The sequence below is a fragment of the Komagataeibacter europaeus genome (genome assembly GCF_002173515.1).
Taxonomy (GTDB): Bacteria; Pseudomonadota; Alphaproteobacteria; order Acetobacterales; family Acetobacteraceae; genus Komagataeibacter; species Komagataeibacter europaeus.
The window spans coordinates 411,030-468,700 of sequence record NZ_CP021467.1; the positions used below are offsets into that span (position 1 = coordinate 411,030).

Sequence of the window (57,671 nt, forward strand, 5' to 3'; positions counted from 1 at the left end):
TGCCCGCCTCATTGGGACCATGAATGACGTGCAGGCCGCGACCGTCCCCGAAATCGAGGTCAAGGTCGGCAATCCCGCCATATTTGACAATGCGGAAGTTACTGATGCGCATTGTCGCTGCCCTCCGGATTTTCCACCAGCGACAGGGCAAGGTCGACCGCGCGTGCCGGCACGTCGTTGAGAATGCTTTCCCGCATTTCATCCGTCCGTGCCTGGGCGGGCACGCGCTCCATTACGATCTTCAGGATATCGGACAGTTCTGCCTGCAATGCCTCCGGCGTTGCCGCCTGTCGTATGTCGGCCGCGATCCGGCCGCCAGTGGTGTGGTCCAGAACAGCGGGACGCTTGGGCGGGCGGGTATGGATTTTCAGGCGTTCAAGCCATATCTCATCGGGCAGGCTGGCCAGGATCGCCTCAATTTCCAGGTGTACATCCTGCGTATCACGGATCAGGTGGGCATGCAGCGCGCTCGCCCCCACCAGTTCCAGCCTCAGGGCAATCGGTCGGCCCCGTGCCTGCTCGATCAGGTCCTGCCCGACGCGGCGGATGCATCCGGCCATGTCGGCTGGCGTTGTGGCATGGGTCAGGTCCACGACCTCGCTGGCCCAGCGCACGGCGTCAAGCACCTGATGTTCGACGGACGCCACATCCCCGCCGCGCACCGTGACCAGCGACGCGCCTTTCGGCCCGGCTTCACGCGCGTGGCGTCCCTGCAGGTTGCCCGCGTACACCACGTACGGGTTTTCATTCAGGATTTCGTGGGTGTGTACATGGCCCAGCGCCCAGTACTGGTAGCCGTGGTTGACCAGTTGTTCCACCGTGCAGGGGGCGTAGGTTTCATGTCCCTCCCGTCCCTGGCAGGCAGTATGCAGGATGCCGATGTTGAACAGGTCGGGCACGGGGGGCGGGTATTTGCGGGCAATATTGTCGGTTACGTCGCGGCGGCCAAAGCTGCGGCCATGCACGGCAACGCCCAGATCCTCCATGACGCGGGTTTCAGCCCTGCTGGTGGCGAACAGGTGGACGTTGTCCGTTACATGCAGGTGCCTGGCAAAACGGTTTTCCGCATCGTGATTGCCAAGTATCATGAAAACGCGAATGCCCGCCTGCTGCAGTCGCGCCATGCCGTTGATGAAGAACAGGCCGCACTGCGTATCGCGCAGGTCACCATCAAACACGTCGCCCGCCAGCACGACAAAGCGGCATTCGGTCTGGATGGCCAGGTTGATCATGTCATTGAAGGCGCGACGCGAGGCATCGGCGATCAGGCGGGCATATTCGCCCGATTTTTCCGTCAGCCCCAGCAGCGGGCTGTCCAGATGCAGGTCGGCGGCATGAAGAAAGCGGAATTCGTCCATGCCGCCATCGTAATCCATTGAAAGCGGAAGTAAATGCGCGCCTTCCCCTTCGTGTCTGAAAGAGGACGGGCGCGCCTGGCGCCGGTCAGGCCGTATGGTCGGTGATATCGGTGCAGATATACTTCATTTCCATGTATTCATCCATGCCGTAGCGCGATCCCTCGCGTCCCATGCCGGACTGCTTGATGCCGCCAAAGGGGGCGACTTCGTTGGAAATCAGGCCGGTGTTGTGACCCACCATGCCGTATTCCAGCGCTTCGGCCACGCGATGGGCACGGGCATGGTCGCGGGTGAAGAAATAGGCGGCCAGACCATATTCCGTGTCATTGGCCATGGCGATGGCCTCCGCTTCCGTGTGGAAGCGGAACAGCGGGGCCACGGGGCCGAAGGTTTCCTCATGCGCGATGCGCATGGCGGGGGTCGCGTCACGCAGCACGGTGGGGCGATAGAACAGTTCGCCCGCATTGTCGCGCGCACCGCCGCACATGATGGTCGCGCCATGCGATACCGCGTCATTAACATGTTCTTCCACCTTGTCGCGCGCCTTCGTGCTGATCAGCGGCCCGATGACGGAATCAGGATCGCTGCCCGGTCCCACCTGCAGCTTTTCCACCACGCGGGCGAAGCGGGTGGCGAATTCGTCATAAATGCCGTCCTGCACCAGAATGCGGTTGGCGCAGACGCAGGTCTGCCCGGCATTGCGGTATTTGGCGGCGATGGCGCTTTTGATCGCCTGTTCGATATGTGCGTCGTCAAATACGATGAAGGGTGCGTTGCCGCCCAGTTCCAGCGACAGGCGCTTGAGTGTCGCCGCCGATTGCGCCATCAGGATCCGCCCGACCTGCGTTGAACCCGTAAACGACAGCTTGCGGATATCGGGGCTGGCGCACAGCGCCTTGCCCAGTGTCACTCCGTCACCGGGCAGCACCTGCAGCAGGCCGGCTGGCACGCCTGCCTGCCGCGCCAGTTCCGCCAGCGCGAGCGCCGTCAGCGGCGTGTCTTCCGACGGCTTGACGATCATGGCGCAGCCTGCCGCCAGCGCGGGTCCGGCCTTGCGGGTGATCATGGCGGCGGGGAAGTTCCACGGCGTAATCGCGGCGCATACGCCCACGGGCTGGCGGATGACGCTCAGCCGGGTGGCGGGGTTGGTCGGCGGAATGACATCGCCGTAGGCGCGCATGGCCTCGGCCGCGAACCACAGCAGGAAACTTGCGGCGTAACGGATCTCGCCCGCGGCTTCCGCGCGGGGCTTGCCCTGTTCGGTCACGATCAGGGTGGCGAGGTCATCGACATTGTCCATCACCAGGTCATGCCAGCGCGTCAGGATTACCTGTCGCTGCGCCCCGGTGCGGTTGCGCCATTCCGCCTGCGCGGTGACGGCGGCGGCAATGGCGTGGTCCACGTCCGGCGCGCCGCATTCGGCCACTTCCGCCACGACGGCGCCGGTGGCAGGGTTGTGCACGGGACGGCGCGCGCCGCCCGCCGCGGGGCACCATGTGCCGTTAATGAACGCATCCTTGTGGAACAGGGATGTATTGGAAAGATGTACGGTCATTTCGGTCTCCGGTACGGGCGGGCGGTCGGTCGGGATGGGTTCAGGCTGCGGATTCTGCCAGAACCTGCTCGATGATTTTCATCCCTTCATCAATGATCGCATCCGATGCCGTCAATGGTACGAGGATCCGGATGGTTGCGCCCTGCGTGCCACATGACAGCAGGATCAGCCCTTTTTCACATGCCCGCGCGCAGATGGCCGCCGCAGCGCCCGCACGCACCCCCGGCTTGCCATGTTCTTCCAGAATGTCGAAGGCGATCATCGCCCCCAGGCCACGCGCGCGACTGACAGGCAGCAGTTTTGTGTTGGCGTGCAGGCGGTCGATGTGGCGACGCAGGTTTTCGCCAATCGTGTTGGCGCGTTCCACCAGCTTTTCATCACGGATGATGTCCAGCACGGCCAGACCCGCGGCACAGGCCAGCGGCGCGCCGCCATAGGTGCCGCCCAGGCCGCCGGGGCCAACCGCATCCATAAGGTCCGCGCGCCCGATCACGCCCGAAAGCGGCAGGCCACCACCCATGGACTTCGCAACTGAAACCAGGTCGGGCTGCACGCCGGAATGTTCGATGCCGAACAGACGGCCCGTGCGGGCGAAGCCGCTCTGCACCTCATCGGCCACCAGCTTGATGCCGTGTTCGTCACAGATGCGGCGCAGGGCGACCAGCAGTTCCGTGGGCGCCACGCGGAAGCCGCCTTCGCCCTGTACGGGTTCGATGATGATGGCGGCGACGCTGGAAGCGGGCAGGTCGGCGGCGAACAGGAAGTCCAGCATGCGCAGCGTGTCCGCCACCTTCACCTCTTCCCCGTCAGGGAAGGGCAGGTGATAGACTTCACCCGGCAGGGTGCCGAACGGGGCCTTGTAGGGCTTGACCTTGCCCGTCATGGCCGATGCCAGCAGCGTGCGGCCATGGAACCCGCCGGTAAAGGCGATGATGCCGTTGCGCCCCGTTGCCGCGCGCGCGATCTTCACCGCGTTTTCCGTCGCCTCCCCCCCGGTGGAGAAGAAAATGGTCTTGGCCGGGCCTTCAAACGGGGCCAGTGCGTTCAGCTTTTCCGCCAGCGCGATATACGGCTCATACGCCGAGACCTGGAACGCGGTATGCGTGAAGCGGTCAAGCTGCGCGCGCACGGCTTCCAGCACCTTCGGGTGACGGTGCCCCACGTTCAGCACGGCAATGCCACCGGCGAAATCAACGTAGCGGCGGCCTTCCACATCCCACAGTTCGGCATTTTCCGCCCGGTTGGCGAAAACGGGGGTGGATGTCGCCACCCCGCGTGGCACGGCGTGGTTGCGGCGGGCAAGAAGATCCTTGTTGGTCAGTGTCATGGCCTGTTTTCATCCCTGTGGGGTGCATGGGGGCTGTGGATACAGCCATTTCGGTCATGTCCCACGTAACGGGTCCGCAACAGGGTGGGGAGGCGCTTTTTTGGCGATCAGTGGTGACCGGATGTCACCATGCCCGTGGTATCCGCGTGCAACTGCGCTTCCAGCCATGTGCGCAGCATCCCCATTGACCGGGCCTGCCACGCCTGTTCCGTCGCGCGCAGGACATAGGCCCCCAGCGATACATCACGCAGCGGGATGTCCGTGGTGGTGACCCGTACCAGGCGGCCGGTCTGCAGGTCATCTTCCAGCAGGTAGGCATTGGCCAGCGCGATCCCTTCGCCCGCGCGCGCCGCCGCCAGTGCCAGATGCGCCTGCCACAACCGGCTGCAGCCGGTCACATGCGTGACCTCGAGCGACTGTCCCGCAAACCATAGCCGCCATTCCGTGTCATTGTCTTCAATCAGCAGCGGGGCGTGCAGCAGGTCGGCGGCACGGCGCAGCGGATGGGCAAGGCGGTGCAGGCAGGCAGGACTGGCGACAGGAAAAACCGGCGGTCGCGCCACGGGCAGGGCACGTACGCGCGGCGCGATGGGGGCGGTGTTATGGTCGTTGATGTAGCGGATATCGGCATGCAGCACGGTGTCGATCCGGTCGGGATCAAACCGGCAGTCGGAATCAACCGGGCGCAGCATCAGATCCACGCCGGGATAGGTCTGCCGGAAACTGGCCAGCCGTGGCAGCAGCCAGTGATAGGCGATGCCATGCGAGCACGTCAGGGTTACCTGTGGCATCTGCCCGCGTATGTCCGCCGTGGCGCGGGCAAGCCCGTCCAGCAGAGGGGTAATGCGGGCGTGGTAGTCATGCCCTTCGGGGGTCAGGCCGCCCTCGCTACGGTTGCGCAGGGCGACGCCAAGGGTGTTTTCAAGGTCACGCAGATGGCGGCTGACCACGGCATGATCCACCCCCAGTGCGGCCGCGGCACGACGGATGCCGCCGGTGCGCGCATAGGCCACGAAGGCGTTGAGGGCCGCGAGCGGCGGGATGTGGTAGCGCCATTCCATGAGGCGCGGATGCTAGCATGAACGGGCCGGATCAAAAACAGCGCGGGCGCGAAAGCCCGCCGTCGGGAGATTACGCAGGCCACGGAAAGTTTTTGGTGATGCTTTTTTTTAAAACCGTCAAACGCCGTCTGTTCGGAAAAAGGCGGCATCCAGAAACTTTTGTTATTTTCTATCAAGAAGTTATTTTTAAATCTGATGAATGCCGGACCGGGATCATGCAAGTGGCGCGGTGCTCGTTGCATGGTGGCCCGTTTTCCCTTCCCACGGCAGGGATATCTGGACATTCACTGGTGAATGGCGCGGTTGTCCGATAAGACCATGATGTTTCTTGTCAGGACGGATTTAGTGTGTTTCTGCGGCAGTTGACCTACCTGATAGCCCTTGATCGCTATCAGCATTTTTCCCGTGCGGCGGAAAGCTGCGGTGTCTCGCAGCCCGCGCTGTCTGCGGCGATACGCCAGCTTGAAGCCGAGCTGGGTATTACCATCATCCGCCGCACCCGGCGTTTCAACGGCCTGACGGATGAGGGGCGGCGCGTGCTGGCATGGGCGCGCCAGACGCTGGCGGCGCTGGACGGGTTGCGGCAGGAAGCGGCTTTCGCGCAGGAAGTGGCGGGGGGCACGCTGTCCATCGGGGCCATGCCGCCGGGGATGCAGGCCATTCCCCTGCTGCTGGAAAGTTTCCGTAGCGCCATTCCCGGCCTGCACCTGCAGGTCCGTATCGGTTCATGCGCGGATACCATCCATCGCCTGCGGCAGCAGCAGCTTGACCTCGGGCTGGTCTATCTGGACCAGATCGCGTCCGACGCACCCTTTGACGTCCTGCCGCTTTTTACCGAACAGCACGTGCTGGTGGCGGCCGAACCGATTGTCCTGCCCGCGGGGCGACGTGAGTGGAGTACACTGGCCGATCTGCCCCTGTGCCTGCTCAGTCCCGAAATGCGTACGCGCCAGATCGTGGATGCCGCGTTCAGGGGGGCGGGGGTAACGCCCACCGTGGTGCTGGAAACAAATTCGCTGGAAGTGCTGTATGCCGAACTGCTGGCCGGGCGACTGGCCAGCATATTGCCCGTCATGGCCCTGCCAACCCATACCGGGCATTGCCGCCTGCAGGTTCGCCCGCTGGGACCCTGTAGCGTGCCGGAGGTCGGGCTGGTGCGCCTGACCCAGTCCCTGCCAACCGCGTTGACGGTGCGGGTATGGGAAATTGCCGGCAATATGGACATGCGCGACATTTTTGCGGTGGGCTGAATGTGGCGCCCGGTCGGGGCGTGCGGCGCATGTTTCGCCATACCTGCCGTTCGGCCTGCTGGAAGGCATTCCAGTCCTGCCGCGCGTCATTATCGTCCGTGGGGGTGGGCACGTCACGGCTGCCGGTGCGCCCACGTTCATGTCCCGCCGGGGATGACAGGCCGCTGGACTGGCTGGAGCCGGGCAGTGGGGCGAAATGCGCCAGTGGAGGCGTGGAGGGCATGGACAGGCCCGATGGGGCCATCGGCGCGTGGGGCAATGCCACGCTGCCATTCCAGCCGCCGGGGACCGCGCCGGGCATCTGTGCCATGGCATGATGCAGGGGCAGGCAGGCCAGCACCAGTATCAGGAACCGGAACATGCTGTCTGGCTGTAAAAAGGGGTAGAAATAAAAACGGCAGGAACCTGGGTTCCTGCCGAAATTATCAGCCAATCTTCAGATTGACTGCGGAAGACTTGCCATTACGGCCCCGTTCGAGGTCGTAGGTCACAGCCTGTCCTTCGTTCAGGGTCTGCTGGCCCGCCTGCTCCACTGCGGAGATGTGAACGAAAGCGTCGGCGCTTCCGTCATCAGGCTGGATAAATCCAAAGCCCTTCTGGGCGTTGAACCATTTAACTGTTCCTGCGGCCATGTCTTGGCCTCCTTGCGTAACCGGCACCTCCGCGCGAACATGCGCGGAATCGAGACTTTTCGTTATATCGGGGATGCCAGAAGGCCGCGTAGCGAGGCTGCAATTGAAATCTTGTCCGTAGCTGAAAAGTCCAGCCGTGAGACATCTTGTATAGAGGTTGCACACAAATAGCACGGAAAATATTCAAAAAAGCGGAAATATTTCCTGCCGGGCACCGGATGACGGGCTAAAGCATGCACCACTGGCGCATCATGTTGTGGTAGATATTGGTCAGTGACAGCACCGCGGGATCGGTATCCCCCAGCCGTTCGCGCAGCGATGTCACCTGCATGTCCAGGTCAAACATGATCTGCCGCCGGCTTTCCTCCGCAATCATGGACTGGGACCAGAAAAAGGCTGCCAGCCTGCTGCCCCCCGTTACCGGGGTGACGCTGTGCAGCACGGTGGTGGGATACAGGATGATGTCGCCTGCCGGCAGCTTTATGGCCTGTTCATTGCCATTGGCGTGGATGGTCAGTTCACCGCCGTCATATTCATCCGGATCGGAAAAAAACAGCGTGGAGGAGACATCGGTGCGGATACGCGTATGGATGCCCCCCGACAGGATGCCCCGTATGGCGTTGTCCACATGCGCGCCAAAGCGCATGCCGTTTTCATAGCGGTTGAACAGCGGCGGACTGACCCGGTAGGGCAGCACCGCGCTGTTGAACAGGACATTGCGGCCCAGCGCACGCAGCACAAGCTGCCCCAGTTCAAGACAGGCTTCCGAATCCCGGGGCAGCTGCAGGTTGTTCTTGGCCATGGCCGACTGCGCGCCTGCCGTCTCGCGGCCATCGGTCCACTGCGCGTTTTTCAGTGTCTTGCGGCAATGGGCCAGCTCATCGGCCGTAAGCAGGGCGGGAATGTGCAGCAGCATGGCGGAACCTTGGGCGTATGGCGTTGGGGATCAGTACTGGGCCGAGATGTTGAACAGGAACGACCGCCCGATAGACGGCGTCACCCGGTTTGAAAACAGGCTGCCGTAATTCAGACGGTTATCAAGGTTATAGGCGTTCATCGCCACTTTCCAGTGGTCGGCGAAATGGTGGGACACCATGGCGTCGAATTCCACCGTGGCGGGCACGCGCGCCGTATTGGCCTGATCCAGCCATACACCCTGCCGCCACGTGATGCCGCCGCCAATGGTCATGTTCCATGGCTTGCGCGGGGCGATCTCGTAGCTGGTCCACGCCGTGGCCTGGTTATGGGGCACGTACTGGATCTGCCCGCCCTGCTTGGATGTGGCGGACCCGGCCTTGGTGATGGTGGGGTCATACAGGGCATAGGTGCCATAGAACATCCAGTTGGGCAGCAGGGTGCCCGATGCGCTGAGTTCAAGTCCCTGGTTGCGTTCCTGGTCACTGGTGGCGGTAATGTCCCCGGTGGAAGGGTCGGTCTGCACCGAATTGTTCTTTTCCAGCCGGAACAGGGCCGCGGTAAAGCCGACGCGGTCGTGGAAGGCGCTGTATTTCGCACCCACTTCATACAGCCTGCTGCGTTCGGGCGCGGCGCTTGCGTTCTTGGCGTTCATGGGTTCGGAACTGTTGGTGACGTACATGCTCAGCGGCGTGGTGGATTCCGACCAGTTGAAATACACCATCAGGTTGCTGCGCGGGGTGTACATGATGCTGACGGACGGGTTGATGGTGGTTTCGTTCTGCCCGTAATGCACATCCGGTGTCGCGGTGCTGCCGCCGGTGGCGCTGTAATGGCTGTTCCAGTTGTCCCAGCGGAAGCCGGCCTTCACCGACAGGTAATCCGTCAACCAGATCTGGTCGGACAGGAAGAAGCCCACATCCAGCGCGTCGCTGTCCTTGTAGCACTTGCGCCCGACGCCATTGCCGATATTGACCAGCCGGTTCGGATACTGGTTACAGTCCCCCAGCGTCAGGCCGGGCACGTAGGGTGAGGGGTCAAGCAGGCTGGTGCCAGGGCGGTTGGAGCCATAGGCGTAGTTCTGCCTGTGGTCGGTCACGTATTCGATGTCGAACCCGCCGATGATCTCGTGCCGGATCCGCCCGGTCTTCAGGTGGGCGACGCCGGAAAACACGTCCTGTATGGACCAGTCGCTCTGCCGGTAGGGTTCGGGGCCACCGACCCCGCCATTACGCGCCACCTGGGCTGCGCCGGGGTTGGAGGAAAAAAAGTCGGACTGGCAGGTGGAGGAAGGCGACACACCATTGAACGTGTTGTTGGTCAGCACGGCGCCACTGCTGAAGTTCGAGCACGCTTCCTGTGATGCGGAGAAATAGCGGTGGAAGATGCCGCCGCGCATGTCGTTATACAAGGTCAGGATCGGGTTCACCCTGGCCGTCAGACGGCCGGTGATCATGTCCGTGCTGGAATTGTCCTGGTCATAGGTGGTGCCATACCAGTTGCTGCGCTTGACGCCGTATTCGGTAACAGGACGGCCAATGGCGTTGGCTGATGAATATACGACCGGCACGCCGTAATCGGGAATGCGGTTATCGTTCTGGTGGAAATATTCCAGCACGAACGACACTTTCTTGCCCAGACCAAAGGCGATGGACGGCGCGATCCCCCAGCGGTGGGAATAGATGTCGTCACGCCCGACGACATTGTTTTCGTTGCCCATGCCCGTCAGGCGGAAGGCGGTCGTGCTGTTCAACTGGTAGTTCACGTCCAGCGTGCCGCGGTAATAGGACCCGCTGCCACCCGAAAAACTGGCCTGGTAGCTGTTGCCCAGATGCGGGGTCTTGGTCACGATATTGATTGCGCCGCCCGTGGTGCCGTTACCGAATACTTCCGATGACGGGCCCTTGATGACCGAAACATGGTCATAATAGAAGCTGTCGCGCGTATAGACGCCAAAGTCACGCAGGCCGTTTTCATAAATATCGTTCTGGGCCGCGAAACCACGGATCAGGAACTGATCGCCCGCCATGCCGCCTTCGCCTTCACCCACCGATGCGGTGATGCCGGGCACGTTCTTCAGCGCTTCATCCAGGGATTTGACATTTTGCTGCTGCATCAGCACCTGCGGCACCACGTTCACGTTCTGTGGCGTGTGCATGGCGTCCTGCGGCATGCGGCTCAACCCGATGGATTCATGCAGCACATTCATCGGCGATGCGGTGACATGGGTCAGGTCATGGGATGTATCGGATGAATGGTTGTACAGGTCCGTCGTATCGGTATCCGACGCCGTGGTTGTCCGGGCCTGTTTACTGCTGCCGGTCGCGGATGTGGATGTCGTGTCCTGTGTCGCGGCCTGTGCGCCCGTGGCCGCGCAGGCCAGCGCCATGGAAGCGGTGAGCAGGGAGAAAGGCCTGAGTTTCTGGCGGATGGTCTGGTTTGTCATATTGCAACAGCCTCTTAATTGCATGAAGGCTGCATAGCTATTTTGATAATTATTCGCAATAACGCCAGAAACGCTTCGTTTCCGTGTGTCTCTTAAATGCAACAAATTCGCATTATCAATTGCAACCCGGGCACGAAAATGCCCCGCACCACAGGGGACACGGGGCTTTTTTCACCAATGCGCGACAGGCATGTTACAGGTTGGCGATGACCTTCAGCCCGACCAGCGCGGCATTGGGAATATGTTTGGTCTCGCCCGGGCGGATCATGTACTCGAATTCCGGCTGGACCAGTATGCCCGGCATCGCGTCAATGGCGTAATAGGCTTCGATGATATGGGAATCCGTCTGTGGCGCGCGCACGGCGGTGCCCAGCGAATAACCGGCTTCATACCGCAGGATCTGCCCTTCCTCCTTGCGGTGGCTGACATGGTACCATGAGTACATAATGCCCAGCCGGTCGGTAACCCGCGATGGAATGACACCGGCAAAGGACAGGCCGCCATAGGCTTCATCCGAAATCGAGGTGACATGCGGGGTGTTGTGGATGTAACCCGCCATCAGGTAGCCACCCGCCATCTGGTTACGCCCACCCCGGCGATAGACCATCTGGTCGCCTTCGAACCAGAACATGTCCATGGGCGCCGAGCGCTGATGTCCCGCCGCCGTGCGCAGGGCAGGGGGCAGGCCAATGCCGATCTGGTCGGGATAGCGCGTGGTGTCATGCGCATAGCCCAGCACGTAATGCCCCGGCAGGCGGTTGCGGGTCAGGAAGGGCTGCCACGTGAATTCGACCGGCAGCATGAGGCCGGTCGCCTTCTCACTGCCCCAGGCCCAGCCGCTGGGGTTGTCGGTCAGGGCGCTGACCGAATACGCGCCAAGTTGGATGGCGGTGTCACGCGTGGGGCGCAGGCGGATGCGCGAACCCCATGTCGCCTTCGGGTACACGCTGAAACCGGGGTCCAGCTTCAGCGCCACGGGCGCGGAACACGTGACCATGAACGAACACAGCAGGGGGGATGTTGCAAACACATGGGTCAGCGCCATTCGGCCGAAGGTGATGTCCAGATGGTTGTCCAGCATCTTCTTTTCGGCATAGAAATCCACCAGGTGGGCCACCACGTTGCCCGACAGGCCATAGACTTCCTGCAGGTTGACGTAATATTCCCCCACGCGGTCATGGCTTACGGCATGGCCCGCGCGCTCCATCACCAGCGTGTGGACCGACCAGCCGGTTATCCCCGCCATTTTTTCAAGGTCGAAGTTCACCTGCGCGGTCAGTTCATGCACGTAGCTCATGCCACGTTCCACGCCGCCATTGATCACGCCCATCGCTTCGCCCTTGTAGGTAAAGGCGAAGCTTACGCCATGATCCAGCAGCTTCTTTCGCAACGGGTTGAGTTGCGGGACCAGATGGCCGCTGCCGGCGGTGGGGACATAGTACGGGTCCTCCAGGTCGGTGTCATGCTGCGCGTCGATCCATTCGGGCAGCAGCCCGGACGGCCCCTCGTGATGGGTCAGGATGGCGTCCAGTTCGATCTTGTGGAACGCCCGGTTGTCACCGGGGCTGCTGACGGGTGCGACGCTCATGGTTGCCAACCCGGCAGACGGGTAGGTCGGCACGCCACTGGGCGGAATGGGCGTGTTGGGGGGCCTGCGGATGGCCGCGGGCGTCGGGCCCAGGCGTTCCACATCCAGGTTGAGGCTGATCTGGCGTTCCGATGTCATGCCCTCTGGCGCCACCGCTGTTGCGGGCATGGCGGAAACCGCGCCGGACGTGACAAGGGAGGGAACCGTGGGGGCGGCAGGCAATGCCGCCTGGGCAAGGGCGCGGTGGGCTGGCAGCGCCATGGTGCTTACGGCCAGCAGCCACCGGCATGCATGGGGGAATGGATGGCGGCCATGCCGGTCATGGGCACGGCGTGTCTGTCTCGTCATCTGTCGATTTTCTCGTGGCCGGGCCGGGTGGCGGGGCGTGAAAACGCGGCAAGGATGCCTGGGGTACGTGCTGCCGTATCAGAGTACGGGCACGTACAGGACGCATTCGGAAAAGCGGACAGATGCGCTGCGGTGCGGGATCGGGTGGATCATGATTTTATTCAACCATTGTTTTTATTTTTATGATGATCGATCCATATTTTAAAATTATCGAAATGTCAATATGTGTGGAATTATATTAGTTTTGCACCGCACAAATTGTAATTTTATTACAAAAATCATTCTGCTTTCCGCTGTCCCGGCATCATGGTATCGCCCGTGTCATGCCCTGCGCAGGCCGGGAATGGGAGAATGGGGTGACAGCGCTTGTTCTGATGGTGGTGGGGCTGGTGATTGGTGCGGTCGCGGGGGGGTATGGCATGCACCTGGCCGCGTCCTCTGCCGGTGGGGTGCGCCGGTTCCCCGCCCGCGCGCTGGCGGACCCTGTCGCCATCGGGGATGCGGACACGATTACGGTTGATGAACTGCCTGTCGCTTTGGTCGTGCTGTCGCGCGGGGGGCGGCTTCTGCATGCCGCGACCCGTGCGCAGTCTGAATTTGCCGAAGGGCTGGGCACCCTGATCCGTCATCCCGCCCTGCAGCGCGCCGTGGCCGATCTGCAACCCGGCGGCGTGAGCGAGGTACGGATCGAGGCCGATGTGCCCGTCCGCCGCGTGGTGCAGGCTTTCGTGAAGTCAGGGTCATGGCATGGCCATTCCGCCTGCGTGGTGGTGCTGCTGGACGCCACGGCGCGTGATGCGCTGGATCGCGCGCGCAGTGACTTTGTCGCCCATGCGAGCCACGAACTGCGCACCCCGCTTGCCGCCCTGATCGGCTTTATCGAAACATTGCAGGGGCCTGCCGCGAACGACGCCGTGGCAAGGCAGAAATTCCTTGCCATCATGGCCCGGCAGGCAGGCCGCATGCAGCGCCTGATTGATCGGCTGCTGTACCTGTCGCGCGTGCAGATGCTTGAACACCAGCGCCCGCAGGGACAGGTCGTGCTGCCTGACCTGTTTGCGCGTCTGAATGATGAACTGCAGGGCAAACCGGCGGAAGACCGCGCTGCCGTCATCATCCATGCCCCGCCCGCCGGCACGGTGCGGGGGGATGCGGACCAGATTTTGCAGGTGCTGGTCAACCTGTGTGAAAACGCGCTGCGTTATGGCCGCCCCGCGCCACCGGCCGTGGCGCGTATCGATGTCGCGGCGCGGTGGCTGGAAACCGGCGGGCTTGTGATCTCGGTGCGTGATAATGGCCCGGGCATCGCGGCGCAGCACCTGCCCCGCCTGACCGAACGGTTCTATCGTGTATCCCAGCCTGCCGGGCGTAATGGGGGCGATCAGGGAACGGGGCTGGGGCTGGCCATTGTCCGGCATATCGTGGACCGTCATGGTGGCCGTCTGGACATAACCAGCACGCCGGGACAGGGTACATGCTGCAGCGTCTGGCTGCCGCAGGGATAAGGCCAACCCGCGTGGTTTCCGGTCTTGACGGGAAATGCCCCGGCATGGTGTTGTCATGGGGCGAGTAGAAGCGGTCGGGATTTTATCCTGGGCATTGCTCCACACCAATCAGTTCCTGATTTGTGGGCCGCTGGCGTACAGGGCGTAATATATGATGGTGCGTTTTCATCACCCCCGGTTGCACCGGGACGGGAAGATCGCGCCATGCCCGTATACCCCGCGTGCCCGGCAGGAAGAACCTTCTGGCCGGAGAACACCGCATGTCCCCTTCACCCGTACCCCCATATGGCAACGCGCGGCCCGAACTTGATCGTGAGGCCATGATCGGCGGGCAAGGCACCTGCATTACCCGCGACATACCCATGATCGACCTGTCGGATTACGACAGGCGCAAACCCGTCATTACCGATGCATTGTGGGACGCCGCAACACGGGTCGGTTTCTTTCAGGTCATCAATCACGGTATTGACACGGCGGACGTGGACGCTGCCTTTGCCGCAGCCGGCCGGTTCTTTGAACTGCCCATGGACCAGAAGACGCATTACGCCCGCCGCCCTGGCTCCAATGTCGGGTGGGAATACCGCGCGCAGGTCCGTCCATCCACCGGCACCCCGGATAACAAGGAATCCTACCAGATCACCCTGCCGCAGATGGGGGCGGATACATGGCCCGCTGAAAGCATATTGCCCGGATTTCAGGCCCGCATGCGGCGTTTCGAACGCCAGAACTGGGTATTGGGGATGAAAATCCTGTCGTGCTTCGCAATCAGGCTGGGGTTCGATGCGGATTTCTTTACCCGTAACCACGATCCCGCATCCGCGCAGTACCAGAGTACCCTGCGCCTGATCCATTACATGAGCATGGAAAATGCCCGTGACGCGGATTTCGAATTCTGGCGTGCTGGCGCCCATTCCGATTTCGACTGCCTGACCCTGCTGCACCAGCGGCCGGGGCAGGGCGGCCTGCAGGTCTGTCCCGGCAGGGACGCGGATGCACGGGGCACGGATACGCTGGCATGGACCGACGTGCCGCCGGTGGCGGGCGCGGTCACCTGCAATATCGGTGACATGCTGATGCGCTGGAGCGATGACCGCCTGAAATCCACCCTGCACCGGGTGCGCATGCCCCGGCGCGATGAGTATCTTGGCCCGCGCCTGTCACTGCCGTTTTTCTGTCAGGCCAACCGTGACGCGGTCATTCAGGGGCCACGGAAGAAATACGCGCCCATTACCGCCCGGGACTATCTCGATGAACGCATTCGGGCAAATTACGGTGGACGGTCGTGAATATCCTGCTTTTTTCAAAAAGGCGGCGTTGGACCCCATCATGGCGGCCCCTTACGTACCGAAATAGTTCTGGCGCAGTTCACGTCGGACAAAATCAAGGAAAAACCGCGTGCGCGAGGGGAGATGCGCACGGGATGGATAGACGGCATACAGTGTCACGTCCTCCCACGCATAGGTGCTGAGGCATTCGATCAGCCGACCGCATTTCAGGTCATCGGCAATATCCCACAGCACTTTCAGCGCAATGCCCCGCCCGTTTACGGCCCAGTCATGCACGACCTCGCTACTGGACGTGGCAAGGCGGGGGGTGACGTGGATTTCCTTGCGCACCTTGCCGTCCAGATAGGCCCATTCATTGAATATGCGCTGGCGGCGGATCAGGCAGATGCAGTCATGTTTCAGCAGGTCATGCGGTGTGGCGGGCAACCCCCGGCGCGCGACGTAATCGGGGGAGGCACATACCACGCGGCGGCTGTTTATAAGGCTGGTGGTCATGACTTCCTGATCCGATGGCATGCCGGGGCGGATGGCGATGTCCAGACCATCATCGATCACATCCAGCCCCGCATCCGACAGGGTCAGGTGTACGGTGACATCGGGATACTGCCCGACAAAGGCGGCCACGACACCGGCCAGCAGCTTGCGCCCGATTTCCGATGGCACGCCCACGCGCAGCAGACCGTGCGGAATACCGGCGCGCGCCGTCAGTTCGGCCTCGGCTTCCTCCACTTCCTGCATGATCCTGACCGCGTGCTCATGCAGGCGCTGGCCTTCCGCCGTGAGGGCGAAATGACGCGACGTGCGGGTGACCAGGCGCGTGCCCAGGCGGGTTTCCATGGCGCTGAGGCGGCGGCTCATGGCGGCAGGCGACATGCCCATGGCGCGTGCGCACCCGGCAATGCTGCCCGATGCGGTCAGGATGCAGAAAAACTTCAGGTCACTGATTTCATCCGGCATAAGGCGTCCCATGATTGCGTCTGACGTACGGTTGGCGTGCAATCGTATGCCCTACACGAAGATGTGCAGATCCGTATCCTGCGCACTCTTCAACTGTTATCGCAATATCGGGTTCTTATGTCGGATACAGTCCAGTCCACCTGTCACACTTCCCTCAAAACAGCGCTGTCAGGCAGGGAACTTCTGGATTGTCCAGTTCTGAACAAGGGAAATGCATTCGACAGCCGTGAACGTGACCTGTTCGGATTGCATGGCCTGCTGCCCGCACGCATCGCGACGCTGCAAGAACAGGCCAACCTTGCCCGTGCGCTGCTGGCGGCGCTGCCGGACAACTTTTCGCGACATATTGCGCTGCGTGAAATCCAGGACAGGAATGAAACGCTTTTCTACGCCATTATCGATCAGGCGCTGGAAGCGTGGCTGCCCATCATCTACACACCCGCCATTGGCCGGGCCTGCCGGGAATTCAGCCATATCTGGACCCGGCCGCGCGGCCTGTTCCTGAACTACACCGATCGGGGCCGCATTGCCGAAATCCTGTCCGACCCGCAATGGGACGGGGTGCGCGTGATCGTGGCCAGTGATGGCGGCAGCATCCTTGGCATTGGCGACCAGGGGGCCAATGGCATGGGCATCCCCATTGGCAAGCTGTCGCTCTATACCGCCTGTGGCGGGCTGGACCCGGCCCGCGCGCTGCCCATCCTGCTGGATGTCGGCACGGATAACGCCACATTGCTGGAAGACCCGGAATATATCGGCTGGCGGCACAAACGCGTGCGCGGGGCGGATTATGACGCCTTCATTGCCGAATTCGTGGCCGCCGTGAACGCGCGCTGGCCCAATATCGCCCTGCATTGGGAAGACCTGTCGGGTGCGGACGCGCTGCGGATCCTGCGCCGTTATCGTGACGGTATGTGTACCTATAATGACGATATCCAGGGCACGGCAGGGGTCACGGCGGGCGCGCTTCTGGCCGCGATCCGCGCCGGCGCGGCCCCGCTGGCGCAGCAGCGGATCGTCATTTTTGGCGCAGGTGGCGCGGGTTGCGGCATTGCCGACCTGCTGGCGCAGATGATGGTGACTGACGGCATGACGCCTGATGAGGCCAATCGCCGTTTCTTCATGGTCGATATCAACGGCCTTGTGCGTGCGGGCATGGACGGCGTGACCGAAGGCCAGAGTCCCTTCGTGCAGCCTGCCGATATCGCGGCAACATGGAATGTGGCGGATCCCGCCCATGTCACGCTGGCCGAGGTAATGGAAAATGTCCGTCCCACCATGCTGATCGGCACATCGGGGCAGGGCGGGGCCTTTACCCGTGACATCGTGGCCCCCATGGCGCGTCAGTCCGTGCGCCCGGTCATTTTCGCCCTGTCCAACCCCACCGCCAATATCGAGGCGACACCGGCCGACCTGCTGGAATGGACGGGGGGGCGCGCGATCATCGGCACCGGTGGCCCGTTCGCCCCGGTGGCGTATGACGGACGCCAGCGCCCGGTGGACCAGATCAACAATTCCTATGTCTTTCCCGGCGTGGGGCTTGCGGTGGTGGCGGGTGGCATCACGCGCATGACGGATGGCATGTTCCTTGCCGCGGCCCACGCGCTGGCGGGGCTTTCGCCCGCCGCCGGGGCGGATGATCAGGCGACAGTCCCGCTGCTGCCGCCCGTATCCGAACTGCGCACCGTGGCAATGGCCGTGGCACGGGCCGTGATCCGGCAGGGACAGGCGGAAGGCGTGGCCCCCCAGGCATCGCCCGAAACAGTCGAGACCGCGCTGAAGGACGCCGTATGGACCGCGCGGTACCGCCCGTATGAAAAGGCGGTTCCTGCCCGCTAGGTCGCCCTGAGACGATTTCCATGGGCAAACGGCTTCCGTAAGGGGAAGTAAAACGTGTCCGCCATGCCATGACGGGCAGGATCAGATGAATATTTCCCGCTTCATGCCCGGGCCGGGCATGCGCTGGCCTGTGGGTGGGGACATGCTGCGCTGGCTGTTCTGTCCCACGCCACAGGCGGTGGCGTTCGCGCTGCGCAATACCATTGCATCCATCGTGGCGCTGGCCATTGCGCTGTGGATGGAACTGGACAGCCCGCAATGGGCGGTCGCGACCGTATGGTCGGTGGCACAGGTGCGCCGGGGCGAAAGCATGTCCAAGGCGCGGTGGCGTATCGTGGGCACGCTGGTCGGCGCTGTCGCGGCGGTGGTGTTCATTGCCGCCTTTCCACAGCAGTCATGGCTGTTCTTTCCCGCCGTGGCGACATGGATCGGGCTGTGCAGTTTCCTTGCCACGTTCTGCCTGAACTTCCGTTCCTATGCCTTCGTGCTGTCGGGCTATACCTGTTCGATCATTGCGGTTGCGGCGGCATCCGCGCCGGACAACGTGTTTTTCATCGGCATTTCACGCGCCACCTACATCATCCTGGGCGTGGTGTGCGAGGCGGGGATGGCCATGCTGTTCACCGTCAGCCTGTCCACGCGCGCGCAGGCCACCATGGTGGCGCAGGTGGAAAACGTGCTGCACCGTCTGGGAACGCTGCTGCGTGAAATCGTGCTGCATGACCGTGACACGCTGGTCCATGCCGGTGAGTTTTCGGACATGGTGGTATCAGTCCATCAGGGGCTGGAATTCCCGGCCATCGAAATGGGGCGGCAGGTGCATGCGGGCGATCATGCGCGTGCCGTACTGGCGGAGGTTTCGATTCTCGTGACCCGCCTTGTCGGCCTGTCCGGTGGGGCGGAACGCGCCATGCTGGCTGATGACGGGGTCATGGCGGACACACGGGGGCAACTGCTGCATCTGTGTGACCGGCTGGCGGCCTGTCGGCTGAAATCCGGTGCGCTGGATGGCGTGCGGGCGCAGGTCATGCACCTGCGCACCCTGTTTGAACGGCGTGCGGTGCGCGGCGATCAGGAAACGACCCGCATTACCCATGGCGTACTCGCGGCCACGATGGATGATCTGGAAACGGCGCTGGAACACTGCCATGCCATTTTCAGCCCGCCACCGCATGACCGTTTCCGTTTCCACCTGGGGGGACATCGCGATATCCGGCTGGCGTTCTATAACGGGTTGCGCGGGGCCGCGGCCATCATGCTGGCGGCTTTTGTTTATGAATGCACGGCGTGGCCCGGTGGCATGGGCTTCATTGCCATTACCACGCTGGTCTGCGGCCTGTTCGCCACGCGTGAAAATCCGGTTGTGGGTACGACGCGGTTCCTGTCGGGGGCGGTATGGTCGGCTGTCGCCGCGGGCAGCCTTGACCTGTGGATCCTGCCTTACCTGACGGATTATGAGGAATTCGCCTTCGTGCTGGGCATATTCCTGTTTGTGGGCGGCCTTGCCAAATGCAACCGGGGCACGGCGGGGGCCGCGGCGGCGTACGGGCTGCTCATGCCGAATCTGCTCATGCCCGGCAACCAGAGCCGGGTGGATGAAATCACGTTCCTGAATGGTGCGTTCCACACGGTTCTGGCCGTGGGGCTGAGCGTGCTGGTGTTCCGGCTGGTCCTGCCATTTCGCGCGCGGGATGAACGGCTGCGCTTTGGCATGCATATACGTGGTGAACTGCGGCGACTGTGCCTTGTGCCCCTGCCGCCGTCACCCCAGTGGTGGATTGGTACCAGTGTGGACCGGATCGGGCGGATGGTACGCCACGCGGCACAGGAAGGGGACCGCACCGCTACCGCCGGTATTCGGCTCATGCTCATGTTTTCTTCTGTCGGGCTGAATATCCTGCTGCTGCGTCAGATCAAGCGGCAGCGGCGCGATACGGTATCGGATGTCATTACCGAACTGTTGCGGGTGCTGGTGCGCTACCGGCCGGTCAGCCCGCGTGGCGTCGCCATGGTCCGGGCCACGCGCAGGCGGCTGGCCCATATGGAAAAGGCTGATCCCGGCAATGCCAGGCTGCTGGAGGTACTGGCCTGCCTTGACGGGATCAGCCGTACGGCTACGGCCTGTATTGCCGCCATGACGGCAGGAGTGGAATAATTCCTGTTATATCCCCGAATAATAAGAGTTTTTCAGCCTTTCTTCCGGCGTGGCTGCGGCAGGGGATAACGGCTTTCCCATCCACCGCCCAGCGCGCGGTACAGATGGGTGACGGAAGTCGAGACCGCGACATCCGCCTCGATCAGGCGGGACTGTGTATCAAGCAGCCGGTCCTGCATTTCCAGCACGTTCAGGAACGCGGCCGCACCTTCGGTATACTGGCGCTGTGCCGTACGCACGGCAATCTGGTTCTGCTCCACCGCGGCGGCCAGCCGGTCGCGCTGGTTCTGTGCCGATGACAGGTCGGCCATCGCATCATCGATTTCCTGCCATGCCTTGAGCATCGTGCGCTGCAGCATGATGGCGGCTTCCTTCTGCTGCGCCTTGCGCAGGCGCAGCTGCCCCGTCAGCCGTCCACCCTCGAATATGGGAAAGGTCGCGGTCGGGCCAAAACCATACTGGCGCGATGCCCAGCTGCCCAGCCCGCTGAACTGCAGCGCCTGCACATCAAGGCTGCCTGACAGCGTCACGCGCGGGAAGAAATCGGCAATGGCGACGCCAATGCTGGCGGTGGCGGCATGCAGCCGTTCTTCCGCCATGCGGATGTCAGGCCGCCGTTCCGCCAGTTGCGATGGCAGCCCCACGGGAATTTCACGCGGCACCGGCGGCACGCCGCCCCCCGGTCCAAGGTTTTGGGTCAGCGCGCCAGGTTCGCGGGCAACCAGGAAGCTCAGGGCGTTGAGCAGATGCGCCTCCTGGTCCTGCAGCACCGGCAGGCGGGAGCGGAATTCCTCGTACTGGCCCGATGCATCAGCCACGTCCATGCGCGTCGCGGCCCCTTCGTCCAGGCGGCGCGTGGTCAGGTGCAGCGTGTGGCTGGCCAGGTCGATGTTCTGCCGGACAATGGCCATGCGCGCCTGCACGCCACGCAGGTCAAGGTAGTCCTGCGCCGTTTCCGCCATGAGCGAGACCATAAGCCCCCGGCGCATGTCCTCCGTTGCATGCATGGCGGCGGTGGCGGCTTCGACCTGACGGCGCACATGCCCCCACAGGTCCACTTCCCATGCCGCGTTCATGCCGTACTGCGGCAGGTTGAAGGACGGGTTGCCGATCGATCCGGGCATGGCCGTGGGGCCAAAACCCTGCGTGCCGCTGGCGATCGTGCCGGCGCCCTGCTGTTCCATGGTGCCCAGCAGGCCCAGTATGCCATTGGTGCTGGCGCGTTCACGGGCATAGGATGCATTGGCTTCGGCATGGGGAAACTGTGCGGCGCTGGCGATACGGCGTTCGGCCATGCTCTGGGCAAAGCGCCATGACGCGGCCTTGAGGTCAAGGTTGTCCTGCGCCACCTGCGTTTCCAGCGCGGTCAGGGTGGCGTCATTGAAAATGGTCCACCACTGCGCATCCACTGTCGCATCGGTCACATGGCTTTCGGCTGGCGGCAGGCTGTCATGCCATGTCGCGGGCGCAGGCTGGGGCTTGCGATGGTAGTCGGGGCCAACCGTGCAGCCGGCGGCAACCAGCGCGATCATGCCGAAGGCCAGCGCGGCGCGCGGGTGGCGCGCGGCCTGCATGACGTTACTGCCAGACATAGCGGGCCTCCGTCGCGTGGGGGCCATCGGGCGGGGTTACGGTGTCGATACGGGCTTCGACCGACATGCCGACGCGCACCAGTTCCGCCATCTTCTGTCCGGGGTCGAACACCAGCTTGACCGGGATGCGCTGCACCACCTTGGTAAAGTTGCCGGTGGCGTTGTCCGGCTGGATCGGGGCGAAGGCGACGCCGGTGGCGGGCGCAAGGCTGTCCACATGGGCATGCAGCGGGTGGCCGGGGAAGGTATCGACCCATATCGTCGCGCGCTGCCCGGTGCGCACGTGGGTCAGCTGCGTTTCCTGAAAATTGGCCAGCACGTACGCCGCCTGCGTTGGCACCACCGCCAGCAGGGCGGTGCCCGCATGGACATAGGCCCCTACGCGCACGCCACGTTCACCCACCACGCCTTCGACCGGGGCGGGGATGGTGCAGTAGGACAGGTTGAGCGCCGCCGTATGTTCGCGCCCGCGCGCCTGTTCCAGCGCGCCCTGTGCATGCAGCAGGCGCGCGCGTAGGACCGCGACCTGATCGGTCTCGGCTTCGACCGCCGCGTTGTCATGGTCAAGGCGGGCCTGCGCTTCCAGCAGGCGGGCGGCGCTGTCCTGGTTCTGTTCCAGCGTGCCGGACCCGTCCGCCGACAGGTTGTGGTACCGCCGCGCATTCTGCCGGGCAAAGACAAGCTGCGCCTGATCCGCGCTGACACTGGCATGCGCCTGTGCGATCAGGGCCGACTGGCGCACCAGTTCGGCCTCAAGGTTCGCAACGTCACCCTGTGCGGCTTCCCTTTCGCCCCGGGCGGTCTCCAGTGCTGCGCGATAGTCCTCGTCCTCGATATGGGCCAGTTCCTCGCCGGGGTGGACGGCTTCGTTATCCTGCGCGATCACGCGGTCGATGCGACCGGGCACCTTCGGCGCCACGGTGGTGAAATCCGCCGTGACATAGGCGTCGTTGGTATATTCGCTGGCGCCGTTGCCCGATACCAGCCGGTCGGCCGTCCACGCGGCCGCAACCAGGACAATGACCGTGGCGCCAGCCAGGATGATGGGTTTCTTGTGGGGCATTGCTTTGGACCCGATCATTCAGTGTGCGGCGGGTGCGGGGACCGGCGCACGCGGGGGGTAGATACGTCCGGGCAGGATTGCCGTCAGGACAAGGAAAAAGGCGCAGATCCACATGACCAGCAGGTAGATGTCCGCCAGCGCCAGGACGGTGGCCTGTTCATGCACGTAGGTATGGAAGATCTGCAGCGCGTTCCGCGCTATGTGCCCGGCATCGGGCGACGTGGCCGCGATCTGCCCGGCGATGGGGTCGCCCATGCCCGACAGCGCCGTACCATGCGTGCCGTGCAGGTCCAGCAGCATGGTGGAATGGTACTGTTCGCGCCGGCGCAGCATGACTTCGAACAGGGCGGTGGCGATGGCGTTGGCCATGCCCTTGAGCATGTTCACCATGCCCGAGATCATCGGCCCGTCCGCGGGCCCCAGCCCGAGGGCCGCCAGCATGAGGGTGGGGATGACCACCATCGGCTGCCCGAAGACCTGCAGGATCTGGATGACCATGAAATTGTCGCGCACCCAGTCCGGTGTCAGCCATGTGCCCAGCCACGCCGCAACACCAAGGCAGATCAGCCCGATGGCCAGCACGTACCGGCAGTCCACCGCGCGGATATTGCACAGCGCCGCCGTCAGCGGCAGCAGGACCAGTTGCGGCAGCGCCACCACCAGCGCCACGGGTGCGGCCTGAACGGGCCGGTAGCCACGTATGTCGGCAAGATAGGTGAACGGGATTTCCGTCATGAGCCCGCAGATCATGAGCGACGCCACCAGCGTCAGCAGTGATGCGGCGATATTGCGGTTGCCCCAGAACTGGATGCGGAAGAACGGGCTGTGGTGGAACCATTCATGTGCAAGGAAGGCAATGAACAGCGCCCCGCCCCAGAACGTCAGGTGCGTGATGACGGGGGAGCGGAACCAGTCCAGCCGGTCGCCCTGATACAGCACGGTCACCACGCACATGATGGCGGGAACCCCCAGCATGAACCCACGCCAGTTGAAGTTGCGGAACCGTTCCCAGTGCGACGGGTCGCGCGGCAGGCCCCAGCCGATCATCAGCGCCGCCACCGCGCATAGCGGCAGCGTTTCCCAGTACAGCCAGTGCCAGCCGACATGTTCGAACCACATCGCCTCCAGCGGGCCGCCAAGGTTGGGGCCGAAAGTTGCGCTCATGGCATACCCGCCAATGCCGAACACCCGCAGGGGGGCAGGCAGGTACTTGAGCATGACGGTCATGAGAATGGGCGGCAGGCACCCCGCCGACAGCCCCTGCGCCGCGCGCAGGATGCACAGCGTGGTCATGTCGGGCATGTAGGGTGCGGGAATGGCCAGCAGTCCCAGCAGCGCCGTCATGAACAGGGTAAAGCGGTAGATGGAAAACGTGACGTAGAACCACGGCGTGAACGCCATCGCCGCGATGTTGAAACATTCATAGATGGAGATGAACCACGTGCCCTCGTCGTGGCCGATATGCATCGCCCCGCGGATATCGGGCAGGCCGATTTCCGTGATGTGTTCATTGAAACCGGCGACATGCACGGCCAGCAGCACCCCGAGGCACCCCACGACCGTGCGGATGCCAAAGGGCGGGATATAGGAAGGTGCGGCGTGGGCGGCGTTCACATTTATCTGTCCCGATGGGAAAACAGACACATGATCGGCGCGGGGGGCGTGCGCGAATACCCATGATCGCGTAAGGTGACACTTTCATTTTGCGGATTGGTCAAATCCGTTTTTTCAGGATAATCGGGACGGTTTCATTCCGGTTTACAGTGGGGACGTCACGCAGGGTCATGAGGAAACGCTACGATCTCGACCTTCTGCGCAGTCTCCAGGCCCTGATTGAGGAAGAAGGCGTCTCCCACGCCGCACGCCGCCTGCAGGTAAGCGAGGCCGCCATGAGCCGCACCCTCGCCAAGCTGCGCGTGGTCTTTGGCGATCCCATCCTTGTGGCGTCGGGGCGCAGGCTGGTCGCCACCACCTTTGCGCTGGGGATCCGTGAACGGGTGCAGGCGCTGGTGGAAGGGGCGGATTCCCTGCTGGAGGAGCAGGACGCCCCCGACCTTGCCGGTCTGTCCCCCCATTTCACCCTGCGGGCGAATGACCTGATCGTGGGGGCGTTCGGGGCCGCCATCCTTGCGGCATTGCGGGCCGAATGCCCCGGCTGCACCATAACCTTCGCGCCGGAAACGGATGAAGAACCCAGCAACGACCTGCGGGAAGGGCGGATCGACCTTTATCTTGGCGCATCCGACGACATGCGTTCGGAAATACGCCGCCAGAGCATCTTTCCCACGTCCTTCCGCGCGCTGGTGCGCGCGGGCCATCCCATCCTGACCGAGGGGATCACGCCTGCCTCGGTCGCGCGGTATGAACATATAAGCGTGTCGCGCCGGGGGCGGCCGCATGGGCCGATCGATACGGTGCTGAAGGAACGTTTCGGGCTGAAGCGGCGGGTGGTGATGGTCGTGCCCACCTATTACGCCATGGTGGAAACCCTGCGCATGACGGACATGATCCTGCCATTGCCGGGTATCGCCATTGATTACCTGCCCATACGGTCCATGCACCTCGAGGAGTTCGAATTTCCGTTCGAACTGCCCCCGGTGCATTCATTCCAGGCATGGCACCCACGGCGCGACAGCGATCCGGTGCATCGCTGGCTGCGCAATACGGTCTATCAGGTCGTGCGCCAGCGCGGGGATGTCCTGCCTGATGGGTTTTCTCCCGCCACGGTGGCAGCGGGAAAAACAGAGACTGGGACATAACGAAGTTTTTGCTGCCTTTTTAAAAAAGGCAGCACCCGGAAACTTTCCATTTCCAGACAGTCTTTTACTGTCCGTAACGTAAGATGCCCAGATCCTCGTAGGGGATGTCGGGCATGCGGTTCGACATGATGTCCGCCAGCACCCGGCCCGAACCACAGGCCATGGTCCAGCCCAGCGTGCCATGCCCGGTGTTGAGGAACAGGTTGTCATATTTCGTGCGGCCGATGATGGGCGTGCCATCGGGCGTCATCGGGCGCAGGCCGGTCCAGAATCTGGCCGCCGCAATATTACCGCCGCCGGGGAACAGGTCGGTCACCGAATGTTCCAGCGTTTCGCGCCGCGGCGCGCGCAGCTTTGTGCTGAAGCCCGCCAGTTCCGCCGTGCCACCCACGCGGATGCGTTCGCCCAGGCGGGTGATCCCGATCTTGAATGTCTCATCCATGATGGTGGAGACCGGGGCCTGCTTTTCATTCACGATGTCGGCAGTCAGCGAGTAGCCCTTGACCGGATAGATCGGCAGGTCCAGCCCGAGGTGGCGCACCATGGCGGGCGAATAGCTGCCCAGTGACAGGACATAGGAATCCGCCACCATCTGGCCGCGACTGGTCTCGATCCCGGTAATGCGGCCACCATCATTCGTCATGGTGCGGATGCGGGTATCGTAATGGAAGGTGACGCCAGCCTTCGCCGCCATGGCCGCAAGGCGCTGGGTAAACAGGAAGGCATCGCCCGTCTCGTCACCCGGCAGGCGCAGGCCACCCACGATCTTGTCCGCCGATGATGCCAGGCCGGGCTCGGCCCTCACGCAGCCTTCCCGTGTCAGGACTTCGTACGGAACATTGTACTGTTCCAGCACGCGGATATCGCCCGCGATGGCGTCCATCTGCTTTTGCGTGCGGAAAACCTGCAGCGTGCCCTGCTGGCGGTCATCATAGGTGATGCCGGTGCTGGCGCGCAGGTCGCGCATCACGTCGCGGCTGTATTCCGCAATGCGTACCATGCGGCCCTTGTTGCGGTCATAGGCGGCGGTCGTGCAGTTTTCCAGCATCTGCACCAGCCATTTCCACAGGTGCGGGTCAGGCATGGGCCAGAACACGAAGGGGCGGTACTTCATCAGCAGCCACTTGACCGACTTCAGCGGCACGCCCGGCCCGGCCCAGGGGGACGAATACCCCGGCGAGACCTGTCCCGCATTGGCGAAGCTGGTCTCAAGGCCGGCTTCAGGCTGACGGTCCACCACAGTGACCTCATGCCCTGCCTGCGCAAGGTACCATGCCGATGTCACACCGACGACACCGCTACCCAGAACGATGATTTTCATTACACAGATGCCTTCTCTGGCGGGTGGAAACGCATCACGCCGCCTGTGTCAGGTACGCGCGATGGAAACGGGAACCCAGCGCCGTCAGCACTTCATAGCCAATGGTGCCGGCGGACCGGGCGACATCATCCACGCTGCGGCGCGGGCCGATCATGTCCACATGCGTGGCCTGCGCCAGCACGCCTTCGGGCACGCCGGTCACGTCAATGGTGGTGGAATCCATGGAAATGCGGCCAAGGATCGGCAGCCGGTAGTCCCCCAGCCATGCACATCCGCCCCCGTCTGCGCCGCGGCGCAGGAACCCGTCGGCATAACCGATGCCCAGCGTGGCGATCCGGCGCGGCCCGGTGGCGCGCCATGTCAGGCCATAGCCCACGCCGTCGCCCGCGTTGATGGTACGGCGCTGGACAATGCGCGCACCCAGCCGCACGGTGGGGCGCAGGGGATTGGGCGCGTCGTCGTTGGGCGCCAGGCCATAGAGCGCCGCACCGGGCCGCACAAGGTCGAAATGGTAATCAGGCCCAAGGAAGATCCCCGATGAGGCCGAAAGCGCCAGCGGGGCCGCTGGCAGGCGCCCGGCCATGGCGCGCAGGCGGTCGCGCTGCATGGCGTTGGCGGGATTGGCCGGGGTATCGGCGCAGGCAAGGTGGCTCATCACCAGCTGCGTGTCGATTCCATCCAGCAGGTCCGGGCTGGCCGCCAGCGCGGTGACATCCCCATCGGACAGGCCGAAGCGGGACATGCCGGTATCAACCTGCAGGGCGGCGGGCAGGGGATTGCCCATCTGGCCTGCATGCGCGCGCCACCCGGCCACCTGTTCCATGCTGTTCAACACCGGCAGCAGGTCATGGCGCGTGAACTCGGCCTGCGTTCCCGGCATCGGGCCATGCAGGACAAAAATACGTGCGGTGGGGGCAACATGTTGCCGCAGGCGGATGCCTTCTTCCAGATGGGCGACAAAAAAGGTATTCGCCCCGGCCTGTTCCAGCGCGGGGGCAACCCGGTGGGCGCCCAGCCCGTAGGCGTCTGCCTTGACCACGGCCGCGCAGAGGGAGTTGCCCGTGCGGGCGTTGAGCAGACGGTAATTCGCTGCGATCGCATCCAGGTCGATTTCCAGCATCGCACCCGCGCCCGGCGCGGCCCAGCCGGTATCATGCGGGAAGGAAGGCAGGTCAGACATGGGGCGTGTACTCCATCGGGCTGGCGGAACAGGTTGATCGTACGCCGACTGAAACAAAATGTCCTGTCGTTTGACGCAATTTTATGCAATTACGAATTGTCTGTACGCAATCATATACGAAAATAAGCGGAAAATTCATCATGGCATTCGATCGTCTGACAGACGCCATATTGCGCAACCTTCGCCATGACGGACGCATGAGCAATGCCGAACTGGCACAGAAGGTCGGCCTGTCCCCTTCCGCCTGCCTGCGGCGGGTGCGGATGCTGGAAAAGGACGGGGTGATCCGGGGATATCGCGCGTTGGTGGATGAACGTTCGGTCCATGGCATGACCACGGTGATCGTGCAGATCACGCTGGAACGCCAGACGGAGGAATGCCTGCGCCGGTTCGAGGCCCGCGTGCGCGAGTGCGCCGATGTGCGCGAATGTTACCTGATGACGGGGGATGCCGATTATCTGGTCCGGGTCGAGGCGCGGGATGCCGCCGATTATGAACGTATCCACAAGGAAGAACTGTCGCGCATGCCCGGTGTCGCCCGGATACAGAGCAACTTTGCCATTCGCACCGTGGTGCAGCGTTAAGTATCAAAAGTTCTGGGTGCCGCCTTTTTGAAAAAAGGCGGCGTTCTGTGAAGCTTCCTGAAACGGCTTCACCAAAAACTTTTTATTTGGAAGAAGTTATCCGGGACGTGGTCCGGCCCGGATATGCAGATGGAGCAGGCATGGACCTGCCCCATGCTGAAACATGACACCGCCGGGACGACCCGGCGGCGGATGGGAAGCCTTATGGGGCCGGGGGAATGATTGCGCTGGCGTGACGTGGAATGAACGGACGGATCAGGAACTGGTAACAGCCTGCACCGATCACGCCGCCCAGCAGCGGTCCAGCAATTGGCACCCACCAGAAATTGTCCGCCGAGGGTAGGGCGGAACCACCCCATCCGGCCAGGAAACAGAACAGGCGCGGCCCGAAGTCACGGGCTGGATTGATGGCCCATGCCTCCAGATAGCCTGAACATGCGCCAATGCTGGCCACCAGCAACCCGATGATCAGCGCGCTGGAATTGGCCTGCGGTGCAACGGTATTGTACTCACAGGTAATCGCGAAAATGCCGCCGACCAGCAGCGCCGTCAGGATGGTTTCATCCATGAAGGCATGGAGCGGCGTGATGAATTCACCCGGATGGGTAAAGAATACCCCCGCCGCCCCGCCATCGGCGCGGCTTATGCCATGCAACTGGTTGTAATGGTCTATGACCGGCTGGTACAGCGTATAGACAAGGGCCGCGCCCAGCATGCCCCCCAGGACCTGCGCCGCACAGTAGGCAGGCACCTTGCGCCATGAAAAACCACGGTAAAGCGCCAGCGCCACCGATACGGCCGGGTTGGCATGGGTGCCCGATACGCTGCCGGTCACGTAAATCGCGATGGTCACGCCCAGTCCCCATACAATGGAAACCCCCCAGTAGGAGAGTTTGTAGGGGCTGGGATCGTACAGCGTGTACATGGCGGCCACGGAATCGCCGATCAGGACAATGATCATGACCGCGATGCATTCTGATATCAGTTCGCCCAGAAACTGTCTGTTCTTTAGCATTTTAACCCACTTTATTCTTTTATTATCATTCGATGGGAATGGGCTGTTCGCCTTGTGGCGGGTTTCCGGCCCTGTCATGTTCTTAAACGAACATATCCGGGTCGGGAAGGGGAACGTGTGCTGGCCGGGGGGAAAGTTTCTCCTTTTTCCTTTTATTTCACTATATTTCATGAAACCTCTCCAGCCTGGCAGATTCGGGGGCATGCCGCGCTGGTGCGTGTCAGACAGCAGCGGGGGCGGGGTGGCGGCATCTGCTGTGCGTTTTCGCACATGCACAAAAACCGCCCGCACAGATAAATACCTGCAGATGGCGAATTTATGTCTAAAGCCGGCAATATTTATGCATGAAATATTTCACGGAACGCCATGGCTGATGTGCGTTTTCCCTATTGAAACGCTCATGATGTTCGTTTACGAACATCCGTATCAGGAGGAACATCTACCATGGCGTCCAAGGACGAAACATTCCGCACCCCCGCGGCACAGGGCGGTCCGCTCGACCTGCTGGTCGTTGGCGGTGGGATCAATGGCACGGGCATCGCGCGCGATGCCGCAGGGCGGGGCGCGTCCGTCCTGCTGGTCGAGCAGGACGACCTTGCCAGCTACACTTCATCAGCCAGCACCAAGCTGATCCATGGTGGCCTGCGCTACCTTGAATATTATGAATTCCGCCTGGTGCGTGAAGCGCTGATCGAACGTGAGCGCCTGCTGCGTATCGCGCCGCACATCATCTGGCCGATGCGGTTTGTGCTGCCCTATACCCCGCAGGCACGGCCCGCGTGGATGCTGCGCCTTGGCCTGTTCCTGTATGACCACCTCGCGCCCAACATGACGCTGCCCAAGTGCAAGTCGCTTGATTTCCGCACGAATTCGGCAGGCAAGCCGCTTAACGGCACGCTGGCGCGCGGGTTTGCCTATTCCGACGGGTGGGTGCAGGACAGCCGCCTTGTCGTCCTCAACGCCATGGATGCCAAGGCCCACGGGGCAGATATCCGCACCCGTACCCGTCTTGTGCAGGCACGGCGCGTGAATGGCCTGTGGGAAGCGGTGATCGAGAACACGCGCGATGGCAGCCAGACGACCGTGCAGGCAAAGATCCTGGTCAATGCCGGTGGCCCGTGGGTGAGCGAAGTGCTGCGTGAGCGCGCGCAGGTCGATTCCGACAAGAACGTGCGGCTGGTCAAGGGCAGCCACATCGTGGTGCCGCGCCTGTTTGACGGACCGCAGGCCTACATCCTGCAGAACCCGGACAAGCGTATCGTTTTCGCGATCCCCTACGAGCAGAAATTCACCCTGATCGGCACCACCGACGTGCCCTGGACGCAGGCCCCCGGCCGGGTCGAGATCTCGCCCGAGGAAATCACCTACCTGTGCGAAAGCGTCAGCCGCTATTTCACCAAGCCGGTCACGCCGGATGACGTGGTGTGGAGCTACGCCGGCGTGCGTCCGCTATATGATGACGCGGCCAAGAACGCGTCCGCCGTAACGCGTGATTACGTGCTGGATGTGGATACGCAGGGCAACCAGGCGCCGATGCTGTCCATCTTCGGTGGCAAGATCACCACGTACCGCAAGCTGGCCGAACACGCGCTGGAGAAACTGCAGTCCTTCCTGCCGGTCCTGTCCGCGCCGGGCTGGACCGCCGATCAGGTGCTGCCCGGCGGCGATTTGGGCGAGGGCGGGTTTGACGGCGCGGTCAGCCGCCTTGCGGCAAAGGCCCCGTTCCTTGATGCGCAGCTATGCTGGCGTCTGGTGCGCAATTATGGTTCGCGTGCCACCGAAATCGTCGGTGATGCGCGCAGCATGGCTGATATGGGCGAGCAGTTTGGTGGTGGCCTGACCGCGCGTGAAGTGGAATACCTGATCGCACACGAATGGGCGCAGACGACCGAGGACATCCTGTGGCGTCGGTCGCGCATGGGCCTGCATGTGACCGATGAGGACGCAGGCCGGCTTGACACCTACCTGCGTGGCCGCCAGCCGGTCGCTGCAAAATCGGCTTCGTGACAAAACAGGCCGTGGGCGTAACATCGTCCACGGCCAGAACCGTATCCGCCCGTCAGGGCAGGAGAAGATAATGAACAAGAAGAACAGAATTCTCGCTATCGATCAGGGAACGACCTCGACCCGCAGCATCGTCTTCGATCGTGACATCAACGCCGTTTCGGTCGCCCGGACCGAATTTGCCCAGCATTACCCCAATCCGGGCTGGGTCGAGCATGATCCGGAGGAAATCTGGTCCAACGTCCTGTCCACCGCGCGTGAAGCCATTGAAATGGCCGGTGGCCCGGGCACGATCGCGGGGATCGGCATTACCAACCAGCGCGAAACCATTGTCGTGTGGGACCGGGAAACGGGCAAGCCCATTCACCGCGCCATCGTCTGGCAGGACCGGCGCACGACGCCCGTCTGCGCACGCATGCATGAACAGGGGCATGAGCCGCTTGTGCGCGAACGGACCGGCCTGCTGCTGGATCCCTATTTCTCGGCCACGAAAATTGCGTGGATTCTTGACAATGTCGAAGGTGCGCGCGCGCAGGCCGAGCAGGGAAAGCTTGCCTGTGGCACGATCGACAGCTTCCTGCTGTGGCGGCTGACGGGGGGGCGCGTGCATGCCACCGATACGACCAATGCGTCACGCACGCTTCTGTTCAATATCCATACCTGTGCATGGGATGATGACCTGCTGGCGCTGTTCAACGTGCCGCGCGCCATCCTGCCCGAAGTGCGCACCAACAGCGAAATCTTTGGCGACACGGAAGCCGACCTGTTTGGCGAACCGCTGAAGGTCGCGGGCATGGCGGGTGACCAGAACGCCGCCATGGTGGGTCAGGTCTGCTTCAGGCCCGGCACGGCCAAGGCGACGTACGGCACGGGCTGCTTCGCGCTGCTCAATACCGGGACCACGCCTGTCCAGTCCGAAAACCGCATGCTGACCACCATCGCCTACCGCATCGGCGCCGAGACGACGTACGCGCTGGAAGGGTCGATTTTCGTGGCCGGCGCCGCCATCCGCTGGCTGCGCGACGGGCTGAACCTGATTACCCATGCCTCCCAGACCGATGACATGGCGACCCGCGTGCCGCACAGCCATGGCGTCTATATGGTGCCCGGTTTCGTCGGTCTTGGCGCGCCGCACTGGGATCCGGATGCCCGTGGCCTGATCTGCGGGCTGACGCTGGATGCCACGGCGGCCCATATTGCCCGCGCGGCGCTGGAATCGGTGGCGTACCAGACGCTTGATCTCATGGATGCAATGCATGAGGATGGCGGCGAGGAACTGAGCGCACTGCGTGTTGATGGCGGGATGTCGGTCAATGACTGGTTCTGCCAGTTCCTTGCCGATATGCTGCGCACGCCGGTAGAGCGGCCCAAGCAGGTCGAAACGACCGCCCTTGGCGCCGCTTTCCTGGCCGGGCTGGCGACAGGGGTATGGGACAGCATTGCGGAAGTCGAAGGCACCTGGAGCCGCGGACAGCTGTTCCGCCCCACAATGGACAAGGCACAGCGCGACAGGATGGTGGCAGGGTGGCATGTGGCGGTGCGCCGCACGCTCAGCGCCACCGTTGCTGCGTAACCGACGAATTATAGCAAGAAAACAGGAAAAGAGTGTTTCATGACCTCCACCCGGCATAATCCCTATCAGGTTACGGATCGCAACCTTGCCCTCGAACTCGTCCGCGTAACGGAAGCGGCCGCCGTGGCCGCGTCGGCATGGACAGGCCGTGGCCTGAAGAACGAAGCCGACGGTGCGGCGGTGGAGGCGATGCGTCGCGCGTTCGACACGGTTGCCATCAACGGCACCGTGGTGATTGGCGAAGGCGAGATGGATGAGGCTCCGATGCTGTTCATCGGGGAAAACGTGGGCGCGGGCGGTCCCGGCATGGATATTGCCGTGGACCCGCTGGAAGGCACCAACCTGTGCGCCAAGAACCTGCCCAACGCGCTGACGGTTGTAGCCCTGGCGGAAAGCGGCAATTTCCTGCACGCGCCCGACATCTACATGGACAAGATCGTGGTCGGCCCCTACCTGCCCGAAGGCGTGGTGGATCTGGACAACAGCATCGAAGCCAACCTGAAGTCGCTGGCCGCCGCCAAGAAATGCGATGTGTCCGAACTCATGCTGTGCACGCTGGATCGTGAACGCCATGAGGAACTGATTTCGCGCGCCCGCGCCGTTGGCGCCCGCGTGACGCTGCTCAGTGATGGTGACGTGGCGGCCGCCATCGCCGCGTGCCTGGATGACAGCGAAATCGACATCTACGTGGGGTCGGGTGGCGCGCCCGAAGGTGTGCTGGCCGCCGCCGCCGTGCGCTGCGTCCACGGGCAGATGCAGGGCCGCCTGCTGTTTGAGGATGACGGGCAGATCGCGCGCGCGCGCAAGATGAATCCCGGCGCCGATCCGTCGCGCAAGCTGGCGCTGGAAGACATGGCGCGGGGCGATGTCCTGTTTTCGGCCACGGGCGTTACGGGTGGGGCGCTGCTGCGCGGTATCCGCCGCAGCGGTACCCGCACGGTCACGCATTCGCTGGTCATGCGTTCCAAGTCCGGCACCATCCGTTTCGTGGAAGGCCATCACGACTACCAGACCAAGACCTGGTGAACATTTCATCCGTTGCATAACAACAATAACAGGCAATAGAGAAACGACATGACCGATACAGCGAACGCGGTTTCCCACCGTCTGGGTCTGAAGCCCGGTGTGGTGACGGGTGCTGATTACCGCCGCCTGGTTGAAACCTGCCGGGACGAAGGCTACGCCCTGCCAGCCGTGAACGTGGTGGGCACGGACAGCATCAACGCCGTGCTGGAAGCTGCCGCCCGCAACCGCGCGGATGTCATCATCCAGCTATCGAACGGGGGGGCGCGTTTTTACGCGGGCGAAGGCATGAAGGATGCGGACCAGGCCCGCGTCCTGGGGGCCGTGGCCGCGGCCCGTCATGTCCATACCGTGGCTGCGGCCTATGGCGTGTGCGTGATCCTGCATACCGACCATGCCGACCGCAAGCTGCTGCCGTGGATTTCCGGCCTGATCGACGCGAGCGAGGAAGCGGTGAAGGAAACCGGCCGTCCGCTGTTCTCCTCGCACATGATCGATCTTTCGGCGGAACCGCTGGAGGACAATATTGCCGAATGCGCCACCTTCCTGCGCCGCATGGCCCCGCTGGGCATCGGTCTTGAAATCGAACTGGGCGTGACGGGCGGCGAGGAAGATGGCGTGGGCCATGACGTCGATGACGGTGCGGACAATGCCCATCTCTATACCCAGCCCGAAGACGTGCTGAAGGCGTATGAAGCGCTGTCCCCGCTGGGCTTCGTGACCATTGCCGCGTCGTTCGGCAATGTGCATGGCGTCTACGCGCCGGGCAATGTCAAGCTGCGGCCCGAAATCCTGCGCAATTCGCAGGCGGCGGTGGCAAAGGCCACGGGCCGGGGTGAAAAGCCGCTGGCGCTGGTGTTCCACGGCGGTTCGGGGTCCGAACAGTCCAAGATTACCGAAGCCGTGTCCTATGGCGTGTTCAAGATGAATATCGATACCGATATCCAGTTTGCATTCGCCAGCAGCATTGGCCGCTACGTGCATGAACATGCCGAAGCCTTCAGCCACCAGATTGCCCCCAGCACCGGCAAGCCCACCAAGAAGCTGTATGATCCGCGCAAGTGGCTGCGGGTTGGCGAACAGGGGATCGTGGCCCGTCTGGAACAGTCGTTTGCCGATCTGGGGGCCACCGGGCGCACGGTCGCGCGCGCGGTCTAGGTCCCGGATGACGCAATGGAGTAACAGGCAACGTGTCAGCTGAAGAACGCCACCATGAAATTATCACGCTGGTGCGTACCCAGGGTTATGTCTCGAACGAGGAACTGGCCCAGAGGCTGAATGTTGCGGTCCAGACCATCCGCCGTGATGTCAACCTGCTGGCCCGGCGCGGGCTGGTGGCGCGGCATCATGGCGGGGCGGGGCTGGCCTCGTCGGTCGAGAATATCGCCTATTCCGAACGCCAGGTACTCAACCGCCGCGCCAAGGAAGCCATCGGCCATCTTGCGGCCCGGCAGATACCCGACAATTCATCCCTGTTTGTCAGTATCGGCACCACCACGGAAGCCTTTGCCAAGGCGTTGCGGCGGCACAAGGCGCTGCGTGTCATCACCAACAACCTGCATGTCGCCACCCCCCTGTCCGCGCAGACGGATTTCCAGGTGATCGTGACGGGTGGGCTGGTGCGGTTTTATGATGGCGGGATTACCGGTTCTACCGCCAGTACCTTTATCGAACAGTACCGTACCGATTTCGCTGTGATCGGCATAAGCGGGATCGAGGAAGATGGCACGCTGCTGGACTTCGATGCGGATGAGATCAGCGTGGCGCAGGCCATGATGCGCAATGCCCGGCGTGTCTACCTGCTGGCGGACCAGACCAAGTTTGGCCGTAGGCCGATGGGGCGGCTGGGGCACCTGTCGCATGTCCATGGTTTCTTTACCGACCGCCAGCCATCCGAACGCATATGCGCGCTGCTGCGCGAACATGACGTGGAACTGCATATCGCCTGACGGACGGGGGCAGGCGTAACGGCCTGCCCGGCGCCCATGGCGTTACTGCGCCAGATATCCACCATCAACCGGCAGGACCGCGCCGGTGATGAATGATGCGTCATCGGATGCGAGGAACAGGATGGCGCTGGCGATTTCAGCGGGCTTGCCCATGCGGCCCATCGGGTGCATCTCGACCACCTTGCGGATGGCGTCCGCATCCATTTTCGCAACTGCCGGGGTGTCGATCGTGCCCGGCGCCACGGCATTGACGCGCACGCCCTTGTCCGCGAGGTCGATGGCCAGATGCTTGGTAATGCCCGACGCCACGAACTTGGCCGGGCCATAGACCGCCTGTCCCTTCTGCCCCGCGAAGGCGGAAATGGAGGACAGGCAGACAATCGCCCCCTGTCCGGCATGTACCATCTCGGCTGCGACGTATTTGCAGCTCAGGAACATGCCGCGCGCGTCCACCGCCATGGTATGGTCCCATAGATCCGCCGTGGCGGTGGCCAGGTCGGCTTCCGGAATGACGCCCGCATTGGCCACAAGGATGTCGATCCGGCCAAAATGCTTCATGGTTTCATGGACCACGCGCTTGATATCGGCCTCGCTCGTGACATCGGCGGGAACCGAGATCACGGGCACCCCGCTTTTTTCAAACTGGCTGACCAGTTCGTCCAGCGCGTCGGTATTGAGGTCGGTCAGCGCCAGGCGCGCGCCCTCGGCCGCGAAGCGTTCGGCCGTGGCCCGGCCGATCCCGCTTGCCGCACCTGTAATGAGGGCGACCTTGTCCTGAATGCGTCCATGTGGGGTGACGGTCATGGTTTCTCCTGCTGTCCTGTCATTGATTTCAGTATGTTGGCATGGCTGTCGCGTCTGCCGTTATGCGGCCTAACGTCGGGAATGGATAGATGTTGCCCGTCATGTCGGCTGATCGGGGCTGCTGCGCGGGGGACGAAGGCAGGGGGCGTATCGTGCCCTGCTGCAATAGATCGGGTTCTTTTGATCGCCTGTGCCTATATCCCGGTTTTTCGCGCTCTGGCGCGATAAATGGGGGGTATGGGTAACGGGTTGTTGCATCTTCGTGCCCGAATCTGCGCCCGCGCATGTTTCGGGCATGGGGTGGATTGCCTATAATCCCGCCAACATGGTTTGTATGGATGTGGCGTATCGGGGTTTCCCATGTGGGGGCCGGAGCGCCGTGCGAGCGGGTTTGGAGCATTATCGAGATGGCACAAAAGTTTCGGATCGTTATTGTAGGCGGTGGTGTGGCCGGACTTGCGCTGGCGACACGGCTGGGCAATTCGGTCGGACGCTCGGGGCGGGCGGAAATCACATTGGTGGACAAGAGCTTCGCCCATGTGTGGAAGCCGATGCTGCACTGCTTTGCCGCCGGCACGGCCGCGAATGAAAATGACCGCATAAGCTTCATGTCGCAGGCCAGCCGCCACCATTTCGAATTCTGGCCCGGTGAGATCACGGCCCTTGACCGTCAGGCCAAGACCATTTCGCTGGCCCCCATCAAGGACCCGCAGACCGGTGAGCAGGTGGTGGATGCCCGTACGCTGGATTATGACGCGGTGGTCCTGTCCATTGGCAGCCGGGCGAATGACTTCGGCACGCCGGGCGTGGCCGAACACTGCATGTTCATCGACAACCTGGTGGATGCGAACGGCTTCAATGACCGTTTCCGCATGGAACTGCTGCGGGCGTTTGCCAATCATCAGGAACTGGACATCGCCATTGTCGGCGGTGGCGCCACCGGCACGCAGCTGGCGGCGGAACTGCACAAGGCGCTGGATCTGGCGTCGCTTTACAGTTTCGGCCAGAAACCGCCCAAGCTGCGCATTACCCTGCTGGAGGCCGGGCCGCGTATCCTGCCGGCTTTTCCTGAATCCGTATCGGATGCCGCCGTCAAGCAGCTTGAGGCCATCGGTGTCGATGTCCGGGCGGGTGCCATGGTCAGTGGTGCGGATGAAAACGGCTTTATCCTGAAGGACGGCAGCCGTGTGCCGGCAACGCTGCGGGTATGGGCCGCAGGGGTGAAGGCACCGGATGTGACGAAGCAGTTTGGCGGGCTGAAGCTGTCGCGTTCCGGCCAGCTTGAGGTCAGGCCGACGCTGCAGGTCATGGAGGATGACAACATCTTCGCCATGGGGGACTGTGCCTTCATTGCTGAAAAACCCGTCGCCCCTACCGCGCAGGCCGCCCGCCAGCAGGCGCATCATCTGGCCAAGGCCCTGCCTGCATGGATGATGAGCGGCCAGCCACTACCCGCCTTCACCTTCCATAACAAGGGGGCTGTCGTGGCGCTGGGTGATTATAATGGCTGGGGCACGTTCCCCGGCGGTACGGTATTCGGCGGTGGCTGGCTGCATGGGCTGTCGGCGCGGATAGTGCATCTCATGCTGTATCGCCAGCATCAGTTTGAACTGTATGGGCCGGTGCGTGGCACGATTTCGTGCCTTGTGGACTGGCTGGATGTATTCGTGCGTCCTTCCGTCCGGCTGGACTGACTGAAAATCATAAGAAGCTTCAGGGAACGTCGCTTTTCGGAAAAAAAGCGACACCCGGAAACGTTTGTTTTTTTAATCGCGGTTCATATCGAAAAGCAGCCCGGACCGGCGGCCGGGCGCTGCAGGCCACGTGTTTCGGCCTGCCGCACGAAGTCATGCAATGTGACCTTGCTGTATTCGTGGGTCAGCAGACCTTCCATCTGGTCCAGAAAGGGCCGGACAACCGTGTTGAACAGCGTGCCCCGGCGCCGTTCGGCCGGGACGTCGTCATGCATCGTGGCCCGGTATATGTCCGCCAGCAGGATTTCACCTGCCGGATGGCCCAGCCGGTAACCGCCATGCGGGCCACGGATGCCCTGCAACAGGCCGGACCGGGCGAGGGCCTGCACGATGGGTTCGATCCCGCGCCGTGCCAGGCCGGACCTGTCCGCGATATCAATCGTGCTGACCGGTCGGCCGGCAATGCTGTGAAACGCCACGTCCAGCATGATGATCAGGGCGGTGGCGGTCCGGTCACGTACGCTGTGCATGGGCATGGCCCCCTGTCAGGTATGGCGCAGGTGATTGGAAATTGCGTTCCCGATAGCCTGTATCAACGCGACAAAGGCAATCAGGACCAGTACCACCAGCGTCATGATTTCCGTATTGAAACGCTGGTAGCCGTAACGGATGGCGACATCACCCAGCCCTCCGGCGCCTACTGCTCCGGCCATGGCCGATGCCCCGGTCAGCGTAATCAGGGTGACGGTCAGGCCCGCGACAAGCCCGGGCAGGGCTTCGGGGATCAGGACATGGCGGACGATCATCCACCGGGTGCCCCCCATGGTCCGCACCGCGTCAATCAGCGCCGGATCCACTTCGCGTAGCGAGACTTCGGCAATGCGGGCAAAATACGGAATGGCCGCAAGCGATAGCGGTACGATGGCCGCCGTTGTCCCCAGCGACGTGCCCACGATCATGCGGGTAACGGGAATAAGGATCACCAGCAGGATGATGAAGGGAATGGCGCGCAGCATATCAATGACCAGCCCCAGCAGACGCGCCACGGGCGGGCAGGGCAGCAGGCCGCCCCGGCGGGTGGCCACCATGACCAGCGCCAGCGGCAGGCCGCCAATTACGGCCACAAGGCCGGACACCAGCACCATCTGTGCCGTTTCCCATGTTGCGCGCAGGATCAGGTCAAAGATCAGCCGGGACATAACCAAGAACTTTCAGCGAGGGGTCGAGGCCATGGAGGAAATCATGGACTTTGGCCGAATAATCGCCCACGCACACAATCATGTCGGCAAAGGGCTGGCCCGCGATTTCGCTGGTCCCGCCCGCCAGTATGGTGGCGTCCACTCCGAAACGCTGTCCCAGCGTGGACAGCACCGGCAGATCTGCCGCTGCTCCACCCATGCGCAGGCGTATGACAGCGCGCGCGCCGGGGCGATCCGTATCGACCAGTCTGGCACGGATGGCGGGGGGCACCCGCGGCTGTGTTTCCGACAGCAGCGCCTGCGTTACAGGCAACTGCGTACCCGCGGCCAGAATGTCCAGTGTCGGGCCGTTTTCGACCACGCGGCCATGGTCCAGAATGACCAGATGGGTCGCAATGCGGCGGATGACATCCATTTCATGGGTAATCATGATGATGGTCAGGCCCAACTCGCGGTTGATGCGGGCCAGCAGGTCGAGGATGGATGTCGTCGTTTCAGGGTCCAGGGCAGATGTCGCTTCATCACACAGCAGCAGGGCGGGCGCGTTGGCCAGCGCACGGGCGATGCCCACGCGCTGTTTCTGCCCGCCCGATAACTGTGCCGGCCATTTATGGCCGTGATCCGACAGCCCGACGAGGGAAAGCAGTTCGGTAATCCGTGCATTCCGCCGTGCGCGCGGCACGCCTGCGATTTCAAGCGGCAGGCTGATATTGCCCGCGACCGTGCGGGAACCCAGCAGGTTGAAATGCTGGAAAACAAACCCGATCCTGCGGCGCAGGCCGATCAGTTGCGACTGGGGCAGGGCCGTCAGGTCGTGCCCCTCGATCATGATATGACCGGTATCGGGCCGGTCCAGCGCGCCAAGACAGCGCAGCAGGGAACTCTTGCCCGCCCCCGACCGGCCAATTACGCCCAGTACTTCGCCCCGGGCTACGGTGAAGCTTATGTCATCCAGCGCGAGGTGGCCGCCAAAGCTGCGGCTGATATGGCTGACCTGGACCAGTCCTATGCCCATGCTGGCACGACCGAACCGTGAAAGATCGTCTCGATCGCCGTGCGGGTGGAAGGCTGATGGACCGCATTGACCAGTGGCGTCACCCACGGTGCCTTCGCATCGGCCGCGTTGACGGCAATGAAGTTGACATATGGGTTATCTTGCAGGGATTCCTGCCCGATTTTCTGTTTCTGCAGGTCAATTCCCGCCTTCAGCGCCCAGTTGGTATTGACGACGGCCGCATCCAGATCGGGCAGGGAGCGTCCGACAATTCCGGCATCCAGTTCATGAAATGTCAGGTTGCGCGGGTTGTCGGCGATGTCCAGCGGCGTTGGCAGTAACCCGGCCGAGGCCGGAAGCCTGATCAATCCCAGCGCTTCGAGCAGATGCAGTGCGCGGCCTTCGTTGCTGGGGTCATTCGGTAGTCCGATCACGGCGTTTCGCGGCAGGTCGGCCACCGACTTCCAGCGTGCCGAATACAGCCCGATGGGGGAGAAATAGGTATTCCCGACCGCCACGATGTCATACCCGCGTGCGGCTATCTGCGCCTGCAGGAAGGGACCGTGCTGGAAGGCGTTGGCATCAATTTCATGCTCGGCCAGTGCTTCGTCAGGGGTATTGTAGTCGGAAAATGTCATGATGGAGAGGTCCAGTCCCTCCTTCGCGGCATTGGCGACGATGACGCGCCACAGGTCCTCATCCTCGCCCGCCATGATCCCGATGCGCAACCGTCTGGTGTCCGCTGCCCGTGCGGCATGGATCATGGGCAGGCAGGTTGCGGTGCCCAGCAGGGAAAGGGCGCGTCGTCTTGTGATGGGGGTGTTCAGTTTCATTTCATTCCTGGTCCGGACAACTGTTTTGCAGTGGAAAAACCGGCATTGCGTTTCATACGGCGGTGTATGGAGCCCGCCATGGCCTGATCCGGGTTTCGGGTAATGTCCCTGCCTGTTGGCGTTCAGATTGATGCGCACATAAAAATACATCATCCAATGTGCGTCAACATTAAATACGAAATTATAAGTTATTTTTTCGGGAAATGATCGCTTTCCGATTGCCAGAAGGTGTTGGGATACGGCCGTGATAGCCATGGATGTCATGGACTACCCATTGAAAATAAAAAATATCATCATATTGATGTCAGATTTTTTCACAAAAAACACTATCGTATAGTGAATAATGCGCGGGTATGAAAATGTCCGGTCTGCTATCCCGTCTGCACCCGGCCCGATCTTACCTGTTGTTCTGGTGTCGCTGGATAACCTGCGCACCTTTATGGATCTGCCTTGCTATTTTAGGGATAAGAGGGCGATAAGGATTGTTCAGGCAATCGATTGATAGATAAAAACAAAAGTTTTTGGGTGCCACTTTTTTAAAGTGGCGTTGTCCTGAAATTTTTTGGAAAAAGCTTCGTCAATTTTTCAGGCAGTCTTTAAATGGATGCGTGCGGGCCTGCCATGGATCCCGCGTTTTATATCGTGGAAATAATTCACGCATGCGACTGTATGATAAGTCTGTGGCCCTGTTGCCACATACCTCAGGCATGGGGAAACAATATGATTGCCCTCGCCGTTAATGAAACATGGGGCAGTTCGTGTTCCGTATGGAAAGGATTATGATTATTCCTTTTATATCAATGGAATATCTGAAACCTGCAGTTTGACGCAGTGCATATGGCATCCGCATTTATGAATGTTTTCATACCTTTTGACACAGCAGGGATATATGATCCCTGGTCGATGATGGACACCGGCATATAGTACGATCTTTATCGTTTTATATGCGGCAGAAATGTCTCCAGCCATTTTTTTTGTGCTATCTTGGAAATAAAAAATACTTTTTAAAAACAGAATGTTAATTAATATTTTACCGAAGTTTCAGGGGGTTTGAACGGTCGTAAGGAAGATATGGAAAAATACACCATTGACGTGTTTTTAATGACATAATACGTAAATATACAGTGCTTAATAATCCGATATGCTCCGTATATAGCGAAATGGTATGTGACAATGTTGCCATCCCTGAAGTCAGCCGCGACCGTTCGCTACCATTCCATCCGTAAGGATGGTGCCTGCACGCATTCCGTGCGGGACGGCAGGAAGGCGACGGATTTCCCTGTCCTGGCCATGCTGCTCAGCCTGCCTGCCGGCATTGTCACCATGGGACACGGCGCGCATGCTGCCGATCCCGTTTCCGTCAATGCGGCAGGGGCGGGCGCGCTGACAGGACAGGCATCACAATCACAGTCTGAAAACGTGATTGTCCGTATCGGGCGGCGCCCCCCGATACAGGTCTATCCGCACGCCAATCCGGTGGGGCAGCCCCTGCGCATGAGTGGCGCGGAAAATCGCAAGAATGGCCACCAGTACGACTGGGGCGTGTTCAATCGTGGGAACGGGGAATCCGCAGGGTTCGGCCCGGTCGGGACGTATGGCGTAACACCCTGGGCCGAGGACTGGAGCAACCTGCGCGACAGGAAAAATCATAATGATCCCTTTGATGTGCTGAAATACATCCCCCTGACGCGCAGCGGGAATGTATGGATCAGTTTTTCCGGGGAAACCCGCCTGCGTAACTGGTTTGAAACCCGTCCGCAGCTTGGTACGCAAAAACCCAATGATTCCGGGCGTTTCGCCGTGCGCAACTTGTATGGCGCGGATCTGCACATCGGTTCGCATCTGCGCTTTTTCGGTCAGTTGGTGAATGCGGATGCCGCAGGCTGGGGCGGTTACGGTTATGGTTCGACCTATCGCAAGCGTCTGGATGCGCAGCAGGCCTTTGTCGAGGTGCGGTGGAACATGCTTGGCGCCAAAAGTGGCTTCATGTTCGGGCGGCAGCAGTTTCTCGATGCGCCATCCTACATGCTGTACGCCCGTGAGACGCCAAACGTGCCGCTGTCATGGGACGGGTTCCGGGGGTACATGGTGTGGAAGCGCATCCGTATCGACGGGTGGGACTTCGTGCAGACATATGACAGTGAAAACAAGATGTTTCACGATACCGAAAACTATGCCTCGCGACTGTACGGTTTCAACACGACGTGGGCGCCTCCTGACTTTACCTTCATGGGGCAGAAGGGATATTCCTTTGTCGATGCCTTTTATATTGGCTACAAGCTGAATGGCGTGGCCGGGGCGATTGCGGGGCCGGGCGGTTCGGTTACGGGGTCCAACACGCGCAATAATTTCGGCATGCGCTGGCATGGCATGGCGGGACCGATTGAATTTTCGGTGGGCGGTATCTGGCAGGGTGGCGTATTCCGTCCGTCCGGGACCACGCTGGCGCGCAATGTCAGTGCCTACGCCATCAATTCCTCGGTGGGTTACCGTTTTTCCGAAAAGACCCTGAATACATTCGCCGGGATCCAGACGGACGTATATTCGGGCGGGAATTCGTCTGACCGGACTGGAACGATCGGCACCTATATTGCCCCCTTCAATCCGCAGACCAATTACCTTGACACGACAACCTACATGACGGCGTCCAACCTGATCAGTTTTGCGCCGCTGGTCCGGATTACGCCATTCAAGTCCGTCAGCATTCAGTTCAAGTATCCGCTGTTCTGGCGTGACAGTGTGAATGACCCCATTTACAAGTCATCGGGGAATTACAAGTTTCCCGGTAATTTCCGCGGCAGGTTTATTGGCATGGCGCCACAGGTGTCGATTGCCTGGCAGATCAATACGCATGTGTCATGGACGCAGTATGCATCCCGTTTCATGACATCGCATGCCCTTAATGAAGCTGGCGGTTCCAGTGGAACGTATTACCAGTCAAATTTTGTATTCCGGTTCTGACGGCACGCGGCAATATGGATGGGCCGCCTGCAAATCATAAAGACGTCTTTGAAAAGGCGGAATCCGGAAACGTTTAATATTCTTGCCCATTTTTTATTTCGAACAGTATTTAATCGTGCCCTGAATAAAAGCCATCCAGTAAGAGACTGTTTGAAAAGTTAGCCCGGAAAACATTCAGCAATCATAAAGAAGTTTCTGGTGAAGCTTTTTTCAAAAAGCTTCGAAAAATGCCGTAATCGCTGCGCCACGGTGAACCGGATGGATGGGGAAGAAATACGTCCCCCATCCATGCCGGTCCGACGGCGTAATCTGTGTCACCCGGTGTCCCGTCATGGCATGCGGCATCATGGCCCGTTCGGACAGCAGATACGGAAAATTAAATATTTCCCTGATTATATTATTACTAACTTATTGATATTTATATATTTACACCATGGTCCTTATGGCACCAGATGCATACCTCACGTTTACGTTACCTATTTCCGGGTTGCGATCATGGCTCGGTCTATATATCGATGAATATAGATGGTGCCCCGGCAACTACCGGGGTGTGGCCAGAAGACGGTCCGGTTTGAAAGGGGATCATGTCCACGCGAAATGATTGCCGTGCGAACTGGACAGTCATCCAGACCAGATCCATGCCTATGTTTTGGGTTTAGTGTAAAAATCAGGAATGGCGCAGGGATTTAATAAATAATCATACACATTCCCTTCAGGTCTTCCTGATTGCAAAATAATTTCTGGAGTAATATTTCCATGCCGTCAGACAGTATATCAGCAGCCCCCCCGTTCAAGGCCCGTTATGGCAACTATATCGGTGGCAAGTGGGTTGCTCCCGTTGATGGTCATTACCTGACCAACACTTCCCCCGTTGATGGCCGCGTGCTGTGTGAAGTCCCCGCTTCCACCGCAGCCGATGTGGAACTGGCACTTGATGCCGCGCACAAGGCCAAGGCCGCATGGGGTGAAATGGCCCCCGCTGACCGCGCGCTGATCCTGCTCAAGGCAGCCGATGTCATGGAAAAGAACCTCGACCTGCTCGCCCGGGCCGAGACATGGGACAATGGCAAGCCCATCCGTGAAACCATGACCGCCGATATTCCGCTGGCCATTGATCATTTCCGTTACTTCGCTGGCTGCATCCGCGCCCAGGAAGGCACGCTGAGCGAGATCGACGCCACGACCATCGCCTACCATTTCCATGAGCCGCTGGGCGTCGTGGCCCAGATCATTCCGTGGAACTTCCCGCTGCTCATGGGTTCGTGGAAGCTGGCCCCCGCACTGGTCGCCGGTAACTGCGTGGTCATGAAGCCTGCCGAAAGCACGCCTGCTTCCATGCTGGTGCTGATGGAACTGATCGGTGACCTGTTCCCGCCCGGAACGCTGAACATTGTCAACGGCCTTGGCAAGGACGTGGGCGCCGCCCTGTCCAACAGCGACCGTATTGCAAAGATCGCCTTCACCGGTTCCACCCCGACCGGCAAGATGATCGCGCACGCCGCTGCCGAACACCTGATCCCGGCAACCCTGGAACTGGGTGGCAAGTCGCCGAACATCTTCTTTGCCGACATCATGGACCATGATGACGATTACCTGGACAAGGCGATCGAAGGCTTCACCATGTTCGCCCTCAACCAGGGCCAGATCTGCTCCTGCCCCAGCCGTGCGCTGGTCCAGGAATCGATCTATGAGAAGTTCATCGAACGTGCGCTGCCCCGCATCAAGGCGATCCGTCAGGGCAACCCGCTTGATCCCAACACCATGATGGGTGCGCAGAACTCCCACGGGCATCAGGAAAAGATCCTGTCCTACATCGATATCGGCAAGGGCGAAGGCGCACAGCTGCTGACCGGTGGCGGCCGTCCCGACCTTGGTGGTGACCTGAACAACGGGTGCTACGTGCAGCCGACCGTGTTCAAGGGCAACAACAAGATGCGTATCTTCCAGGAAGAGATCTTTGGCCCGGTTCTGGCCGTGACGACCTTCAAGACGGAAGAAGAAGCGCTGGCCATCGCCAACGATACCCCCTTCGGCCTCGGCTCGGGTGTGTGGAGCCGTGACGCCAACACCTGCTACCGCATGGGTCGCGGGCTGGAAGCCGGTCGTGTGTGGATCAACTGCTATCACGTCTATCCCGCGCATGCGGCGTTTGGCGGATACAAGAAGTCCGGCATCGGCCGTGAAACCCACAAGATGGTGCTTGAGCACTACCAGCAGACCAAGAACATGCTGGTCAGCTACAGCGACAAGAAGCGCGGCTTCTTCTGATCCGCTGATGGGGTGAAAACTCCATAGGCTACCAGACATGGCGCGGCGGTCGGGCTGGTTTACCGGGTCGGCCGCCGCGGCATGTTACCCGGGCCATGCGCGCAGGGTCCGGCACAAAGCAGTTTTCGGTATTTCAGGATATGCGACAGGGTTTTTCCCACGGGACCGGGACACTGTGCGGCAGAAGTAAAAAAGAGGCATAGGATGGCACAAAAGTTTCGGGTCGTAATTGTTGGTGGTGGCGTGGCCGGTCTGGCGCTGGCAACGCGGCTGGGTGATTCAATCGGCAAGTCGGGCCATGCGGAAATCACGCTGGTCGACAAGAGCTTCGCCCATGTGTGGAAACCGATGCTCCACTGCTTCGCAGCGGGCACGGCTGCTAACGAAAACGACCGCATCAGCTTCCTGTCGCAGGCCAGTCGCCATCATTTCGAATTCTGGCCCGGCGAGATTGCGGGCATGGACCGCAAGGCCAAGACCATCACCCTTGCCCCGGTTGTCGAGCCCACGGGCGAGGTGATCCTGGATGAGCGCAAGCTGGAATATGACGCGCTGGTGCTGTCGATCGGCAGCCGCGCGAATGATTTCGGCACCCCCGGCGTGGCCGAGCACTGCCTGTTCATTGACAACCTTGTGGATGCCAACGGCTTCAACGACCGTTTCCGCGCGGAACTGCTCAAGGCATTCGGTAATAACGAACAGCTTGACATCGCCATCGTGGGTGGTGGCGCCACCGGCACGCAGCTTGCGGCTGAACTGCACAAGGCGCTTGACCTTGCCTCGCTCTACAGCTTTGGCAAGAAGCCGCCCAAGCTGAACATCACCCTGCTTGAAGCAGGCCCCCGCATCCTGCCTGCCTTCCCCGAGGCCGTGTCTGCCGCCGCGCAGAAGGAACTTGAGAAAATTGGCGTGAGTGTGAAAACCTCCGCCATGGTCAGTGGTGCGGATGAAAAGGGCTTCATGCTCAAGGACGGCACGCGCATCCCTGCAACCCTGCGTGTCTGGGCGGCAGGGGTGAAGGCGCCCGATGTCACGCGTAAATTCGGTGACCTGAAGCTGTCACGCTCCGGCCAGCTTGAGGTCCGCCCGACGTTGCAGCTTGTGGAAGATGACAGCATCTTCGCCATGGGTGACTGTGCCTTCATCGCGGACAAGCCCGTCGCCCCCACCGCACAGGCCGCCCGGCAGCAGGCCCATCACCTGGCGCGCTGCATGCCCGCATGGATCAATGGCCGCCCGCTCAAGCCATTTGCGTTCCATAACAAGGGCGCGGTCGTGGCGCTGGGTGATTACAATGGCTGGGGCACTTTCCCCGGCGGCAAGGTATTCGGTGGCGGCTGGCTGCGCGGCATCAGCGCGCGCATGGTCCACCTGATGCTGTATCGCCAGCATCAGTTCGAACTGTATGGAACGTTCCGTGGCCTGATGTCCTGCCTTGTGGACTGGCTGGACGTGTTTGTCCGTCCGTCCGTGCGTCTGGACTGACGCAGCAACAGGCTTCCTTATCGCTGCCTGCCGTGTCAGGCAGCGTCCTCTGGCCCGGTTCCTGCATGGTCGGGCCAGAGTGATGCCTGAAGTTCATATGTTTTCTGCAAAAGCGGCACCAGCGCGGGCCGCCCCTTCAGCCGGATCCATTCATCCAGCGCCGTCCGGAAAATGGCGATCCCGCCACGTGCCATAAGGCGTGCGGCCATCCGGCGGTTCTTGCGTTCGGTAATCCGCTTCGCCAGCCCTTCCGCCAGACAGTCCTCCCACTTGCCATATTTCTGCAGGCTGACTGTCTGCAGCGAAGGCGTCTTTTCAATCAGATAGACAAAAGCATAGGTATCCTGCCGGTTCGCCGCGATGCGTGGCACCAGCGAGGTAAAGGCATGCATCATGGCGTCCGCCGGGTGCATGTCGGCAGGGCAGGTGGCCAGGGCGTCATTCAGCGTCTGTGTCATGCCCCGCGTCCATGCCAGTACGATATCGCCCTTCGTCTCGAACATGCGGAACAGGGTCCGCCGCGAGACCTCGGCCGCATCGGCAATTTCATCCACCGTGGTCTGGTCATAGCCCTGGGCGGAAAACAGCCGCATTGCCTCGGCAATCAGGGTGGTGCGCGCACGTGCCTGCTTGCGTTCACGTAAACCCGGCTTGGGGGAAATGGTCGGGGCAACGGGCTTCATTCAATCTCCTCTTGTCCGGGTCATCATGCAGCAGCGCATCGTGAACATTCAAGACGCGAGAAAATGGTGGTTCATGGCCGGCATGGGTCTTTGTCGCCAGCACACTGGTAGCATTGACAGGCAGGTAATGGGTTCTGCCACGAGTATCAGGCCATGTCGAGGCATGGGCCAGACGATAGCTTATCATATCCCCTACATTGGCCGGTAGCGGAGCAGACCATGGTGTGGTCGATGTCTCGGGCGCTGTCCATGCCCCGTCCGGGCAAGCTGTTGCATGTGACGCATCGTGTTACGGAGGCAGTCCCGGTGCGTCCGTGCCTGCCGGTCATGCCGTCCTGTACGGCATAAGGGATACATGCCGCAAAATGGCGTTTCATGACCGGGCGGGGTCATGAAACATTCCCGTTATTTGTGTACTGTCACGCTTTCGGCCTGCCAGCCCCCACCCAGTGCGCGGGCAAGCTGTATGGTGGCGGAGGTGCGGGAAGCCTGGTTGTCCAGTACGCTGGCCTGCGCATCCAGTGCCGCCATGCGTGCGCTCAGCACATCGCCAAAGGTACGCTGGCCACCGGTGTAAAGCCCCATCATGTCACTGGCGACCTGTTCGGCCTGGTGTTGTCCACGGGTCAGGTCCGTATCGCGTGCATCAAGGCTCAGACGGTTTTCGTAACCATCCTCGACTTCGGCCAACGCGTGCAGGATACTGTTGTCATATCCCGCGACCGCGGCATCAAGGCGTGCGCTGGCAGCGTGTATGCGCGCCTGTATGCGGTTGGCGGTAAAGATCGGCAGGTAGGTGGTCAGCGCGATCAGGCCCCCCGTGCCCGACAGGCCGGGAATGCCATCAAAGCGCAACCGTCCGTCCCCGCCAAAGAATTCCAGGCCAAAGCGGGGCAGGAGATCGGTCTTGGCGCTTTTCAGCCGGTTGAGCGCTGCATCCACCTGATCGCGTCGTGCGCGGATGTCGGGGCGGCGTTCCAGCACCGTATCGGGCATCTGCCCCACGGGTGGCGCGGGCACGTAATAGGCGGGCGGCGGCGCAAGGGCCGGCAGCCCTTCGGGGGCCTGTCCCGACAGCACGGCCAGACGCCTGCGCACAAGATCAAGGTCTGCAACCAGCACCGGCCTGCGCGCCTTCAGGTCGGACAGTTTCTGGTCAACGCCCGTTACATCCGCCGCTGTCGCCTGTCCCGCGGTAAAACGGGCCTGACCATACCGGTGCAACTGTTCAAGCATGCCAATGCTGCGATCGATCAGGGCGATCTGGCGCTGCAGTCCCTGCGCCTGCAGGTAATCATTGGCGGCATCGGCGGCGATGACCATCTGTATGCCGTGGAAGTATTCTTCCTCCGCCTTCATGCCTGCTTTCGCGGCCTTTACATCCGCATGGCGACCGCCAAACAGGTCCGGTTCCCATGACGCGCCAATGCCTGCCAGATGCCCGTCGGTGCCAGGGTCATTGCTGGTCGGCAGGGTGCTGGGATTGCGCCAGTACATGCCACCACCCATCATGTTCCCCGTTGCCCCTACGGTGGGGTACAGCGCGGATTTTGCAACCGTGTGCATCGCACGGGCTTCCAGCACGCGGTCACGCGCGATGCGGATGTCGGGGCTGGCGGCAAGGGCCGTATCCACGGCCCGCACCAGGGCAGGGTCATGCCACGCTTCCCACCAGCGCGTAAGGTCGGTGGCGGGTAGCGTTGTCATGGGCGTTTGCGAAAACTGTCGGGGCACAACGACATGCGACGCCGGTACGCGCGTATGGAATGGCGAACACCCCGCCAGCCCCACGGCCATTGCAACGCCCCCCATGCAGGCGACCCGTGCCAATCTGTTCTTCATTATTCCTGCCTTGCCAACATGGATCTGAAGCGCGCGAGCGCAAATACAAGAAATACAATCCCCGTCACGGTTACGGTCAGCAGGGGCTGGATGATCGCACCCAGCCCCGCATCACGGTACAGGATGGCCTGTGACAGGTTGACGAACTGCGTGGTGGGCAGGAAACGCACCACCACCTGCATGGCGGCGGGCATGCTTTCCACCGGTGTCGCGGCCCCTGACAGCAGGTACGCCACCGCATAGACCGGCACCACCAGCAGCCCGAACTGCGGCATGGTGGGTGCGACCGTCGCCAGCATGATGCCCAGCGCCGTGGCCGAAAACAGGTACAGCAGCGAACACGCGGCAAACAGCGTGACCGACCCCGCCAGCGGCACCCCCAGCCAGACATGCACCACCAGCCATAGCGACACGATGGCCGCAACAAAGATGACCAGCCCGTTGGTGACAATCTTGGCCACCGCGATCTCGCTGGCCGTGACGGGCATGACCAGCAGGTGTTCCAGCGTGCCGTGCTCGCGTTCGCGTATGACCGCCGCCCCTACCAGCACGATGGACAGGATGGTGATATTGGTCACGATCTGCATGACCGAGGTAAACCACTTTGATTCACTGTTGGGGTTGAAGCGGATGCGGCTGGGCGCGGTAAAGGGGATCTGGTCCACCAGTGCCGGCGCATGCAGCATGTCGTTGACTTCCCCCAGCATGATTTCATTCAGGTACGCTGTTCCCAGTCCCGCCTGCGTCATGGCGGTGGCATCCACCCGCAACTGTACGGCGGGTGTACGCCCGGCCTTGACGTCTGCCTCGAAGCGGGGCGGGATGTCGACCACGAAAATGTAATCGCCTTCATCCATGCCGTGCAGGGCCTGTGCGCGGTCCACCAGAACCGGGGGCTTGAAATAGGGGGGCAGCACCGCATCGCGCATCCGGCGCGACAGGGCGGAATTGTCCTCGTCGATAAAGGCGATCGTGGCGTTGGACACTTCCACCTTCACCCCGTTGGCCACCAGCAGCACGCCTGCGGTAAACGCGAACACGATCAGCCCCAGCAGCACGCGGTCGTGCACCAGGCTGCGCAGTTCCTTGCCGCACAGAAGACCAACATTGACCAGCCAGCGCATCATGCCGTCATGCTTCCTGTTTTTTCAGCAGCAGACGGGCCGCCAGCATGTAGACCGACCCGAAGGCAGCCAGCGGCATGTACATGGGCCAGAAGCTGCTGGTTCCCAGCCCCTTGGTAAAGCAGCCAAGGCTGATCAGCTGGTACCATGAGGCCGGAAAGCCCAGCCCCACGATACGGCTGATACCCGTAAGGGTGGAGGCGGGATAAAGCAGCCCGGAAAAATTGACCGCCGGAATCAGGCAGATGATGGAGGTTCCGAAAATGGCCGCGACCTGTGAACTGACAAAGGTCGAGATCAGCAGCCCCAGCCCCGTGGCCGACAGCACGAACAGGATGCCCCCAACCGTCAGCCCCAGCAGCGACCCCTTCAGCGGCACGCCCATGACGATCACGGCCACGGCGACCAGCATGAAATAGCTGATCGTCGCCAGCGCCACATAGGGCGCCTGCTTGCCCATGAGATACTGCCCGACCGATGCGGGGGAGGCGTAGAGGTTGACGATCGAGCCGACCTCCTTTTCCCGCACCACGCCCAGGGCGGTCAGCATGGTCGGGATCAGGATCAGTGCAAGCATGATGACGCCTGGCGTCATGGCGTAAATGCTGCGGAATTCCTGATTATAGGAAAAACGCGGCTCGATCGTGATGGGGGTCGCAGGTCCCTGCGGCAGTTCGCGGCCCAGGGTTGACGCATATCCCCCCAGCACGCCGGTGACATAGGCACGGACATTGGCCGCAAGGAAGGGGACCGCGCCATCAATGATCACGCCCACTTCCGGCCTGCGTCCCGCTTCCATGTCACGGGCGAAGCCTGCGGGAATATCCAGCGCCAGCTGGACACGGCCATTGCGGATGGCGCGGTCCAGCGTATCGGCATCCGCCACGGGCGCGCGTTCATGGAAATAGGCCGAGCCACGGAAACTGTCGATCAGCTGACGGCTGATGGTGGTCCGGTCATGGTCGCTGACGGTAAAGTTGATCCCCTCCACATCGAATGAAATGCTCGACGCCGCCACCACCAGCAGGATCAGCGGGCCGATCAGCGCAAAGGTCAGGCGCAGCCGGTCACGCAGCAGTTCAACCGCCTCGCGCCGGGCAAAGGCCCATGCCCGCGGCAGCCAGCCGCCGCCCAGCCCGCCAAACCGGGCGGCCAGCCTGTTGCTGACGCCATGCCACCATGCGCGCGCGGGTGCCGCGGGTTTGGGTGGCGGGGTCTGCGCGTCGGTTGCCGCCTTGGCATCTTCCAGATAGGCGATGAAGGCGGCTTCCAGATTGGGCGCCTTGCGTTTTTCAACCAGTTCGGCCGGTGTGCCGACCGCCAGCACATGCCCCCGGTGCATGAGCGAGATCCGGTCGCATCGCGCTGCTTCGTTCATGAAATGGGTGGATACGAAAATCGTCACGTGCCCTTCGCGCGACAGGCGGATCAGGTGCCGCCAGAACATGTCGCGTGCCGCGGGGTCCACGCCCGATGTCGGTTCGTCAAGGATCAGGATTTCGGGGTTGTTGATGCAGGCCGCCGCCAGCTGCAGGCGCTGGCGGATGCCCAGTGGCAGGGAAGCCGGGCTGACATCGGCGTAGGGACGCAGTTCGAACGACTCAAGCGACTGTTCGACAGCCTGCGTGGCCCTGTCGGGTGCCATGCGGTACAGCCGCGCCTGCAGCATGAGGTTCTGCCGCACGGTCAGTTCCTCATACAGCGAGAACGCCTGTGACATGTACCCGATACGCATGCGGGTCTTCATGTCGCCCGCCGTGATCTGTTCGCCAAACAGCTTCGCCGTGCCGCTGGTCACGTCCAGCAGGCCGGTCAGCATCTTCATGGTGGTGGACTTGCCGCAGCCGTTGGAGCCGAGGAAGCCGAAAATCTCGCCCCGGCTGATGGTGAAGCTCACATCGCTGACCGCCGTGAAACTGCCAAAACGGCGGGTCAGGTGTTCGGCCTCGATGGCGGGCGGGCCGCCGGGATTGGCATAGGGCGGGATGACGAAACCACTGGCCTGCTGGCGCTTGGCATCCGGCAGCAGTGATATGTATGCATCTTCCAGCGACGCGGCATGCGTGCGTTCCAGCACGCTGTGGGTCTGGTCACTGATCAGGACCCTGCCGCCATCCATGGCCACCAGCCATGCAAACCGCTCCGCTTCGTCCATGTATGCGGTGGACACGATGACCGTCATGGACGGCCGTTCCTGGCGCAACTGGTCCACCAGCGTCCAGAACTGCTGGCGCGACAGGGGATCGACGCCCGTCGTCGGTTCATCCAGGATCAGCAGGTCGGGGTCATGCACCAGCGCGCAGCACAGGCTGACCTTCTGCTTCATGCCGCCTGACAGATGACCTGCCGCCCGGTCGGGAAAGGGGGCCAGTCCCGTGGCATCCAGCAGGCGCTGGATGCGTGCGTCACGCGCCTGCGCATCCATGCCGAACAGGCGGGCGAAGAAATCGATGTTTTCCCATACCGACAGCGTGGGATACAGGTTGCGGCCCAGACCCTGCGGCATGAAGGCGACGCGCGGCAGAAACGCCTCACGCGCGCGACGGTCGCCCATATCCGATCCCAGCACGGACACCGTGCCCGACTGCAGCTTGCGCACGCCGGCAATCAGGCCCAGCAGGGTGGACTTGCCCACGCCATCCGGCCCGACAAGGCCGATGGTGGTCCCGGCAGGCAGGTCCAGCGTCACGTTGTCCAGTGCCGTGACCGCGCCATAGCGATGGGTTACACCCGCAATGGTGATGCCCGCCGGGTTATGCGGCGTATCGGCGCTCATTGCGGGGCATCGGCTACATCAAGTGTCGCGGGCCAGCGGGCGGACGGGTCGGTGCGTACGTAACCATCCCCCGTCATGCCCGATTTCAGCACGTCGCCGTAATGCCGGGCCGTTTCGGGTGAAACCCGCAGCTTCACGCGATAGACCAGCTTGTCACGCTCGGTGGCGGTTTCGACATATTTCGGGGTGAATTGCGCTTCGGGCGAAATGAAGGAAATCGTGGCCGGGATGACCTGCTGATGCAGCGCATCCAGCGCAATGCGCGCCTGATCCCCCACGCGCAGCCGTCCGGCCTGCTGCGAGGGGAAGAAGATGGTCAGGTACATATCCGTGGGATCAAGCAGGGAGGCCACGCGCCCGCCGCCGGGCAGTACGGCGCCCTTTTCCACGATCCGGTATTCGATCCGTCCCGCTACGGGGGCGCGGATGGTCATGTCATCGGTTGTGGAGGCCGCTTCCGTGACCTGTGCCTGCGCTGCATCGGCTGCCGCCTGCGCTGCGTCCACGGCCCGGCCTGCCGCATTGGCGGCGGATGTCGCGGTATCGAGGTTTGTCTGATGCTGCGACAGTTCCATGTCGGACACCAGGTGCTGGTGGAACATGGTACGGGCATGGTCTAGGTCAAGCTGTGAAAGGTGCAGGGCCGACAGGCGCGCGTCACGTTCGGCGTTCGCGCGGGCGACATCGGCCTGGGCCGCGCGCAGGTGGGCGCGCGCCGCATCCAGTTGCGCCCGTGCGGCGGTGTCATCCTCGCGGGCGAGCACCTGACCGCCGGTCACGCTATCCCCTTCGTGAAAATCCAGTTCCATGATGCGGCCGGGATACTTGACCGCCACGTCAATGCGGGCCAGTTCCAGCCGTCCGTTGGCGCGCGCAAGGCCTGCGGGCAGGTCGCCACGGTGCTGTACCACATACCATCCGGCCCCGCCGGCTGCCACGATTATGGCGACGCCCGCACCAATCGCCGCGTCACGCCACTTCATGCCGCCGGGCCTCCGTGCTGTCCCGCGCAGGTCGTGTGAAAATGAAATGACGCGATCATGGATCTTTCCTCGTGGTCAACGCAGGCTGCCCTGCCGTCTGGGTGTATGTTCGGTGGGAATGAAAGGTCATGCATTGATCCAGAGGTGGATATCCGAACTTTCCTGATTGAAAAATGACGTCCTGCCGCGAATGGAAAAATCGGGTATGGACATCTCTTTAATATGTATACGAATAAGTGTATTTTAAATTTAAAAAGGAAAGCAACCCATAAAATATCCGGTTCGGTGTATTTTATGTGTCGGCATATGTGCCGGGCGTGCGTTATGTGCGGGGCGTCCATGGTAACCGGCCGCCCGCATGCAGGGACCGCCACACGATCACGAGGAAAGCAGCAACAGGATGCCAGACAAGGAACACCCCCGGCCTGCCCGCATGGGCCGCCCGTCGATCGCGGAGGCGGCGACGCTGTCCGAAACGATTCTGGAGGAAGCCGGCCGGCTGTTCTTCGACCTTGGGTTCCGGGGCACCAGCATGGACATGGTGGCGGAAGCGGCAGGTGTTACGAAACGCACTCTTTACGCACGGTACCGCAGCAAGCCCCTGCTGTTTGAAGCCGTGGTCAGCACGACCATCGATATCCGGCTGGATGCGCTGGCATTGCTGATGCCGGCGGATGGGGATATCCATTCGCGGCTCGTGTCAATCTGCACGCTGCTGCTGGACTGGCTGCTGACGGATCGCAGCGTTGGCATGTACCGCGTGGTGTCGGCGGAAAGCCGGCAGTTCCCGGCGCTGGCGCGTAATATCCATTCCCATGGTGCCCGCAGGGCGGCGCAGTTGATCTGTCGCGTCCTGCATGAAGGCGTGAAGAACGGGGAAATCGAGATTGATGATATCGTCTTCGCGGCGGATTACCTGACTGCCGCCGTGATCCAGTATCCGTTCCAGCAGGCTGTGCTGGGCCTGATTGCAGCCAGGCTGGATGACGCCATGCGTCGGCACATCGATCAGGCGGTGGAACTGTTCCTGAACGGGACGCGGAACCGCTCATTGCCGGAATAGCCGCCGAACGGTCGGGACAGACGCGTCAGGCCACGTCCCCGCAAAATGAAGGGGAGCGTGGCCCGATATCTGGCCTATTCCTGATCGGGGGCAGGGGCGGAGTTGAGCTGGATGTACTTCTCGATCCCCACCTGACGGATCAGGTCGAACTGGCGGTCGAGGAAGTCTTCATGCTCTTCCTCGTTGACCAGGATCCTGAGCAGCAGGTCGCGGGAGACGAAGTCACGCACGCTTTCGCAATAGGCGATGCCCTCGCGCAGGTCGCCGATGGCCTTTTCCTCAAGCTTCAGGTCGCATTTGAGGATTTCCTCCACGTCCTGTCCCACCAGGATCTGGTTGTAGCGCTGCACGTTGGGCAGGCCGCCCAGATACAGGATGCGCTCGATCAGCCAGTCGGCGTGCTTCATCTCCTCGATCGATTCTTCGTATTCCTTCTTGCCCAGCAGGGTAACGCCCCAGTGGCGCAGCGTGCGGGCGTGCAGGTAATACTGGTTGATGGCCGTCAGCTCGTTCGTCAGCTGCGTGTTCAGGTGTTCGATCACCTTGGGATCTTTGATCGGCATGGCGTGACTCGCTATGATAAACTATGGCACGATTGGATATATTGATTTAATGGAGATTTGTAAATAAAAAATTATTATATATCAGTGCATTAATAATGATGCTTCTTATTCTCA

46 protein-coding genes (1 of these 46 only partly in view) are annotated in these 57,671 nt (G+C 61.8%); 19 read left to right on the plus strand and 27 right to left on the minus strand.

The features are described 5' to 3' along the window. The 5 genes from S101446_RS01780 to S101446_RS01800 all read right to left on the minus strand — a co-directional run. On the minus strand, positions 1-112 hold the 5' portion of the coding sequence (locus S101446_RS01780; protein ID WP_087607420.1) for a YhaN family protein. Its footprint begins 3,413 nt before the window's first position; only the first 112 of its 3,525 coding nucleotides appear in the window; it begins with the start codon at positions 110-112; its stop codon lies beyond the left edge, outside the window. After that, complete coding sequence (locus S101446_RS01785) at positions 99-1,358, minus strand: metallophosphoesterase family protein (protein WP_244184379.1); 1,260 nt, start codon at positions 1,356-1,358, stop codon at positions 99-101. The genes S101446_RS01780 and S101446_RS01785 overlap by 14 nt, the downstream gene beginning before the upstream one ends. Positions 1,359-1,443: 85 nt before the next feature. Next, the gene (locus tag S101446_RS01790; protein WP_087607422.1) at positions 1,444-2,913 is read right to left on the minus strand and encodes an NAD-dependent succinate-semialdehyde dehydrogenase; all 1,470 of its coding nucleotides are present in this window, start codon (positions 2,911-2,913) and stop codon (positions 1,444-1,446) included. A 40-nt stretch (positions 2,914-2,953) separates the two neighbouring features. Then, the gene (gene gabT, locus S101446_RS01795; RefSeq protein ID WP_087607423.1) at positions 2,954-4,240 is read right to left on the minus strand and encodes a 4-aminobutyrate--2-oxoglutarate transaminase; all 1,287 of its coding nucleotides are present in this window, start codon (positions 4,238-4,240) and stop codon (positions 2,954-2,956) included. A 107-nt stretch (positions 4,241-4,347) separates the two neighbouring features. Beyond that, the gene (locus S101446_RS01800; RefSeq protein ID WP_087607424.1) at positions 4,348-5,301 is read right to left on the minus strand and encodes a LysR substrate-binding domain-containing protein; all 954 of its coding nucleotides are present in this window, start codon (positions 5,299-5,301) and stop codon (positions 4,348-4,350) included. Between the two features lie 17 nt (positions 5,302-5,318). Here S101446_RS01800 and S101446_RS17570 point away from each other — a divergent pair, with 17 nt between their 5' ends. From S101446_RS17570 to S101446_RS18160, 3 genes are read left to right on the plus strand one after another with little or no spacing between them, the layout of a single operon-like run. Beyond that, positions 5,319-5,615 (plus strand): hypothetical protein, encoded by a 297-nt coding sequence (locus tag S101446_RS17570; protein ID WP_157684794.1) that lies wholly within the window; start codon positions 5,319-5,321, stop codon positions 5,613-5,615. A gap of 33 nt (positions 5,616-5,648) precedes the next feature. Beyond that, positions 5,649-6,551 (plus strand): LysR family transcriptional regulator, encoded by a 903-nt coding sequence (locus tag S101446_RS01805; RefSeq protein ID WP_010507452.1) that lies wholly within the window; start codon positions 5,649-5,651, stop codon positions 6,549-6,551. Positions 6,552-6,580: 29 nt separating this feature from the next. Next, positions 6,581-6,868: a hypothetical protein gene (locus S101446_RS18160; RefSeq protein WP_208620542.1), complete on the plus strand. Its 288-nt coding sequence runs from the start codon at positions 6,581-6,583 to the stop codon at positions 6,866-6,868. A gap of 108 nt (positions 6,869-6,976) precedes the next feature. Here S101446_RS18160 and S101446_RS01815 read toward each other — a convergent pair whose 3' ends face one another. From S101446_RS01815 to S101446_RS01830, 4 genes are all read right to left on the minus strand, one after another. Then, the gene (locus S101446_RS01815) at positions 6,977-7,183 is read right to left on the minus strand and encodes a cold-shock protein (RefSeq protein WP_007398099.1); all 207 of its coding nucleotides are present in this window, start codon (positions 7,181-7,183) and stop codon (positions 6,977-6,979) included. A gap of 226 nt (positions 7,184-7,409) precedes the next feature. Continuing rightward, positions 7,410-8,099: a Fe2+-dependent dioxygenase gene (locus S101446_RS01820; protein WP_087607425.1), complete on the minus strand. Its 690-nt coding sequence runs from the start codon at positions 8,097-8,099 to the stop codon at positions 7,410-7,412. 30 nt (positions 8,100-8,129) lie between these two features. Further along, positions 8,130-10,544, minus strand: coding sequence for a TonB-dependent receptor (locus S101446_RS01825; RefSeq protein WP_087607426.1), 2,415 nt, complete (start codon positions 10,542-10,544; stop codon positions 8,130-8,132). A 193-nt stretch (positions 10,545-10,737) separates the two neighbouring features. Next, positions 10,738-12,480, minus strand: a complete 1,743-nt coding sequence (locus S101446_RS01830) for a carbohydrate porin (protein WP_087607427.1) — start codon at positions 12,478-12,480, stop codon at positions 10,738-10,740. A gap of 323 nt (positions 12,481-12,803) precedes the next feature. On the opposite strand from S101446_RS01830, the gene S101446_RS01835 reads away from it, so the two are divergent. Then, entirely contained in the window at positions 12,804-13,985 is a 1,182-nt protein-coding gene (locus S101446_RS01835) for an ATP-binding protein (protein ID WP_087607428.1), read from the plus strand. Positions 13,986-14,245: 260 nt separating this feature from the next. After that, a complete protein-coding gene (locus S101446_RS01840) occupies positions 14,246-15,271 on the plus strand; it encodes an isopenicillin N synthase family dioxygenase (RefSeq protein WP_087607429.1) in 1,026 nt (341 codons plus the stop codon). A 51-nt stretch (positions 15,272-15,322) separates the two neighbouring features. Here the strand turns inward: S101446_RS01840 and S101446_RS01845 are convergent, their stop codons facing one another. Next, entirely contained in the window at positions 15,323-16,240 is a 918-nt protein-coding gene (locus S101446_RS01845) for a LysR family transcriptional regulator (protein ID WP_244184385.1), read from the minus strand. 105 nt (positions 16,241-16,345) lie between these two features. Between S101446_RS01845 and S101446_RS01850 the strand changes: the two genes are divergently transcribed. Together S101446_RS01850 and S101446_RS01855 are read left to right on the plus strand one after the other, a co-directional pair. Then, a complete protein-coding gene (locus S101446_RS01850; RefSeq protein ID WP_087607431.1) occupies positions 16,346-18,067 on the plus strand; it encodes an NAD-dependent malic enzyme in 1,722 nt (573 codons plus the stop codon). 85 nt (positions 18,068-18,152) lie between these two features. Beyond that, on the plus strand, positions 18,153-20,222 hold the full coding sequence (locus tag S101446_RS01855) for an FUSC family protein (RefSeq protein ID WP_087607432.1): 2,070 nt from the start codon (positions 18,153-18,155) through the stop codon (positions 20,220-20,222). Between the two features lie 32 nt (positions 20,223-20,254). On the opposite strand, the gene S101446_RS01860 is transcribed toward S101446_RS01855, so the two are convergent. From S101446_RS01860 to S101446_RS01870, 3 genes are read right to left on the minus strand one after another with little or no spacing between them, the layout of a single operon-like run. Beyond that, positions 20,255-21,814, minus strand: a complete 1,560-nt coding sequence (locus tag S101446_RS01860; protein WP_408884629.1) for an efflux transporter outer membrane subunit — start codon at positions 21,812-21,814, stop codon at positions 20,255-20,257. After that, positions 21,801-22,877 (minus strand): HlyD family secretion protein, encoded by a 1,077-nt coding sequence (locus S101446_RS01865; protein WP_010507470.1) that lies wholly within the window; start codon positions 22,875-22,877, stop codon positions 21,801-21,803. The genes S101446_RS01860 and S101446_RS01865 overlap by 14 nt, the downstream gene beginning before the upstream one ends. Before the next feature lie 18 nt (positions 22,878-22,895). Next, positions 22,896-24,491 carry an MFS transporter gene (locus tag S101446_RS01870; RefSeq protein ID WP_087607434.1) on the minus strand — a complete coding sequence of 532 codons (1,596 nt, stop codon included), beginning with the start codon at positions 24,489-24,491 and terminating at the stop codon, positions 22,896-22,898. 170 nt (positions 24,492-24,661) lie between these two features. On the opposite strand from S101446_RS01870, the gene S101446_RS01875 reads away from it, so the two are divergent. Next, the gene (locus tag S101446_RS01875) at positions 24,662-25,636 is read left to right on the plus strand and encodes a LysR substrate-binding domain-containing protein (protein ID WP_010507473.1); all 975 of its coding nucleotides are present in this window, start codon (positions 24,662-24,664) and stop codon (positions 25,634-25,636) included. Positions 25,637-25,700: 64 nt separating this feature from the next. Here the strand turns inward: S101446_RS01875 and S101446_RS01880 are convergent, their stop codons facing one another. Further along, positions 25,701-26,957 (minus strand): D-amino acid dehydrogenase, encoded by a 1,257-nt coding sequence (locus S101446_RS01880; protein WP_087607435.1) that lies wholly within the window; start codon positions 26,955-26,957, stop codon positions 25,701-25,703. Between the two features lie 34 nt (positions 26,958-26,991). Further along, complete coding sequence (gene alr, locus S101446_RS01885; protein ID WP_087607436.1) at positions 26,992-28,137, minus strand: alanine racemase; 1,146 nt, start codon at positions 28,135-28,137, stop codon at positions 26,992-26,994. Positions 28,138-28,277: 140 nt separating this feature from the next. Between alr and S101446_RS01890 the strand changes: the two genes are divergently transcribed. Beyond that, positions 28,278-28,721 carry an Lrp/AsnC family transcriptional regulator gene (locus S101446_RS01890; RefSeq protein ID WP_019086029.1) on the plus strand — a complete coding sequence of 148 codons (444 nt, stop codon included), beginning with the start codon at positions 28,278-28,280 and terminating at the stop codon, positions 28,719-28,721. 202 nt (positions 28,722-28,923) lie between these two features. Here the strand turns inward: S101446_RS01890 and S101446_RS01895 are convergent, their stop codons facing one another. Beyond that, entirely contained in the window at positions 28,924-29,736 is an 813-nt protein-coding gene (locus S101446_RS01895; protein WP_019086028.1) for an MIP/aquaporin family protein, read from the minus strand. 444 nt (positions 29,737-30,180) lie between these two features. Here S101446_RS01895 and glpD point away from each other — a divergent pair, with 444 nt between their 5' ends. The 5 genes from glpD (at position 30,181) to S101446_RS01920 (ending at position 36,285) form a co-directional block, all read left to right on the plus strand. Continuing rightward, positions 30,181-31,743: a glycerol-3-phosphate dehydrogenase gene (gene glpD / locus S101446_RS01900; RefSeq protein ID WP_087607437.1), complete on the plus strand. Its 1,563-nt coding sequence runs from the start codon at positions 30,181-30,183 to the stop codon at positions 31,741-31,743. Positions 31,744-31,813: 70 nt separating this feature from the next. Continuing rightward, positions 31,814-33,313 (plus strand): glycerol kinase GlpK, encoded by a 1,500-nt coding sequence (glpK, locus tag S101446_RS01905; protein WP_010507480.1) that lies wholly within the window; start codon positions 31,814-31,816, stop codon positions 33,311-33,313. Between the two features lie 39 nt (positions 33,314-33,352). After that, on the plus strand, positions 33,353-34,339 hold the full coding sequence (glpX, locus tag S101446_RS01910; RefSeq protein ID WP_010507481.1) for a class II fructose-bisphosphatase: 987 nt from the start codon (positions 33,353-33,355) through the stop codon (positions 34,337-34,339). Between the two features lie 48 nt (positions 34,340-34,387). Next, complete coding sequence (gene fbaA, locus S101446_RS01915) at positions 34,388-35,494, plus strand: class II fructose-bisphosphate aldolase (protein WP_087607438.1); 1,107 nt, start codon at positions 34,388-34,390, stop codon at positions 35,492-35,494. A 32-nt stretch (positions 35,495-35,526) separates the two neighbouring features. Beyond that, positions 35,527-36,285, plus strand: a complete 759-nt coding sequence (locus tag S101446_RS01920) for a DeoR/GlpR family DNA-binding transcription regulator (protein ID WP_010507484.1) — start codon at positions 35,527-35,529, stop codon at positions 36,283-36,285. A gap of 42 nt (positions 36,286-36,327) precedes the next feature. Here S101446_RS01920 and S101446_RS01925 read toward each other — a convergent pair whose 3' ends face one another. After that, positions 36,328-37,089 (minus strand): SDR family NAD(P)-dependent oxidoreductase, encoded by a 762-nt coding sequence (locus S101446_RS01925; RefSeq protein WP_087607439.1) that lies wholly within the window; start codon positions 37,087-37,089, stop codon positions 36,328-36,330. 407 nt (positions 37,090-37,496) lie between these two features. Between S101446_RS01925 and S101446_RS01930 the strand changes: the two genes are divergently transcribed. After that, positions 37,497-38,783: an NAD(P)/FAD-dependent oxidoreductase gene (locus tag S101446_RS01930; protein WP_087607440.1), complete on the plus strand. Its 1,287-nt coding sequence runs from the start codon at positions 37,497-37,499 to the stop codon at positions 38,781-38,783. Between the two features lie 83 nt (positions 38,784-38,866). Here the strand turns inward: S101446_RS01930 and S101446_RS01935 are convergent, their stop codons facing one another. From S101446_RS01935 to S101446_RS01950, 4 genes are read right to left on the minus strand one after another with little or no spacing between them, the layout of a single operon-like run. Beyond that, on the minus strand, positions 38,867-39,313 hold the full coding sequence (locus tag S101446_RS01935) for an RrF2 family transcriptional regulator (protein ID WP_026018657.1): 447 nt from the start codon (positions 39,311-39,313) through the stop codon (positions 38,867-38,869). Between the two features lie 15 nt (positions 39,314-39,328). After that, on the minus strand, positions 39,329-39,982 hold the full coding sequence (locus tag S101446_RS01940; RefSeq protein ID WP_019091545.1) for a methionine ABC transporter permease: 654 nt from the start codon (positions 39,980-39,982) through the stop codon (positions 39,329-39,331). Beyond that, a complete protein-coding gene (locus tag S101446_RS01945) occupies positions 39,963-40,997 on the minus strand; it encodes a methionine ABC transporter ATP-binding protein (protein ID WP_087607441.1) in 1,035 nt (344 codons plus the stop codon). The genes S101446_RS01940 and S101446_RS01945 overlap by 20 nt, the downstream gene beginning before the upstream one ends. Next, on the minus strand, positions 40,988-41,809 hold the full coding sequence (locus tag S101446_RS01950; RefSeq protein ID WP_087608801.1) for a MetQ/NlpA family ABC transporter substrate-binding protein: 822 nt from the start codon (positions 41,807-41,809) through the stop codon (positions 40,988-40,990). The genes S101446_RS01945 and S101446_RS01950 overlap by 10 nt, the downstream gene beginning before the upstream one ends. Before the next feature lie 1,173 nt (positions 41,810-42,982). Between S101446_RS01950 and S101446_RS01955 the strand changes: the two genes are divergently transcribed. From S101446_RS01955 to S101446_RS01965, 3 genes are all read left to right on the plus strand, one after another. Further along, positions 42,983-44,770, plus strand: a complete 1,788-nt coding sequence (locus S101446_RS01955) for an alginate export family protein (RefSeq protein ID WP_087607442.1) — start codon at positions 42,983-42,985, stop codon at positions 44,768-44,770. Positions 44,771-45,526: 756 nt separating this feature from the next. Further along, entirely contained in the window at positions 45,527-47,038 is a 1,512-nt protein-coding gene (locus S101446_RS01960; protein ID WP_019086799.1) for an aldehyde dehydrogenase family protein, read from the plus strand. Positions 47,039-47,242: 204 nt separating this feature from the next. Then, complete coding sequence (locus S101446_RS01965; protein ID WP_087607443.1) at positions 47,243-48,523, plus strand: NAD(P)/FAD-dependent oxidoreductase; 1,281 nt, start codon at positions 47,243-47,245, stop codon at positions 48,521-48,523. A 35-nt stretch (positions 48,524-48,558) separates the two neighbouring features. Here the strand turns inward: S101446_RS01965 and S101446_RS01970 are convergent, their stop codons facing one another. The 5 genes from S101446_RS01970 to S101446_RS01990 all read right to left on the minus strand — a co-directional run bounded on the left by S101446_RS01970 (position 48,559) and on the right by S101446_RS01990 (position 55,931). After that, entirely contained in the window at positions 48,559-49,206 is a 648-nt protein-coding gene (locus S101446_RS01970) for a TetR/AcrR family transcriptional regulator (protein WP_010507502.1), read from the minus strand. Between the two features lie 405 nt (positions 49,207-49,611). Then, on the minus strand, positions 49,612-51,048 hold the full coding sequence (locus tag S101446_RS01975; RefSeq protein ID WP_167376410.1) for a TolC family protein: 1,437 nt from the start codon (positions 51,046-51,048) through the stop codon (positions 49,612-49,614). Beyond that, a complete protein-coding gene (locus S101446_RS01980; protein ID WP_010507505.1) occupies positions 51,048-52,175 on the minus strand; it encodes an ABC transporter permease in 1,128 nt (375 codons plus the stop codon). Before S101446_RS01980 ends, S101446_RS01975 begins: the two co-directional genes overlap by 1 nt. Positions 52,176-52,179: 4 nt before the next feature. Further along, on the minus strand, positions 52,180-54,948 hold the full coding sequence (gene rbbA / locus S101446_RS01985; RefSeq protein ID WP_087607445.1) for a ribosome-associated ATPase/putative transporter RbbA: 2,769 nt from the start codon (positions 54,946-54,948) through the stop codon (positions 52,180-52,182). Further along, positions 54,945-55,931: an HlyD family secretion protein gene (locus S101446_RS01990; protein ID WP_087607446.1), complete on the minus strand. Its 987-nt coding sequence runs from the start codon at positions 55,929-55,931 to the stop codon at positions 54,945-54,947. Before S101446_RS01990 ends, rbbA begins: the two co-directional genes overlap by 4 nt. Positions 55,932-56,331: 400 nt before the next feature. On the opposite strand from S101446_RS01990, the gene S101446_RS01995 reads away from it, so the two are divergent. Further along, positions 56,332-56,994 (plus strand): TetR/AcrR family transcriptional regulator, encoded by a 663-nt coding sequence (locus tag S101446_RS01995; RefSeq protein ID WP_244184389.1) that lies wholly within the window; start codon positions 56,332-56,334, stop codon positions 56,992-56,994. Between the two features lie 74 nt (positions 56,995-57,068). On the opposite strand, the gene bfr is transcribed toward S101446_RS01995, so the two are convergent. After that, positions 57,069-57,557 (minus strand): bacterioferritin, encoded by a 489-nt coding sequence (gene bfr, locus S101446_RS02000; RefSeq protein WP_019086808.1) that lies wholly within the window; start codon positions 57,555-57,557, stop codon positions 57,069-57,071. Positions 57,558-57,671: the final 114 nt, after the last annotated feature.

Coding starts and splice junctions, on each gene's coding strand:
- S101446_RS01785 (WP_244184379.1), bottom strand. CDS start 1,358: ATGGACGAATTCCGCTTTCTTCATGCCGCCGACCTGCATCTGGACAGC.
- S101446_RS01790 (WP_087607422.1), bottom strand. CDS start 2,913: ATGACCGTACATCTTTCCAATACATCCCTGTTCCACAAGGATGCGTTC.
- gabT (WP_087607423.1), bottom strand. CDS start 4,240: ATGACACTGACCAACAAGGATCTTCTTGCCCGCCGCAACCACGCCGTG.
- S101446_RS01800 (WP_087607424.1), bottom strand. CDS start 5,301: ATGGAATGGCGCTACCACATCCCGCCGCTCGCGGCCCTCAACGCCTTC.
- S101446_RS17570 (WP_157684794.1), top strand. CDS start 5,319: ATGAACGGGCCGGATCAAAAACAGCGCGGGCGCGAAAGCCCGCCGTCG.
- S101446_RS18160 (WP_208620542.1), top strand. CDS start 6,581: ATGTTTCGCCATACCTGCCGTTCGGCCTGCTGGAAGGCATTCCAGTCC.
- S101446_RS01815 (WP_007398099.1), bottom strand. CDS start 7,183: ATGGCCGCAGGAACAGTTAAATGGTTCAACGCCCAGAAGGGCTTTGGA.
- S101446_RS01820 (WP_087607425.1), bottom strand. CDS start 8,099: ATGCTGCTGCACATTCCCGCCCTGCTTACGGCCGATGAGCTGGCCCAT.
- S101446_RS01825 (WP_087607426.1), bottom strand. CDS start 10,544: ATGACAAACCAGACCATCCGCCAGAAACTCAGGCCTTTCTCCCTGCTC.
- S101446_RS01830 (WP_087607427.1), bottom strand. CDS start 12,480: ATGACGAGACAGACACGCCGTGCCCATGACCGGCATGGCCGCCATCCA.
- S101446_RS01835 (WP_087607428.1), top strand. CDS start 12,804: ATGCCCTGCGCAGGCCGGGAATGGGAGAATGGGGTGACAGCGCTTGTT.
- S101446_RS01840 (WP_087607429.1), top strand. CDS start 14,246: ATGTCCCCTTCACCCGTACCCCCATATGGCAACGCGCGGCCCGAACTT.
- S101446_RS01845 (WP_244184385.1), bottom strand. CDS start 16,240: ATGGGACGCCTTATGCCGGATGAAATCAGTGACCTGAAGTTTTTCTGC.
- S101446_RS01850 (WP_087607431.1), top strand. CDS start 16,346: ATGTCGGATACAGTCCAGTCCACCTGTCACACTTCCCTCAAAACAGCG.
- S101446_RS01855 (WP_087607432.1), top strand. CDS start 18,153: ATGAATATTTCCCGCTTCATGCCCGGGCCGGGCATGCGCTGGCCTGTG.
- S101446_RS01860 (WP_408884629.1), bottom strand. CDS start 21,814: ATGTCTGGCAGTAACGTCATGCAGGCCGCGCGCCACCCGCGCGCCGCG.
- S101446_RS01865 (WP_010507470.1), bottom strand. CDS start 22,877: ATGCCCCACAAGAAACCCATCATCCTGGCTGGCGCCACGGTCATTGTC.
- S101446_RS01875 (WP_010507473.1), top strand. CDS start 24,662: ATGAGGAAACGCTACGATCTCGACCTTCTGCGCAGTCTCCAGGCCCTG.
- S101446_RS01880 (WP_087607435.1), bottom strand. CDS start 26,957: ATGAAAATCATCGTTCTGGGTAGCGGTGTCGTCGGTGTGACATCGGCA.
- alr (WP_087607436.1), bottom strand. CDS start 28,137: ATGTCTGACCTGCCTTCCTTCCCGCATGATACCGGCTGGGCCGCGCCG.
- S101446_RS01890 (WP_019086029.1), top strand. CDS start 28,278: ATGGCATTCGATCGTCTGACAGACGCCATATTGCGCAACCTTCGCCAT.
- S101446_RS01895 (WP_019086028.1), bottom strand. CDS start 29,736: ATGCTAAAGAACAGACAGTTTCTGGGCGAACTGATATCAGAATGCATC.
- glpD (WP_087607437.1), top strand. CDS start 30,181: ATGGCGTCCAAGGACGAAACATTCCGCACCCCCGCGGCACAGGGCGGT.
- glpK (WP_010507480.1), top strand. CDS start 31,814: ATGAACAAGAAGAACAGAATTCTCGCTATCGATCAGGGAACGACCTCG.
- glpX (WP_010507481.1), top strand. CDS start 33,353: ATGACCTCCACCCGGCATAATCCCTATCAGGTTACGGATCGCAACCTT.
- fbaA (WP_087607438.1), top strand. CDS start 34,388: ATGACCGATACAGCGAACGCGGTTTCCCACCGTCTGGGTCTGAAGCCC.
- S101446_RS01925 (WP_087607439.1), bottom strand. CDS start 37,089: ATGACCGTCACCCCACATGGACGCATTCAGGACAAGGTCGCCCTCATT.
- S101446_RS01930 (WP_087607440.1), top strand. CDS start 37,497: ATGGCACAAAAGTTTCGGATCGTTATTGTAGGCGGTGGTGTGGCCGGA.
- S101446_RS01935 (WP_026018657.1), bottom strand. CDS start 39,313: ATGCACAGCGTACGTGACCGGACCGCCACCGCCCTGATCATCATGCTG.
- S101446_RS01940 (WP_019091545.1), bottom strand. CDS start 39,982: ATGTCCCGGCTGATCTTTGACCTGATCCTGCGCGCAACATGGGAAACG.
- S101446_RS01945 (WP_087607441.1), bottom strand. CDS start 40,997: ATGGGCATAGGACTGGTCCAGGTCAGCCATATCAGCCGCAGCTTTGGC.
- S101446_RS01950 (WP_087608801.1), bottom strand. CDS start 41,809: ATGAAACTGAACACCCCCATCACAAGACGACGCGCCCTTTCCCTGCTG.
- S101446_RS01955 (WP_087607442.1), top strand. CDS start 42,983: ATGTTGCCATCCCTGAAGTCAGCCGCGACCGTTCGCTACCATTCCATC.
- S101446_RS01960 (WP_019086799.1), top strand. CDS start 45,527: ATGCCGTCAGACAGTATATCAGCAGCCCCCCCGTTCAAGGCCCGTTAT.
- S101446_RS01965 (WP_087607443.1), top strand. CDS start 47,243: ATGGCACAAAAGTTTCGGGTCGTAATTGTTGGTGGTGGCGTGGCCGGT.
- S101446_RS01970 (WP_010507502.1), bottom strand. CDS start 49,206: ATGAAGCCCGTTGCCCCGACCATTTCCCCCAAGCCGGGTTTACGTGAA.
- S101446_RS01975 (WP_167376410.1), bottom strand. CDS start 51,048: ATGAAGAACAGATTGGCACGGGTCGCCTGCATGGGGGGCGTTGCAATG.
- S101446_RS01980 (WP_010507505.1), bottom strand. CDS start 52,175: ATGATGCGCTGGCTGGTCAATGTTGGTCTTCTGTGCGGCAAGGAACTG.
- rbbA (WP_087607445.1), bottom strand. CDS start 54,948: ATGAGCGCCGATACGCCGCATAACCCGGCGGGCATCACCATTGCGGGT.
- S101446_RS01990 (WP_087607446.1), bottom strand. CDS start 55,931: ATGAAGTGGCGTGACGCGGCGATTGGTGCGGGCGTCGCCATAATCGTG.
- S101446_RS01995 (WP_244184389.1), top strand. CDS start 56,332: ATGCCAGACAAGGAACACCCCCGGCCTGCCCGCATGGGCCGCCCGTCG.
- bfr (WP_019086808.1), bottom strand. CDS start 57,557: ATGCCGATCAAAGATCCCAAGGTGATCGAACACCTGAACACGCAGCTG.